We start from the raw sequence: 57671 nt of genomic DNA, 5'->3' as shown, positions 1-57671 counted from the left end.
GCCTTCGTAGATGGGGTCGCCGGCGGTGATGAACATCTGGCCGCGGGGCTCCAGGTTGAAGATGCCGTAGACCACGCCCACGCCGGAGCGGTCGGCCACGATGGAGCCGGTGAAGCGGGTGGGGAAGTCGCCCCGATACTCGCCGTAGCCTTCAAGGTAGGAGTTCATGATGCCGGTTCCCTTGGTGTCGGTCAGGAACTCGTCGCGGTAGCCGATGAGCCCGCGCGACGGCACGCTGAACTCGATGCGCACGCGGCCCTTGCCGTTGTTCACCAGGTTCACCATGCGGCCCTTGCGGATGGAAAGCTTCTCGGTGACGATGCCCATGAAGGTCTCGTCGCAGTCCACGTACACGCGCTCGATGGGCTCGGTGAGCTTGCCGCCTTCCTTCTTGTAGATGACCTCGGGACGGCCGACGGTGAGCTCGAAGCCCTCGCGGCGCATGGTCTCGATGATGATGGCCATCTGGAATTCGCCACGGCCCTTGACGATGAAGCTGTCGCGGTCGTCGCTCTCCTCGATGCGGATGGCCACGTTCTGCAGGGCCTCGCGCAGGAGGCGCTCGCGGATCTTGTTGCTCTGCACGAGCTTGCCCTCGCGCCCGGCCAGGGGCGAGGTGTTGATGCCGAAGCGCATGCTGACGGTGGGCTCGTCCACGGTGATGCGCGGCAGGGCCTGGGGGAATTCCTTGGTGCAGATGGTGTCGCCGATGTGCACGTCGTCGATGCCCGCGAGCACGGCGATGTCGCCCGCGTGGACCTCGTCGACGCTGGCGAGCTGGACGCCGTCGTACACCTGCAGCTTGCTGACCTTCAGCGTCTTGGGGGTGCCGTCCTCGCCGATGCAGACCAGCTGGTCGCTGGACTTGACCACTCCGTTGACGACCTTGCCGATGGCCAGGCGCCCCAGGTAGTCGGAATAGCCCAGGTCGCAGACGATCATCTGGAAGGGGGCCTCGGGGTCGAAGCTGGGCGCCGGGATGTTCTCGAGGATGCAGTCGAACACGGGGTGCAGGTTCTCGCCACGGCCCTCAAGGGTGGTCTGGGCGATGCCGTCGCGCCCGATGGCGTAGAGAACGGGAAATTCAAGCTGGTCTTCGTCGGCGCCGAGGTCGATGAACAGGTCGTAGACCTCGTTCAGCACTTCCTCGGGGCGGGCGTCGGCGCGGTCGATCTTGTTGACGATGACGATGACCGGCAGGCCGCCGTCCAGCGCCTTCTTCAGCACGAAGCGGGTCTGGGGCAGCGGGCCTTCGCTGGCGTCCACCAGCAGGATGGCTCCACCGGCCATGGCCAGCGAGCGCTCGACCTCGCCGCCGAAGTCGGCGTGGCCGGGGGTGTCGATGATGTTGATCTTGACGCCCTTCCAGGTGACGGAGCAGTTCTTGGCGGCGATGGTGATGCCGCGCTCGCGCTCCAGATCCATGTTGTCCATGACGCGGTCGCTGACCTGCTGGTTCTCGCGGAACACGCCGCTCTGGCGGAAGAGGCCGTCCACCAGGGTGGTCTTGCCGTGGTCGACGTGGGCGATGATGGCGATGTTGCGCAGGGCTTCATTCTTGGCGGTGGTCTTCATGGGAGAGGATTCCTTTGGGCGGGCGTTACGGGGTGAGAATTACCTTTGGGACAATGTAACTGGACAATTGTTTTGGAGCAACAGTGTCGCGGCAGGCTGTGACGTCTGCTCAAACGGCTCTTGCATGGGCTCCGTATGAAAGGAAAAACCCCGTCCCGCAGGGGCGGGACGGGGCGCTGGTAGCCGGGTATTTCTATTGCCGGCGTGCCGTGACGACTAGTAGTCGCGACGGGGGCGGGGCTGACGCTCCTGGGCCTCGTTGACCCGAAGGGCGCGGCCGGAGATCTCCTTGCCATTGAGCGCGTCGATGGCCTGCTTGGCGGAAGCGTCGTCCATCTCCACGAAGCCGAAGCCGCGGAAGCGACCGGTCTCGCGGTCGTTGATGAACTTCACGGAGATAACCTCGCCGTACTGGCCGAACATGGAGCGGAGGTCTTCCTCAGAGGCGCTGAAGGGGATGTTGCCGACATAGATAGACTTAGGCATAAAAATCTAAGCTCCTGAAATGATGATAAGACGTTCGCGTCGTGTTCTGTCCGGGGCAACAAGCTTCCGGTCTTCACGACAATTGAGGGCTAGCTTTGAGCGCTCGCTCTTGGAATGTCAAGGAAAAATATGGCCTCGAAGCGAATAAGATTTTTGTAGCCAAAGTCGCTAAAATAGCGTCTAAAGTTTTGGCTCGATCTGACGATTGAGCAAACGTGCGTACCTGCCATGACGCGCATCAAGTCCGGGAGGAGACCTGGACCCTGGCGGGGACCCTGGGAGGGGAGACGTATACTACGTCCGCACGGAGGCCGTTCATGAAGCTGCCCAGAATCTTCGCCATGTTGTCCCTGCTCGCCCTGACCGGGTGCGCCTATCTGCCCACCGGTTCGCTTGAGCGGATCTACTCCGAGCCGCCGAAGAACACCCGGTCGACCCAGGTGGCCGATGCGGGGCGCAGCAACGTGAGCTACCCAAAAATCCCCGGCGCGGTCGATCCCAAGATCCAGCCCTATTCCATCAAGGGCATCACCTACTGGCCCATCCAGTCCGGCCTTGGCTACAGCGAGGTCGGCATCGCCTCCTGGTACGGCCGGGACTTCCACGGAAAGAAGACGGCCACCGGCGAGATCTACGACATGTTCAGCGTGTCCGCCGCGCACAAGACCCTGCCCCTGGGCACCAAGGTCCGCGTGACCAACCTCGAGAACGGGCGCGAGCTGGATATGACGGTCAACGATCGTGGTCCCTTCGTGGACGGACGCATCATCGACCTGTCCTATGCTTCGGCGCGCATGCTCGGCATGGCCGACAACGGCGTGGCCAAGGTGCGCGTGGACGGCATCGCCGACAACCCGGTCATCGTCGCCGCCCACGCCAGAAACAAGGCCATGCTGGCCTCCGCCGAGGCGCCCGCGTCCGCGCCCGCACGCAGCTCCAAGCCGCGGATCGTCGAAAGAAATATCGTTGAGGAGCCCGCCAGGCCCCAGGCCAAGCCCGAGCGCCAGGTCCAGGTGGCCGAGAACACCGCCCGCGTGCAGCCCAAGTCAAACCCCGCCAGCCAGGCCGAGCTGAAGGCCGACGGCGGCAAGTACGCCGTGCAGGTCGGCGCCTTCTCGCAGGACGACAACGCCCGCCGCGTACAGAAGCGCCTCGTGCAGTCCGGCTACGGCAGCGCCAAGATCACCCGTGTCGTGCGTGATGGGCGCGAGCTCATGGCCGTGCAGGCCTCCTTCACGGAACGCGAGAAGGCCGAAGAGGCCCTGCGCAATCTGAAGATGGAATTCCCCGCAAGCTTCATCAGTTCCGGCGCCTAGGGCTTGCGCGCTCCCGGCGCATGAGCTAGATTCAAGGCAACACCGCCCGGCCCGCATCTCGCGGGTCGGGCCTTGGCGCAACGAAACCCCACGGAGGGCTCGGCATGGCGCAGAAGAAGTATGAAGTGGCGGGCGTTCCGTTGGACAACATCCGCAACCGCAACGAGCTTCGTGTCATCAAGCTCTTGCCGCAGGTGCTGGCCGAGCATCTCGACTACCACCCCAGCTATCTTGATATTCAGGACATCTACGCCCTGACGCTGAACAACCTGCCCCCGCGCTATCGGCAGCAGGGCACCATCATCATTCATGAGTCTGTGAGCGACGAGGAGATCATCCGCGAGCTACGCAACGCGGTGAACCACGTGGAGCTTTCCCCCACGGATCGCGAGGCGGGCTAGGCTCCGGCCTTCACCTCGGCCCAGAGGCGGTCCTTGTCCGCCATGGGCATGTCCACAAGGTCCATGCCGCGCTCCCTGGCCAGGGCCTCCATGCGTTCGTAGCGCGCCAGAAACTTCAGGTTGGCCCGGTCCAGGGCCGCGTTGGCCTTGATGCCCTTGCGGCGTCCCAGCTCGATCAGCGTGAACAGCGCGTCCCCGAATTCCTCCTCCATCCGCTCCTGGCTGCCGCTTTCGCAGGCCGCCTCGTATTCCTGCCACTCGGCGTCGTACTGGGCGCGGGCGTCCTCGTCCGTGGCCCAGGTGAAGTCCAGGCGCGCGGCCTTGGAGTGGATGCGGTAGGCCTTCAGCAGTGGCGGCAGGCCCTTGGGCAGCGAGTCGAAGGCTCCGGGCTGCCTGCCGTCCTCGGCCTTGTCCGATTTCTCGCCGCGCTTGATGCGTTCCCAGTTGCGCAACAGCTCTTCCTGGTCGGCCACCTTGGTGTCGCCGAAGACGTGCGGGTGGCGGCGGATCATCTTGGCCGCGTTGGTGGTCACCACCTCGTCCAGGTCGAACTGGCCGGCCCGGGCGTGCAGGGTGGTGACGAAGAGCAGCAGGAAGAGCACGTCGCCCAGTTCCTCGGCAGTCTCGGCGATGTCGCCCGAGCGGATGGCCGAGACCAGCTCGAAGGCTTCCTCGATGATGTAGTCGCAGAGCGTAAGCGGCGTCTGCTTGCGGTCCCAGGGGCAACCGTCCGGGCCGAGCAGGGCGTCGATGACCTCCTGCATTTTCACGAGGGAAAGGCTGTCCGTGTTCACGGGCGTGTCTCCTGTCATTTGGGATTGAGGGGGGGCTTAAGGCCCGCAGGGGGGGCCTACTAGATGGTCTGGGGGCCCTTCTTCGCGGGCGGCGGGCGGCGCGAAGGCTTGGGCGGCGGCAGCTCGGCCGGCTTGGGCAGGGTGAAGCCGCCCTCTTCCAGCGTCTCGCGGATGGGCGCGGGGGTGAAGTTCGCGAGCAGCACCAGGGCTGGCTCGGTCTTTTGGGCGAAGACGGAGTTCCTCACCGCCGCCGTTCCCGGCAGCATGGCCTTCAGCAGCAGAAGAAGCACCATCGACAGCAGCATGCCCTCCACAACGCCGAAGGCCGCGCCCGCCGCCTTGTCCACAAGCGTGAGCATGGCCAGCTTGAGCACGCCCTGGAGGAACTTCACCAGGAACCACAGGGCCACCAGGGTGCCGAGGAAGGTGATGAGGTAGCTCAGGGCCAGCACGGTGCCGGGATTGGCGAAGTAGACCTTGAGGTGCGGCACGAAGATGGTGTGAAGATGCGCGGCCATGAACAACCCCACAAACACCGACACCAGCGACACGGCCTCCTTGATGAGGCCGCGGGTGTAGCCGCGGAAGCCTATCAGGCAGATGATGGCGATGATGACGATGTCCAGGGCGTTCATGGCACCTCAGCGTTCCCGTTGTCGCTTGAGCCCGGGCCGATAAATCAGGCCCGTTGCGCGCACCACTAGCAGAGGGCGGCCGGAAAGGGAAGCCTCGGCGCTGGCCCTGGCGACGCACGTGGCTGTTGTGCTGGCCATGGATTTCGGATAGGGCTGTGCGAATTCATGCTGGGGCGAGGGGACACGGATGCGGCTGATCGAGACTGGCCTGCCTGGACTGGCGCTGCTTGAGCCGAAGGTCTTTCGGGATGAGCGCGGTTTTTTTCTGGAGATGTACAGTCGGGCGGCCTTCGCCTCGCTGGGCATCCATGCCGATTTCGTTCAGGATAATCACGCGTATTCAGCCACTCCCTTCGTTTTGCGCGGGCTGCATTTCCAGAAGCCGCCCTTCACCCAGGCCAAGCTCGTCTGGGTGGTGCGCGGGCGGGTGCTGGACGTGGCGGTGGACCTCCGACGCGGCTCGCCGACCTTTGGCCGGAGCTACTGCGTCGAGCTCTCCGCCGAGAATTTCAAGCGTCTGTTCATTCCGCGCGGCTTCGCCCACGGCTATATGACCCTGGAGCCGGACACGGAGTTTATCTATAAGGTCGATGCCCCTTACGACGCCGCAAGCGACGCGGGCATTCTCTGGAACGACCCGGAGCTGGCCGTGCCCTGGCCCGCCCACGAGCCAGTGCTCTCGGCGAAGGATCGTACGCTGCCGACCCTGAAGGATTTCGAAACGCCTTTTGTCTACGGTGCTGCGGACGCCAGTTGAGGCCGCCCGCAAACTCAAGTGAAAGGAGAGCCGCCTTGCCGAAGAAACAGAGCGCGCAGGATAACGACCCCAAGCAGACCCGCTACGCGGTGATCCTGGCTGGCGGTTCGGGCACACGGCTTTGGCCGCTGTCGCGCACGCTTTTTCCAAAGCAGCTCTTGGCCCTGAACGGCGACCTGACCCTGCTGCAGCAGACGGTGACCCGCGTGCTTGGCGCTTTTGCCCCGGAAAACGTCTGGGTGGTGACCAACGAGGAGCACGTCTTCGAGGTGCGCAGCCAGATCAGGGCCATCAACGAAGACCTGGGCGCCCACATTTTGGCCGAACCCATGGCCCGGAACACCCTTCCGGCCATACTGCTGGCGCTGGACCGCATTGTCCAGCCAGGCGCGGCGGAGGGCGGCGGCACGGCAGGGGGGCATGACGCAAGCGCCCTGGTGGGGGTGTTCCCCTCGGACCACCTCATCGCCGACCAGCAGGCCTGGGAGCGTTCCGTCGAGCAGGGGCTGGCCCTGGCCGCCGGTGGCAGCTTCGTCACCTTTGGCGTCACCCCGACCAAGCCGGAAACCGGCTATGGCTACATCGAGCGAGGCAACGCCCTTGGGGGCGGCGCGTTTGACGTGGTGCGCTTTCTGGAAAAGCCGCGCCTGGAGAAGGCGCTGGAGTTCGTCAAAAGCGGACGGCACTACTGGAACAGCGGAATGTTCGTGTTCCGGGCAGGAGAGTTTCTGTCGGCCGTGCAGCAATTCGAGTCCAGGCTCTGGGACTGGTGGGCGGACCGGACCGAGCGGCCCATGGTCGAGGGCTACGCCGCGTTGCCGAATATTTCCGTGGACTACGGCATCGTGGAGAAGATTTCCGGCATCGCAGTTGTCCAGGCGCAGTTCGACTGGGATGACCTGGGCAACTGGGAGGCCGTGTACCGGCTGGGCAAAAAGGATGCTGACGGAAACGTCATCCAGGGCGACGTGCTGGCGCTTGACTGCCGCGACTGCCTGCTGATTTCCAAGGGCGGCAAGCTCGCGGCCGTGGGCATGTCGAACATGATCATGGTGCAGACCCGCGACGCCACCCTGGCTTGTCCGCACGAAGGGGTGCAGCGGGTCAAGGAGATCGTCGCCCTGCTGAAGGCCCAGGGCAGCCAGCTGGTGGAGAACCACCTGACCGTGAAGCGCCCCTGGGGCAGTTACAGCGTGCTGGAGGAGGGGCAATTTTACAAGATCAAGCGCATCGAAGTGCTGCCCGGAGCGCGCCTGAGCCTGCAGATGCACCACCACAGAAGCGAGCATTGGGTGGTCATCGGGGGCACGGCTTTGGTGGAAATAGGGGGGGAAGAGCGACTTTTGGTGGAAAATCAGGCGGTCGATATCGGTAAGGCGACAACACATCGCCTGGCCAACCCTGGCAAGGTACCGCTTGAAATCATTGAGATTCAGAGTGGACCGTACCTGGAAGAAGACGACATTGTCCGGTTTGACGACGTGTATGGCAGGGTGAAGTAGGAGAACTCGTGAATTTTTTCGTAAGCTCTTGACACGCAAAAGCGCTGTCCAGTATGAGAACGCAGTTTTCCGTGGCGAAATATGGACCAGAAACTACAGGAGCTATGGGGCGAGGTTATGGAGGAAAAGAAACAGTGCAAGGGGTGTGGAGGGGCTCTTCCCTTCTTGATCGGCTTCGTTGCCGCAGTGATCGCGGGCTGGGTGCTTTTCCCTAACTTGCTCTATAGCAAGAAGGTTCAACCCGTCCGGTTCAGCCACAAGGTCCACCAGGAGCAGGGCATGGAATGCGCAAGCTGCCATACCTTCCGCGACGATGGATCGTACGCTGGCCTGCCGAACAACGAAAAATGCATGGAGTGCCATGCTGACGTGGTCGGCAGCGACCCGGCTGAGAAGATCTATGTTGAGCAGTACGCGCAGAAGGGCAAGGAAGTTCCTTGGCTCGTCTACCAGTACCAGCCGGACAACGTCTACTTCAGCCACAAGGCCCACGAGTCGTTCGAGTGCAAGGAATGCCACCTCGAAGTTGGCAAGATGGACACTCCGCCGGTCTACTACGAGAACAGGCTGTCTGGGTACAGCAAGCAGACCATGAAGATGTGGCAGTGTGAGCGCTGCCATGCAGAGAACGGCGTCAGCAACGCCTGTCACGTCTGCCACAAGTAAAAGAGGGGTGCTTAAGATGGGTTTGGATCGTAGAGGATTCGTCAAAATCGTCGTGGGGGGCGTTGCAGGCACCCTGTTCACGCCTGTCATCTGGAAGAGCTTGGACGATGTGTCCATCTGGTCCCAGAACTGGTCGTGGATTCCCCGCCTGAACAAGGGCGAGGTGAAAGCCAACGCCGCTTTGAGTAAACTTTGCCCCGCCGGTTGCGCCGTCAAGGTCAAGACCGTCGGCGGGTTGCCTTTTGCAGTCGTGGGCAACACGGCCAACCCCATGAGCCAGGGCGGCGTGTGCCCCGTGTGCGCGGCAGGCGCCCAGCTCATGTACAGCCCCGCCCGCGTCAAGTCGCCCATGAAGAAGGTCGGCGAGGGCAAGTTCGAGGCCATCAAGTGGGAGGACGCCGAGGCGCTCCTGGTTGAGAAGCTGACCGCCCTCAAGGGCCAGAACGGCAAAATCGCCGCCATCTGCGGCGACGAGACCGGCACCGCCGGCGAGGTCATCTCCGGCCTGCTGTCGGGCCTGGGCAACTCCGGCTACTACATGATGCCCGGCGAGAAGTTCGTGGCCGAGAAGGGCGTCAAGCTCATGGGCGGCTCCGGCCAGCCCGGCTTCGACATCGCCGGTTCCGACCTGGTGCTCATGATCGGCGCGGACGCGCTCGACTCCTGGGGCGCCACCGTGGCCAACCAGAAGGCCTTCGCCGCCACTCGCCCCACGGGCGCTGCGGCCACCGCCAAGTTCGTCTACGCCGGGCCGGTGCTGAACCACTCCGCTGGCGTGAGCGACAAGTTCCTGCCGGTTCCGCCCCAGGCCACCGCGGCCTTTGCGCTGGGCCTGGCGAACCTGCTCATCAATGATGGCGCGGTTTCCTCCGCTTCCGACTTCGCCGAGTACAAGGCCCTGGCCGCCAAGTACACGCCCGAGGAAGTGGAGAAGGCCACCGGCCTCAAGGCCGAGACCATGAAGGAACTGGCTGCCATGATCAAGGCCGCCAAGTCCCCGGTCGTCATCGCCGGGGCCTCCTTCGGCCAGGGCGGCGGCGCGCTTGACTTCGTGGCTGGCGCCTCCCTGAACGTGCTTCTGGGCCGCGTCGGCTCCGGCATGACGCTCCTGCCCGCGGCTCCCAAGGCCGTGGCTGGCGCCGCCGCTTCCGAGAAGGACGCCGCGAGCTTCCTCTCCGAGGTGGCCACCGGCAAGGCCGCTCCGGGCGCGCTCCTGGTGTACGAGGCCAACCCGGCCTACGCCCTGCCCCAGGCCGATGAAATGGCCAAGGCCCTGGGCAACATCGCCTTCAAGGTCTCCTTCAGCACCTATATGGACGAGACCGCCGCCCTGTGCGACCTCATCCTGCCTGCCCCGCACTCGTACGAGCGCTTCGACGACGCCCTGAATCCCTACGGCGTCGCGAAGTCCACGTACCTCGCTGGCAAGCCGGTGGTGAAGCAGCCCGCCATGGACTGCAAGGACCCCGTGGACGTGCTTCTTGCTGCCGCCAGCAAGCTCGGCCTGTCCCTGGGCTACGACACCTACGCCGACGTCATCAAGGCCAAGGCCAAGGCTCTGGGCGCCGACTTCGACGCGCTTGTGGCCGGTGGCATCTGGACCGGAGACGCCAAGGGCGGTTCCCTGAACCTGGGCGCGAGCGCCCTGGCCAAGGTCGCCGTTCCCGCTGCCGACGACAAGACCCTGGCCGTGGCCCTGATGAGCAACCAGGCATTCGGCAGCGCCACCCTGGCAACGCCGCCCGCCAACCTGCTGGTCATCAGCGACAAGGAACTGTCCGGCAAGGACCTCCTCGTGCAGATGAACGCCGCCACCGCCAAGAAGATCGGAGTCACCGCTGGCGCCAAGGTCAAGCTGACCGGCGGCAAGGGCGAGATGAAAGCCCGTGTGCACCTGAACGAGGGCGTTGCCCCCGGCACTGTGGGTGTGCTCCTGGGCTTTGGCCGCAGCGCTTGGGACGAGTTCACCAAGGGCAAGGGCGATAACGTCTACAAGATCCTCACGGTGAGCGACGAAGCAGGCACGGGCCTGAAGGTGTGGGCTGGCTCCACCGTCACCGTCGCCAAGGTTTAGGGGGACAACGATGAAAGCCAAAGAATTCAAAGTCACGTGGGGTATGGTCGTCGACCTGGACAAGTGCACGGGCTGCGGCGCGTGCATGACCGCCTGCCAGGTTGAGAACAACATCGCGCCCATGGTTGATGCGTCCAACAAGATGCGTACCTTGAGCTGGATGCTGGTGTATGAATTGTCCAACAAGAAGTCCGGCGCCGAGGCTGAAGTTGCCTACCTGCCTCGCCCGTGCATGCAGTGCGGCAACCCCGCCTGCGTGCCCGTCTGCCCGGTCATCGCCACGGACAAGAACGAGGAAGGCGGCATCGTCAGCCAGATCTACCCTCGCTGCATCGGATGCCGGTACTGCATGGCGGCGTGCCCGTACCATGCCCGCTACTTCAACTGGGAAGATCCCGTCTTCCCGAAGGGTATGGAGAAGGCGCTCTCCCCGAGCACTTCCACGCGTCCGCGTGGTGTTGTCGAGAAGTGCAACTTCTGCCACACCCGCTTCATGCAGGCCAAGGACAAGGCCCGCCAGGAAGGCGGCAATCCCGAGTCCCTGCCTGATGGCGCTTACATGCCCGCCTGCGCTGAGATCTGCCCCACGGGCGCCATCAGCTTCGGCGACGTGAAGAACAAGGAACACAAGGTGTTCGAACTGGCTCAGGGCAAAGACGCCTTCCGCCTGCTTGAGAAGCTGGGCCTGAATCCTCAGGTCTACTACGTGAGCAAGCGCGAGTGGGTGCGCAAACTGGGCGACAACTACGCCGCCACCGGCAAGCCCGGTGCCGCCAAGAAGCATTCCTAGGGGGCGCAAATGGATAGAGCACTCTTTCCCGAAGGCCTGGAGCGTTGCTCCTTCGGCAAATTCGTTCTGTGGATGGGTTTCATTTCGGCCTTCTTCCTGTTCGGGCTTTACGCCATGCTGCTCATCTTCGCGAAGGGCATCGTGGTCACCGGCCTGGACAACTACTTCGGATTCGGCCTCTGGATCACCTTCGACCTGGCGGTCATCGCCTTGGGCGCGGGCGCGTTCTTCACGGGCTTCCTGAAGTACATCCTGAAGATCGACCAGCTTAAAAACATCATCAACCTGACCGTCATTGTCGGGTTCATCTGCTACTCGGGCGCCATGCTGGTCCTGACCATGGACATCGGCCAGCCGATCCGCGCATGGTTCGGCTACTGGCACCCCAACGTCCACTCCATGCTGACGGAAGTCATCTTCTGCATCACCTGCTACTGCCTGGTGCTCGTCATCGAGTTCGTGCCCCTGATCCTTGAGCAGAAGCAGCTGAACAAGATCCCCTTCCTGCACCACCTGGCGCACAACATGCACGTGAACATGGCTTTGTTCGCTGGTATCGGCGCCTTCCTGTCCACCTTCCACCAGGGCTCCCTGGGCGGCATGTACGGCGTCCTGCAGGGCCGTCCGTACGCCTTCCGCGAAGGCTTCTTCATCTGGCCGTGGACGTTCTTCCTGTTCGTCCTGTCCGCTGTCGGTTGCGGCCCCATCTTCACGGTCCTGGTTGCGACCTTCATGGAGAAGCTCACCGGCCGCAAGCTGGTGGACTTCAAGACCAAGGCCCTGATGGGTAAAATCGCCGGCACCATGCTGACCGTCTACATCTTCTTCAAGATTCTGGACACGTACGCCTGGGCCAACAACTACTTGCCGAGCGTCGGCATGACCTTCGACCAGATGTTCTACGGCGTGATCTACGGCAAGTGGCTCATGTTCACCGAGATCATCCTCTGCGGTCTTGTCCCGGCGCTGATGCTCATCACCCCGAGCATCCGCAACAACCCGACGCTGCTCTACACCGCGGGCATCCTCGATTGCATCGGCGTGACCCTGAACCGCTACCTGTTCACCGTCCAGGCCATCGCCATCCCGGTGCTGCCCTTCGACGCTTGGCAGACCTACGCCCCCAACTGGGCTGAATGGGCCACCAGCGGCATGATCGTCGCCTATGGCTTCCTGGTCATGAGCCTCTCCTACCGCTACCTGCCCGTGTTCCCCCAGGAGCACAGCCTGAACAAGTAGGCTAGTGCCCTCGCAAGAACGACAGAGCCCGGCCGCAAGGCCGGGCTCTTTTTTTGACGTGCAGCCTGAGCACCACCCCATGCCTGTCCTTGCCGCCTTGCGCTGCTCCATACCTCTATTGTGGTGTCAGGTTCGTCGCGGCCAACAAATACTCTCATCCTCTCCACCACTCTTTGCCCGCCAACACCTTGTTCGTCTGCTCCTGCTTCCTCCGCCATCAAGCCCGGTCGCTAGGCCAAGGATGTCGAGGTGGCAAAAACGGAGTGATGCTTCAGCGTCCAGGTGCGCGCGCAAAAGACAGCGGCCACCAGCGCTCGCGCTGATGGCCGCATCAAGCCCTACATCTAAGGGGCTCCGGGTCGAACGAACCCTATTCGTCGAGGGTGGTTTCCTTCATGCCGCCTTGCGCCTCAGCCTTTGGCGTCTCCTTGGGCGCCGGCTCGTCATCCTTGCGGTCCTTCAGGATCACCTTGCGCAGGCCTTGGGCCATGTCTTCCGGCTCGCTGTGTCGCCTGCGAAGTCTGTCCATGCGCTCGCGAAGGGCGTTTCGGGTACGCGCGGCGTCGAGCAGAATCCGCTCGCGCAGGCCGGGCAAGCGGTCGATGAGCTTGCGGTACAGCGGGAGGTGCGACAGCAGGGCGTCAAGCCGACCCGCAGCCATGCAGAACAGCTCGGCCACCCTATGAAGGCGCGGGTTCTCGCGCAGGTGACGATACAGGCCGACCACGCCGCGGTGGCGCATGAAGTCCTGGAAGTCGTCCATGTAGGTGTAATAGACCGGCGTCAGGTAGAGCGTGACGACCTGGGAGAGGATGAGACCGCCCACAACCACAAGGCCGAGCGGCCGTCTGGCCTCCGCGCCGGCGCCGATGCCCAGCGCGATGGGCAGGGCGCCCATGATGGCCGCAACGGTGGTCATCATGATGGGCCGGAAGCGCACCAGGCAACCCTCGAATGCCGCCTCGGCTGGAGTCATGCCGCTTTTTTCCGCCTCAATGGCGAAGTCGACAACCATGATGGCGTTCTTCTTCACGATGCCGATGAGCATGATGATGCCCACGAAGCCGTAAAGGTGCAGCTCCTGGCGGAAGAGCAGGAGCGAGAGCAGCCCGCCCATGGCCGCCGAGGGCAGGCCCGAGAGGATCGTCAGCGGGTGGATGAAGCTTTCGTACAGGCAGCCCAGGATGATGTAGATGACCACGATGGCGATGATGAGCAGGAAGCCGGCTGTGCCCATGGAGCTCTTGAAGGAGCTGGCCGTTCCCTCGAAGTCGGCATTCACCGTGTCGGGCAGGTGTTGGTGGGCGGTCTGCTGCACCTTGGCCATGGCCTGGTCCAGCGCAACGCCCGGCGCGAGGTCGAAGGAGATGGTCACCGAGGGAAGCTGGCCCGAGTGGTTCACGGTCATGGGGCCGGTGCCTTCGGTCACGTCCACCAGGGTGTCCAGGCGCACAAGCTTGCCCGACGAGGAGCGCACGTAGAGCATGGACAACGCCAGCGGGTTGCTGCGGTGTTGCGGCAGCAGCTCAAGGATGACCTTGTACGAGTCGTTCTCGGCGTAGATGGTGGAGATCTGGCGCGAGCCATAGGCCGAGTACATGGCGTTCTCGATGGCCTCTGCGGTGACGCCAAGGCTTGCGGCGAGGTCGCGGTTGATCTTCAGGTCCACCTGGGGGGAGTTCACCTGCAGGTCCGTGGCCACGCGCAGCAGCCCCGGCACTTTGTTCAGGGCCGCCACCAGCTCTCGGGTGGCCTCGTACAGAACGGTGGTGTCCGGGCAGAGCAGGGTGAACTGGTAGTCGCCCTTTGTGGGCTTGCCGCCCATGCGGATCATGGGCGGGTTCTGCACAAAGGCCAGCAGCCCCGGCTGGGATTGCAGCTTGGGCTGCAAGCGCGCCAGCACCCCATCCGTGGTGGACTTGCGGTGCTCGTTCAGGAACACGATGGTGTAGCCCTGGTTGGTGGTGCCGATGCCCGCCACCTGGAGCACGTCGCGCACGTCCTTGTCCGAGAGGAGCAGCGGGGTCAGCGCGTTCTGCGACTTGGCCTGGTCCTCGAAAGAGTTTCCCTCCGGGCCTTGCACGATGCCGAAAAGCACGCCCATGTCGTCTGAGGGCAGGAAGCCTTTGGGCACGATGATGAACAGCGCGATGGTCAGGAGGAAGAGCAGGCCGGAGGAGATCATGGTCGCCCGGCGGTGGTCGAGGACGAAGTGCAGCGTGCGGCGATAGAAAGCCAGCGCCCGGTCGAAAATGGGGTCGGAGTGCTCAAGGTGCGAGCCGCTCTTGAGCCAGCGCGAGCAGAGCATGGGCGTAAGGCTTAAGGAAACCACGCCGGAAACGATGATGGCTGCGGTGATGACCACCGCGAACTCGTTCAGGATGCGGCCGATGATCCCGGGCATGAAGAGGATGGGGATGAACACCACCGCGAGCGACAAGGTCATGGAGATGATGGTGGGGCCGATCTCCTTGGCTCCGTCGAGGGACGCCTCCATGGGGGTTTTGCCCATTTCCATGTGGCGCACCACGTTCTCCAGCATGACGATGGCGTCGTCCACCACGAAGCCCACCGCCAAGGTCAGGGCCATGAGCGAGAAGTTGTCCAGGGTGAAGCCCATGAAATGCATGACCGCGAAGGTGGACACGATGGAGAAGGGGATGGCCACCGCGGTGATGATGGTGCCGGGGATGTTGCGCAAGAACAGAAAGACCACGAGCACCACAAGGGCGATGGCCAGGGCCAGGGTGAACTTCACGTCCTCCACGGACTCGCGGATGGGCTTGCTGCGGTCGAAGAGCTCCTGCAGCTCGATGCTGGCCGGGAGCTGCTTGCGGATGGTGGGCAGGAGCTGGTTGATGCGGTCAACGACCTCAATGGTGTTTGATCCTGGCTGGCGCTTGATGGCGATGACCATGGTGCGCTCGTCGTTGAGCCAGGAACCGCTCTTGACGGCCAGGGTGCTGTCCTTGACCTCTCCCAAGTCCTGAATGCGTATGGGCATGCCGTTCTTGTAGTCGACGATGACGGGGCCGTAGTGTTCGGCGCGCTTGAGCTGGCCGTCGGCGTCGATGGTGATGCTTCTGTGCCGCCCGTCCAGGCTGCCCATGGGCAGGTTCACGTTCTGCGACGTGACCGCCCCGGACACCTGGTCCAGGCCGATGCCCAGGGAGGCCAGCTTGCGCGGGTCCACCTGGATGCGCACGGCGTACTTCTGCTCGCCGTAGATGAGCACCTGGGCCACGCCCGGCACCATGGACAGCGTCTGGGTGACGAAGGTCGTGGCGTAGTCGTTGACGGTCGAGAGCGGCAGCGTCTTGGACTTGATGGCGAGGTAGAGGATGGGCGAGTCCGCCGGGTTCACCTTGTCGTAGGTGGGCTCGTCGGTCATGGTGTTGGGCAGGCTGCCGCGCGCCTTGGTGATGGCCGCCTGTACGTCCATGGCGGCCTTGTCGATGTCCTTGTCCAGCTCAAACATGAGCGTGACCGTGGTCATGCCCTGGCTGCTGGTGGAGCTCATGGCCTGGAGCCCGGAGATGGCGGAGAACTGGCGCTCCATGGGCGATGCCACGGAGGAGGACATGGTCTTGGGGCTCGCGCCGGGAAGCGTGGCCGTGACCTGGATGACGGGGAAGTCCACCGCCGGCAGGTAGCTCACGGGCAGGTTGTAGTAGCTGGCGATGCCGAAGAAGAGCAGGCCCAGCATGACCAGCGTGGTCATCACCGGGCGGGTGATGAAGAGCTTGGTGTTCATTTTGCGCTCGACTCGGTTTCGTTGCCGGTTCTGGCCGCCGGGGCGGGCGCCGCCGCGGGCTTCTGGCCAGATTCTTGCCCAGCAGGCGCGCCGGGCTTCTTGCCGGACTCCTCGCCCTTGGCGTCGACTTCAGCAACGGGCGCGCCCGGGAACAGTCGCAGGTGCCCGGCTGTGACCACAGTCTCGCCGCCGGCCAAGCCCTTCTCAATGATGATGTCGTCATGCACGCGCACGCTCGCGCGCACAGGCTGCATCTGGGCGTGGCCGTCCTTGACCACAAAGACGTACGTCCCCTCCGGACCGTTCTGGATGGCGTCGGCGGGCACAAGCACGGCGTCCTTGATGGTCTTGAGCACCAGGCCGACAGTGACGAACTGCCCGGGCCAGAGGCGTCCCTCGGGGTTGTCGAAGCGCGCCTTGAGGAGGATGGAGCCGGTGCCGGGGTCCACCTGGTTGTTCATGAAGGTGAGGCGCCCAAGCTCAGGGTGGGCCTCCATGCCTGGGGGCGCGGCCTCAACGGCAATGGGACCAAGGCTGTACTGCTTCCGCAGTTCGGCCAGGTAGCGCTCCGGCAGGGAGAAGCTCACGTCGAGCGGGGTGATGCTGTTGACCACGGTCAGGGTGTCGTCCTTGTCCTTGACGAAGCTGCCCTCGTCGAAGGCCGTGGCGCCGATGCGTCCGTCGATGGGTGAGGTGATGGTGTTGTAGGAGAGCGTCTGGCGGGCGATGGAGGCCCCGGCGCCGCTGGCGCGCATGGCGTTCTTGGCGCGTACGGTGGCGGTTTGCTTCTCTTCATATTGTTCGCGGCTGATGACGCCCTGGTCCGCAAGGGTCTTGTAGCGCACAAGGTCGCGCTCAAGTTGCTCGTAGTCGGCGCGGTCGCGCTGGTAGGTGGCCCCGGCCTGCTGCTCGGTCAGGGCGTTGACCGCTGGATCGATGGTGTAGAGCACCTGCCCGGCCTTGACCAGGCTGCCCTCGACAAAGTGCACCTTCTTGATGTTCGCGGCGAACCTGGATTTGATGTTCACCGACAGGGCCGCCTTGATGGTGCCCACTGAGGGGAGAACGTACGGCGCGTCCCTTACCACCGCCTTGGCGGTGACAACCGGAGCCGGATGTTTTGCCTCGGGTTTGCCCCGGCCGCAACCGGAGATGAGCATGACCGTGCCAAGGAATATGGACAAGGTGAGCGTGTACAGCGGGTTGCGCATAGGCTTGCTCCGGCATTTCGGGATTGAAACACATGTTTAACATGCGCGCAATTCCAAAGCAAGTGTTCAATCGCCTACACCATGAAGTCCCAGAGCCACCTTGACCCGACGTTTGGTGTGAGGCTACAAGGTGAAAGCAAATCCGGCCGGGTCCACCGGCAACATCTGCGCCCCGGCCAGTTTTGGCTCGCCGGGTCGCCTCTGGAGTAAGCATGGCGTTTATCGAGATCAAGGGGCTGCACAAGTGGTACGGCAGCTTCCACGTATTGCGGGGCATCACCGAGAACGTTGAAAAGGGCGAGGTGCTGGTCATATGCGGCCCCAGCGGCTCGGGCAAGAGCACGCTCATCCGGTGCGTCAATCGCCTGGAGGAATATCAGAAGGGCACCATCCACTTCGACGGGCGCGATGTCCACGATCCGGCCATGGACGTGAACAGCCTGCGCGCGGAGATCGGCATCGTGTTCCAGCAGTTCAACCTGTACCCGCACCTGACGGTGCTCAAGAACATCACCCTGGCGCCCATCAAGGTCCGGGGTGTGCCCAGGGCCGAGGCCGAGGAGACCGGGCTGGCGCTGCTTGAGCGCGTCGGCATTCACGACCAGGCCCACAAGTATCCGGCGGAGCTCTCCGGCGGCCAGCAGCAGCGCGTGGCCATCGCACGGGCCTTGGCCATGAAGCCCAAGGCCATGCTCTTCGACGAGCCCACCAGCGCGCTCGACCCGGAGATGATCAACGAGGTGCTGAACGTCATGAAGGACCTGGCGCGCGACGGCATGACCATGCTCTGCGTGACCCACGAGATGGGCTTCGCCCGTGAGGTTGCCGACCGCGTCATCTTCATGGACGGGGGCGAGGTGCTCGAGCAGGGGCCGCCCGCGGAGTTCTTCACCAACCCGACCCACGAACGAACCAGGATGTTCTTGAAGGAAATCCTGTAGCGCACACAAACCAGACAAACGAAGGAGACGGATGTGAAAAAGCAGACCTTGCTTGTGGCCCTGGCCCTGACCCTGGCCCTGGCCCTGGGCGTTACCGGCTGCGGCGGCAGCAAATCCGGCGAGAAGAAGGCGGACAGCGCCCAGACCAGTCGGCTCGATGAAGTGAAGAAGCGCGGCGTGCTCGTTGCCGGCGTCAAGGACGCCACCCCGCCTTTCGGCTTCGTGGACGACAACAAACAGCTCGTCGGCTTTGAGATCGACCTCCTGAAGTACATCGCCGACAAGATGGGCGTGAAGCTTGAACTCAAGCCCGTGACCTCCTCCACGCGCATTCCCATGCTGACCCAGGGTTCGGTTGACATCGTCGCCGCCACCATGACCCACAAGCAGGAGCGCGAGAGCCAGATCGACTTCACCATCACCCACTTCATGGACGGCCAGTCGCTGCTCGTGAAGAAGGGCAGCTCCATCAAGAGCGTCAAGGACCTTTCCGGAAAGAAGGTCGGCACCGCCAAGGGCTCAACCTCCGAGAAAAACGTCATGAAGGCCAACCCCCAGGCCCAGGTGCTCTCCTTTGAGGACTACCCCCCGGCCTTCCTGGCGCTCAAGCAGGGCAAGGTCGAGGCCGTCACCACCGACTCCTCCATCCTGGTGGGCCTGAAGAACAAGGACGAGAACCCTGACGCCTGGGAGATCGTGGGCGGCACCTTCACCGAGGAGCCCTACGGCATGGGCGTTCCCCAGAACGACTCCAAGTTCCGCAACTTCGTCAACAACACCCTGATCGAGATGTGGCGCAGCGGCGAGTACGCCAAGCTGTATGAGAAGTGGATGGGACCCAACACCAAGTACCACATCCCCCTGACCTGGAAGATGGAGCTTTGGCCGTAACGGCCTGGCGGCCAATTTAGACCTGTGTGATGCACTTGCGGGGCGCGGCTGGCCGCGCCCCGCGTTCATAATTGCGGAGAGTTCGTGGGATATCAATTCAACTGGAGCCTTGTGCTCACGGGCGAGTACCGGGATTGGCTGCTGGACGGCTTCGTCCTGACGCTCAAGATTTCCGGCATCGCGGGCATCTGCGCCCTTGCCCTTGGCACCCTGGTTGCGGTCATGCGCCTGTCCAGGGTGAAGCCGCTGGAGTGGCTGAGCCTCGCCTTTACCGAGTTCTTCCGCAACACGCCGCTGCTGGTGCAGATCTTCTTCTGGTATTTCGGCAGCGAGGCCTTTCTGCCAAAGGCCGTGAACCAGTGGCTCTACAAGCAGGACTTCGAGTTCGCGGCGGGCACCATCGCGCTCACGGTGTATTCCTCGGCCTTCATCGCCGAGGAGTTGCGCTCGGGCATCTTCTCCATCCCCAAGAACCAGCTTGAGGCCTCCCGAGCCACGGGCCTGAACTTCTTCCAGGCCTACCGCTTCGTGATTCTGCCCCAGGCCTTCCGCATCGTCATTCCACCGCTCATCTCGCAGATGCTGAACCTGCTCAAGAACTCGTCCCTGGTCATGACCATCGGGGTCATGGAGCTCACCTACCAGGCGCGCCAGGTGGAGAGCTTCACCTTCCACGGGTTCGAGGCCTTCACCGTGGCGACCATGTTGTATCTGGCCGTGTCGCTGGCCGTGTCCTTCTCCATCACCATGTACAACAAGCATTTCCTGCATCAGCTCAGGTACTAGGCGGAACGTCGTGCGTTGGGATATCGTTTACAACAATCTGGACTACCTGCTCTGGGGCAGCTATCCGAACGGGCCGCTGGGCGGCATCGCCGCGAGCATCATGCTGGCCGTTCTCGGCATCTTCGGGGCCTTCTGGCTCGGGCTTGGCTTCGGGCTCATGCGCCTGTCCAAGCGCCGTCTGCTGCGAGTCGTCTCCATGATCTACGTGGAGGTCGTTCGCGGAACGCCGCTCTTGATGGTCATTTTCTGGTTCTATTTTCTCGGGCCGGTGGTCTTCGACTACAACCTGCCGGAGTTCCACAGCGCGCTCATGGCCTTCATCGTCTTCACCGGGGCCTACGTGGCCGAGATCGTTCGCGCCGGCGTCATCGCCCTGCCGAAAGGGCAGATGGAGGCAGCCCGCTGCTCAGGACTGACGCGCGGCCAGGCCATGCGGTATGTGATCCTGCCCCAGGCCCTGCGCAACATGATCCCGTCCTTTGTAAACCAGTTCGTGAGCCTGACCAAGGACACCTCGCTTGCGTACATCATCGGCGTGAACGAGCTGACCAAGGCCGCCACCCAGATCAACAACCGCGAGGTGGTGGCCCCGGCCGAAATCTTCCTGGCCATCGCCGTGCTCTATTTCCTCATCTGCTGGGTGCTTACGGCCTTCAGCCGCCGCATGGAGCGGCATCTGGCGCGCTATCAGGCCAGGGGCCGCTGATGGATGCTTCACCGGACCAGCCGGTTCCGCCCACGGCGGCGGCCTTGGCCGCCTGCATCGACCACACCCTGCTCAAGGCCGACGCCACGCCCGACGACATCGAGCGGTTGTGCGCCCAGGCCGTGCGCCACGGCTTCAAGTCCGTGTGCGTGAACCCCTGGCACCTGCCCCTGGCCGCGCGCACGCTGCGCGGTTCCCCGGTGCTGGCCATCACCGTGGCCGGATTTCCGCTCGGCGCCGCGCAGACACTCATCAAGGCCCGCGAGGCCGGGCTGGCCGTGGAGCAGGGCGCGGCGGAGGTGGACATGGTGCAGAACATCGGCGCGCTCAAGGCCGGTGACCTGGCCACCGTGCGCCAGGATATCTTTGAGGTCGTGCGGGCTTGCGGGCCTGCCCCGGTGAAGGTCATCCTGGAGACCTGCCTGCTCACCGACGCCGAGAAGGAGCTGGCCTGCCGCCTGGCTGTCGACGCGGGCGCGGCCTTCGTCAAAACGAGCACGGGCTTCGGTCCCGGCGGGGCCACAGAGGCCGACATCCGCCTGATGCGCAGCGTCGTCGGCCCCCAGGTCGGCGTCAAGGCCAGCGGCGGCCTCAAGACCCTTGGCGACGCCCTGCGCATGCTGGCCGCCGGGGCGAACCGTCTCGGGGCTTCGGCTTCGGTGCGGATGATTTCCGAACTGACCACGGGAGGCGGCGCATGACTGGCCCAGAGATCATGGACATCCGCAGGGGCGAGGACATCGAGGCGGAGAGCATGCGCATCATCGAGTCCGAGGTGCCGGAGCCGCGCGCCTTTGCGGGCGACGAGTGGCTGGTGGTGCGGCGCATGATCCACACAACGGCGGACTTCGGCCTGCTGGACCTGGTGCGCTTCCACCCGAAGGCCGTGGAGGCGGGCAAACGCGTCCTGGCTGGCGGCTGCACGCTCATCACCGACACGGAAATGGCCCGGGCGGGCATTCCCGACCGCCGCATGAGCGCGCTTGGCTGCACCGTGCGCTGCCTCATGCGCGACCCCGGGGTCCTGGCGCTGTCGCAGGCCCAGGGCACCACCCGCGCCCGCGCCGCCGTGGACTTCGCCGTGGAGCGGCTGGACGCCCCCAAGGGGCCGGCAATCTGGGTCATCGGCAACGCGCCCACCGCGCTGTTGCGCCTGCTGGAGCATATTGAGGCTGGACGTGCCGAACCCGCGCTTATCGTGGGCATGCCCGTGGGCTTCGTCAACGCCGCGGAGTCCAAGGCCTTGCTCATGGCCCAAGCGAAGATCCCCTACATCGCCCCCTACATTACGATTGAGGGCCGCAAGGGCGGCTCGGCCCTGGCCGCCAGCGCCGTGAACGCCCTGGCCGAGATGGTGCTGTCCGCCAAATAGTCCTGGGAGGTCCGCATGAACCTGCACCTGTCCACCGTGACCCTGGGAGTGGCCGATTTGGCCCGCTCCCGCGCCTTCTACGAGCAGGGCCTGGGCCTGGCTCCGTCCAGCGCGAGCAACGAGCACATCAGCTTCTACCAATGTGGGCTCATGGTGCTGGCGTTGTATCCGCGCCAAGCCCTGGCCGAGGACGCCTGCCTGCCCCCGGAGCGTGTTGGCGATCCCGCCCTGTTCGATGGCGTGACCCTGGCCTGCAATTGCGCCACGCGCCAGGCCGTGGACGAGCTCATGGCCAGGGCCGAGGCCGCTGGCGCGCGCATTGCCAAGCCCGCACAGGAGGCTTTCTGGGGCGGCTATTCCGGATATTTTGAAGACCCTGACGGACACCTCTGGGAGGCCGTCAACGTGCCCTTCTTTGAGCACGGCCCAGAGGGCAACCTCATCCTGCCCAAATAGCCGACCCCGACCGTCGAGATGGAGAGAGCGATGATTGCGCACAATGCCAACGCCTCGTTTCGCGTGATGCTGGTGCTTCTGGTGATCGCAGTGCTTTGCCCCGGCTGCGCGGGGGGACAGCCCCGTCCCTTCGGCGGCGCGGACATGACCGGCCCAGCCCGGCAGCTGCTGCTCGTCACCGCCGACGGCTGGGACTCCGTAACCGGCGAGCTGCGCCGATATGAACGCGCGGAAGCCGGCGGGACTTGGGTTCAGGTGGGCGCTCCCGTTTCTGTGAACCTGGGCCGCAAGGGGCTTGGCTGGGGGCGCGGCCTGCACGGCGTGGCCCTGGGGCCAGGCCCGGTGAAGCGCGAGGGCGATGGCCGCGCGCCCGCGGGACTGTTCGCGGTGGGCACCGGCTTCGCCTATGATCCGGCAGAGGCCGGACCCACGCGCCTGCCCATGCTCCGTGCGGATGCGAACCTCGTCTGCGTGGACGACGTCCAGTCGCGCCACTACAACCTTTTCGTCGAAAAGAGCGCTGTGGCGCAGCCGGACTGGACCAGCGCCGAGGACATGCTCCGCGCCGATGGCCAGTACCGCCTGGGCGCGCTGGTGCGGCACAACCTGGATCCCGTTGCGCCCGGCGGCGGATCCTGCATCTTCATGCACATCTGGAAGGGGCAGGGCATGGGCACGGCCGGTTGCACCAGCATGGACCCCCAGGCCATGCTGGAGGTGCTGCGCTGGCTGGACGCGGGGCGCGCCCCGGTGCTGGCGCAGCTGCCGCGCCAGGAGCTTTTGCGCTACGGTCCGTCCTGGAATCTGCCGGAGCCGCGACCCTAGGCAGGCAGGTTTCCGTTTCCAGCACTGGGCGGGTGCGGGTTGGCGGGAGTGGGATCCGAGCGGTGACGTCCTGATGGGCGTCGCCGTTTTTTTTGCTTGAGCCGGGCTGGAAAGAACGGCCGAAGCCGTCCATGTGCTCGGGCCAAGCTGGCGACGCGTTGCCCGAAAATATTTATTCTTTGCCTGCAGGCTGTTATGCCGCAGTGCTTTTGCGCCCAATAAACACATCTTGCCTAATTTCTGAAAATAATTAATTTCACAATCAGAGATGCCCCCCGCTCGTGTCGGGACTATTGGTCTTGCTGGAATGTCCTTTTATTCCGGTCAATTCTGGTAACCTGAAGCAGGAGGTGTTGTTATGTTGAAAGAGTGGTTGCCCAGCCTGCGTCGGCGCTCGGAAGAGGCCCTGCGCCCCGTGAGCATCGCCGACATGATGGAAGACTTCTGGCGCAAGCCCTTTGGCCTCTCTCCGTTCATGGAGGACTTCCAGAAAAACTTCTTCGGCGGCAAGGCCGCGTACCCTGTGGTCAACGTCTCGGAAACCGAGAAGGAGATCAGGGTGGACGCCGAACTGCCCGGCATGGAGGCCAAGGACGTGGACGTGTGCCTGGAAAACGGCACGCTGCTCATCAAGGGCGAGAAGAAATTCGAGGGCGAGGAGAAGAAGGACAACTACCACCGCATCGAACGAAGTTATGGCAGCTTCTCCCGGGCGGTGCCCCTGCCGTCCAAGGTGAACCCCAAGGGCATCAAGGCCAAGTTCGAGAAGGGCGTGCTGCACGTCACCCTGCCCAAGGCCGAGCCCTCCCCGCCCGCGCAGAAGATCAAGATCGAAGGATAGTTGGGCGCCATTGTTCGCGCTGTGGTCAGTGAAACCGGAACAGGGGGGGAACGATCATGAACAGAGCCCAAATGAGCACATCACCTCCGGCCAGGAGGCCCTCATCTGCCGCGAAGCCGAAAGCCTCGGCAGGGACGCAGCCAAAGAGGGCGCCTGCGGCCAAACCGTCGTCCGGCCGGAAGGGGCGTGAAGCGCTGCTGGCACGTGTCGAAACCGTGCGTCTGGCTCAGCGCCAGGAAGGCCACTTCGACTGCTTCGCCACGGCCAGGGACGGCTACTGCGACCAGGGCGGTTGCGCCTACCGCTCCGACTGCCTGAGCATTGCGCCGCAGCTGTCCTGACCTGCGACAAGGTCGATGCCTGGAACGGCCAGGGCTTCCATCTTAGCAGGACAGCCGGAGGTTACGCTCCCCCCACTCTGAAGAACGCTGTCCGCAGGCCGGTGCCGGGTGCAGCCCGTTGGAAAGCGGGCACGGGAAACCAGGGGGCGGTGGCCCAAGCCGCCCCGCAAACTCTCGGGAGCGCGTCATGAGACAATTCGGCAGAAAAGTGTTCACGGGCCGGATGCAGCTCTTTGATGGCTGGGAGATCCGTCCGTTTGCCATAAAGCTGGCCGGGGGGCTGTTCTCGCCCGGCCTTTCCGCTCGGCGTCATCGCGCAGGGGCAGACACGGGCACGGTCATCGCCCTGGACTCCACCTGCGTTGACAAGGAAGAGGCCTTTGAGTTGGCGCTCAAGCAGGGACGCAGCCTTGTCTGCGGCGGGCATCTCCAGGCGGCCTGACGGCCTAAGGCCCGTCACACAAGAAATGAAAGCCCCCGTCCAGGTCGTTCCTGGGGGGGCTTTGTCGTTTCGTCTCGTCTGAACGAGAAGGCGGCCCCCCCCCTTTCGGTGGAGCCGCCTGCATTATGCTGAACTTTACTGGGCTGGGCTAGTTTGCGTGGGTGTCGTGCGCCGCGGCCTTGGCCGGAGCCTTGCCAGCGGGAGCGGCCGGGGCAGCGCCGTGCTGCATGCCGCCCATCATCTTCTCCATCATGGGGCACTTCATTTCGCCGCCCATCATTCCGCCGCCCATCATTCCGCCGCCCATCATGCCGTGGCCCTTGGGAGCCGTGCGCAGGCCGGTTTCCTTGACAAGGCGGGTGCGGAACGCGCCGTTCTCGATGAGCACCTTGGCGTTCAGGTCGCCGATCTCGCGGATGACGGACTTGGCCTTTTCGGACTCGCCGTTGCCCGCGGCGTTCAGGGCCTCCAGTTCGACGTTCTTGGCGTACAGGCTCTGCTGCAGCGGGAACAGGGCGTCGCGGTGAGCGTTCATGATGGTTCGGGCCAGCTCCTGTTTTTCCGGGGAAAGCCCGGCCAGGCCCATCTGGCCGCCCATGGCGCCGTGCTGCTGATGGGTGGCGTGAGCAGGCTCAGCAGGGACAGCCTTGGCCTTTTTGGGGGCCTGTGCAGCCAGGGCCAGCGAGGAACTCAAAAGCAGGGCGGTGCAGGTTGCGGCGAGGATTGTGGGGAAACGCTTCATGTGTTTGGCTCTCTTGGATTGAGGGTTTTCGCCAGATAAGCCTGGCACGTTCGACTCTTTGCCGCTTGCGGTTGTTGCTGACAATGATCGAGCTTTGAACACAATACAAGCTTCGGCGACCTTTGGAAAGGCATCGCCGAGGCTTGTGGGTTAATATTTTTAGAAAGAGCGGTCCGGGTTGTTCATGTGGCCGTAGCCGTTGCCGCCCATGTGGCCACTGGCGCGCATGTGGCCGATGCCGTTCTGGTGCATGGCGTCGAAGTCGGCCTTGGTCATGTGGCCGTAGCCGTTGCCGCCCATGTGGCCATTGCCGCCCATGTGGCCGAAGCCGATTTGGCCCATGTAGCCGGAGGCGGTGTCCCTCATGTGCTGCCAGGTCGAAGTCGGGCTGGCGTCGGTTCGAGGAGTCGCGACCTCGGCTGCGAGGGCGAGGGAGGCGGTCAGGGCAAGAGTGGCCACGGCTGCGGCGAGGATTCGGGTAGTGCGCTTCATGAGATTTCTCCTTGGTCTGGCCGTCCTGCCAGGAAAGCGGATGGCGACGTTGGTTACTCTCTACTTTGCAGACGCCGTGCCATACGTTTTATTCTGTTAATTCAGTTGGTTCATATTCTCTGCATGTGGGCGTGTGCAATTTATCGCACATATCCGACCAAAATGAGCGGATATGATTGCGCACTTGTGCAGAAGTTGACACAAGAGCAGGTGATTCTCCGGCATATCAGGGCGCTGCATGATAACTTGTGGTCGGAGTCCACAGGAATGATCGTGGGCGCAAAAAAGCCCCCGCCTGGCTAACCGGGCAGGGGCCTTGGCGATTCGTCCCGACTGGACTAGAAGGTGACGCGCTTCACGCCGGGGATGGCCATGAGCTTCTCGCGCACGGCCTCCGTGGGCTCCTGGTGCACCACGTACACGGTCTGCACGGAGTCGGACAGGAAGCGGGAGTTGTTCTCGCGGATGTTGATGCCGAGGTCGCCCAGGGCGGTGCCGAACTTGCCGAACATGCCCGGCTTGTCCTCGTGGGTGATGAACAGCGAGTAGATGCGCTTGCCTTCTTCCTCGACCGTCTCGCCCACGTTCACCGAGTTGCCGAAGTCGCCGCGGCGCAGGTACTTGGTGACCACCTCGGCGATCTCCAGGCCCGTCTTGCGCACGGCGTTCTTGGTGCTGGCGCCCAGGTGCGCGCTCATGACGATGTTGTCGAGCTCGTGCAGGGAGCAGGCGAAGGCCTCGCCCTCAAGCTTGGGCTCCTTCTCGTAGCAGTCCAGCGCGGCACCGGCGATGATGCCGTTCTTCAGCGCGTTGTACAGGGCGGCTTCGGTCACGTTGCCGCCGCGGGAGGCGTTGATGAGGTAGGCGGTGGGCTTCATCAGGGCGAACTCGCGCTCGGTGATGATGGCGGTCTTGCCGCCAGTGTGCAGGCTGATGAAGTCGGAGACCTTCAGCACGTCGTCGATGCTGTCCAGGTACTCCACGTTGGAGTCCTGCATGCGGTACAGGTCATAGCCGACGACCTTCATGCCGATGCCCAGCGCCTTGCCCGCCAGGGACTGGCCGATGCGGCCGCAGCCGATGACGCCGAGGGTCTTGCCGTGCAGCTCGTTTCCGGCGAAGCGCTTCTTGTGCCACACGCCGCTCTTCAGGCAGTGGTGGGCCATGGGCACCCGCCGCGCAATGGCGAACATCAGGCCCAGGGCGTGCTCGGCGGTGGCGTTGGTGTTGCCGTTGGGCGCGAACTTGACGATGACGCCGCATTCCTTCGCGGCCTCGAGGTCGATGTTGTCCGTGCCCACGCCGCCGCGGCCCACGATCTTGAGCTTGCCGCCGTTCTTGGTGCCCGCCTCGATGACTGCGCGGGTGACCTTGGTGGCGCTGCGCACGAGCAGGGCGTCGAAGTCGCCGATCTCGCCGAGGAGGTCCTCGGTGCTGCGCTTTTCCGTCTCGACGGTGAAGCCTTCCTTCTTGAGCAGGGCGACGGCTTCTTCGTTCAGTCCGTCATTGGCAAGAATACGCATGTGTCATCTCCCCCTATTTGACCAGTTCAGGCTTGAGCGCCTCGAGGTATTTGGCGAGCATCTCCGGAGTGATGTCGCCCATGTGGCCGAGGCGGATGAGCACGCGCTGGCCCTTTTCCTCAAGCTCGGTGTTCAGCTTGCCGTAGCCGGGGTCGAAGAGGTAGCCCTTGGCGCGCATGGCCTCTTTGACCTTCTTCAGTTCCGCCACGGTGACGCCAGCGGGCACGCGCACGGCGGTCAGGGTGGCCGAGCGGTGGCCTTCCGGAGCCAGCAGCTCGAAGCCGGGCAGGCTGGCCACGAAGTCCGCCACCATGCCGCGCATCTTCTCGTGGCGGGCGAAGCGGTTGGCGATGCCTTCGGTGTTCACGATGTAGTCCAGCTGCACGCACATCTGGTTGGCCAGGGTGCAGTTGGGGGTGGTCAGGGTCTGGTTCTTGGAAGCGCGGCCAAGCTGGGCCACGATGTCTGTGGCGAAGCCCTTGTTCTTCACGGTCTTGGCCTTTTCGATGGCCTCGGGCGTGGCGAAGAGCAGGCCGAAGCCGGCGGGCAGGGCCAGGGACTTCTGGGTGCTGGTGGCGTAGGTGGCCGCGCCGGAACCCGTCAGGTCGATGGCCGCGCCGCCGAAGATGCTCACGCCGTCGACCAGGGGCAGGGCACCGAACTTGCGCACGAGAGCGCACACGGCCTTCATGTCGTTGGTGACGCCGGTGGAGGTCTCGTTGTGGGTGAAGGTGACGCAGGCCGGCTTGTGCTCGGCGAGCGCGGCCTCAAGCTTGCCCAGGTCGATGGCCTCGCCCGCGGCGAACTTGAGCTGCACGGCCTTTTTGCCGTTGACCACGGCCATCTTGTGGTACAGGTCGCCGAAGGCGCCCACGGACACGTTCAGCACGGTCTCGTCGTCGGCCACCAGGGAGCGCACCGTGGCCTCCATGGCGCTGGAGCCGGAGCCGTTGAAGATGATGACGTTGTAGTCGTCGCCGCAGCCCGCAAGCTTCTTCAGGTTTTCCATGACGGGCTTGAAGCGCTTGTTGTTCTCGGAGTCGCGGTGGCCGAATTCGGGCAGCAGGCCCGCCTGGCGGACCTCCGGGCGAATAAACGTCGGGCCGGTGATGAACAGTTGCAGTTCGGCAAAATCCTGGGTGCTCATGGGCGAATCACCTCGTGGTAGAAGAATGTTCAGCGTGCGCCGGGCGGCGCGCGAAACCAGTCCCATACTCGGACTGCCCCTGCCTGTAAAGCGGCGCGGGAAACCTGTGTCAGCCACACTTGCCAAGCGTCTGGCCCGGACCTATAGTCCCAGTTCGCGCACGCACCATGAGCAAGCCGTCCCCGCAACGCCTGAAACCAACACGCAGAAAACCCATCCGCCTGGAGCTGACGCCACATGCCGCTGATCGGTCCGCATATTTCCATTTCCGATGAACGCATCCTGACACGGGTGCTGGGCCTGGAGGCCTCGCCCGAGGAGGGCGGTTTCGCCCAATGGCCCGACGGCGTGCGCGAGCTGGCCGTGAGCCTGGCCGCCGAGCTGTTCCTGGTGCGCTACAATCCTTTTGTGGATGCGGAGCTGGTGCGCCAGAGCGTGGACCGCAAGCTGTCCATCGCTCGTCCCAGCCTGTCCGGCGAGTTCCCCCGCGTGCTGGCGGGGGCCGTTGCGAGCTTCTGGGAGCGCTACGACGCCGATCAGGCTTTTGCCCAGGTGCTCAAGGCGCGGCTTCAGGAATTCCTGTCCGACGAGCTCATCGGCGCGCATGCCAACACGCGCATCGAGTGCGCCACCGACGCCACCGACCTGCGCCTGGAGCTGCCGCTGTTCGTGCTGTTCCCCGAGACCACGGAGCAGGTGCAGAAGATCGTCAAGCTGGCCAACGAGCTTTCCTTCGGCATCATCCCGCGCGGCGGCGGCACGGGCTTGACCGGCGGGGCCATCCCCATGTTCTCGCGCTCCGTGGTCCTGTCGCTGGCGCGCTTCAAGAAGATCATCGACATCGACCCCGACCGCATGCTGCTCACCGCGCAGGCGGGCGTCATCACGCTGGACGCCATCAAGGCCGCGGCCGAGCAGGACCTGCTGTTCACCGTGGACCCGGCCTCCAAGGCGGCCTCGACCCTCGGCGGCAACATTTCCGAGAACTCCGGCGGGCCGTTCGCCTTCGAGTACGGCACCACCATCGACAACATCGCCTCCTTCACCATGGTCACCCCCCGTGGCGAGGTCATCACCGTGCGCCGCAACAACCACCCCGGCCACAAGATTTTCGAGGGCGAGACCGCGGCCTTCGAGATTCTGGACGAGCGTGGAGAGGTGAAGGACGCCGTGATCCTCGCGGGGACCGACGTGCGCGGCACGGGCCTGGGCAAGGACGTGTCGAACAAGTACCTGGGCGGGCTGCCCGGCGTGCAGAAGGAGGGCGTGGACGGCATCATCACCGAATGCACCTTCACCCTGCACCACAAGCCCAAATACTCGCGCGTGCTGGTGCTGGAGTTCTTCGGACGCAGCATGAAGAACGCCATGTTCGTCATCGGCGACGTGGTGGGCCTGCGCGACACCATCCGCGCCCAGGGCGACCTGGTGAAGATCTCGGCCCTGGAGGAGTTCGGCACCAAGTACGTGCAGGCCATCGAGTACAAGAAGAAGTCGGAGCAGTACGAGGGCGACCCCATTAGCGTGCTCATCCTGCAGCTTGACTCCGACGTTGAGGACGCGCTGAACGACGCCGTTGACGCGGTGCTGGCCATCGCGAGGCCGTATCCGGGCGTGGACATCTTCGCCGCGCGCGACGAACGCGAGGCCGAGCTGTTCTGGGAGGACCGGCACAAGCTCTCGGCCATCGCCCGGCGCACCTCGGGCTTCAAGGTCAACGAGGACGTGGTCATCCCCATGCGGGCCATCCCCGGCTTTGCGGAGTTTTTGGAGAACCTGAACCTCATCTACATGGCCAAGGTGGCGCGCAAGGCCCTTTTGGCTGTCCGTGAGTTGCCTGGAGTCCACGTCGACGACCCGGACATCGAGTTCGGGCTCGACCGCTGCCTGTACATCCTGCAGAAGCGCACCACGGCCGGCGAGCTCTCCGACGAGGAGCTGGCAAGCGGCGTGCGCCTGCTGTTCCACGAACTGAAGGACCGCTACCCGCGCCTGGAGCGCGACATCGAGGCCCTGTACCAGGACGCCCAGGCCCGGCGCATCATTATCGCCAACCACATGCACGCGGGCGACGGCAACTGCCACGTCAACGTGCCGGTGAACTCCAACGACCCGGAGATGCTGGCCCAGGCCTATGAGGCCGTGGACGAGGTCTTTGCCGAGGTGCTGCGCCTGGGCGGCGAGATCTCCGGCGAGCACGGCATCGGCATCACCAAGATCGCCTTCCTGGGCCAGAAGAAGATCGACGCCCTGGCCGCCTACAAGCGCATCGTGGACCCGGCGGACGTGCTGAACCCCGGCAAGCTGACCCGCCGCGCGCTGCCCGTGGAGCCCTACACCTTCTCCTTTAACCGGCTCATCGGCGACTTGCAGAAGACCGCGCTGAAGGACAAGGAGACCCTCATCGACCTGCTGAAGCATGTGCAGACCTGCACGCGCTGCGGCAAGTGCAAGCAGGTGTGCCCCATGTACTCGCCCGCGCGCGGCCTGCTGTTCCACCCGCGCAACAAGAACCTGAGCCTGGGCGCGCTCACCGAGGCCATCTACTATTCCCAGGTGCAGGGCGGCGAGCCCGCCCCGGCCCTGCTCGACGAGCTGCGGCGCATCATGGACCACTGCACCGCCTGCGGCAAATGCCAGGGCGTGTGCCCGGTGAAGATCGACTCCGCCGGGGCCGCGCTGCAGATACGCTCCTTCCTCGAGTACAAGGGCAAGGGCGGGCATCCCATCAAGACGGCGCTTTTGTCGCACCTTGCCGAGGACCCCTCGAACCGCCTGCCCAAGGTGGCGAAGTTCCTGTCGCTCGGCCAGGCCGCTGCCAACAGCGTGCTGGGCCTGGTGCCGGGGCATTTCCGCAAGCGGCTGGAAAGCCCGGCCCTGCAAGGCCCCGGCCCGCTCATCGACCTGCGCAACCTGTCGCAGGAGCTGGGACTTGAGGACCACTCGCTGTTCCGGTCCTCCGCCGCGGCCTATGACGACACCGTGTTGTACTTCCCCGGCTGCGGCGCGGGGCTGTTCAGCCACGACATCGGCCTGGCCGGGGTGTACCTGCTGCTCAAGGCCGGGGTGAACGTGGTGCTGCCCGACCGCCACCTGTGCTGCGGCTACCCGCTGCTGGCGAGCGGCTGCACAGAGGCCTACGGCACCAACCGCCACCGCACCATCCAGGCCATCCTGGACACCCTCATCCAGACCGGCCGCGCGGGCATGAAGGCCACCACCCTGGTGACCAGCTGCGGCACCTGCCGCGAGGCCATCGAGACCTACGACTTCTCCCAGGAGCTCTCCGAGCCGCTGCGCCACCAGGACATCGTGCAGTTCCTGCTGGGCCGCCTGGATGTCCCGAAGGGTGACGACGAAGTGCTCTACCACGCGGCCTGCCACGCGGAGTGGGTGGACGTGCCCAAGGTCAAGGCCCCGGAGATCTACCGCAAGGCGCTTTCTGACGCGCTGGGCGGCAAGGTCCGGCTCTCGCCCGGCTGCTGCGGCGAGTCCGGCCTGGGCGCGCTGACCAGCCCGGCCATCTACAACCGCATCCGCGACCGCAAGAAGGAGCAGCTGGCGCTGGACCTGGCCCGGCCCGACTCCAGAAAGGCCTACCGCGACACGCCCGTGCTGGTGGGCTGCCCCTCGTGCAAGATCGGCGTGAAGCGCTGCCTGATGCAGATGCACAGGCCAAACGATGTGCTGCACACCACGGAGCACCTGGCCGGGAAGCTCGGCGGGCCGAAGTGGCAGAAGGACTTGAAGCGCATGATCGAGCGCGGCGAGAAGAAGGGCAAGCTGGTCATCGTGGACGGGGGCAAATAGCCATGCCCCTTGCGCGGGACCTGGTCGAGCTGGAAACCACCCTGCGCGCGCACCTGACCGCGCGGCTGGCCGTTGCCGGGGCCTGCGACCCGGCCCACGACATCCTGCACCTGGAGCGCGTGGTGGCATCAGCCAAGAAGATCTGCGCCGCAGAGGGCGCGGACCCCGCCATCGTCATCCCTGCGGCCTGGCTGCACGACTACGTCGTGGTGGCCAAGGACGACCCCCTGCGCAACCAGGCCTCGCGCCTGGCGGCCCAGGCTGCGCGGGCGTACCTCTTAAGCATCGGCTACCCGCCCGCCGCCGCCAACCCCCACGCGCCCGCCGTCCCGAACTCGCCCAGGCGCGACGCCAAGGCCATGCTTGTCGCCATCGCCCACGCCATCGAGGCGCACAGCTTCAGCGCGAACATCGCGCCGCAGACGCTGGAGGCCAAGGTGGTGCAGGACGCCGACCGGCTGGACGGCATCGGGGCCATCGGCATCGCGCGCTGCTTCGCGTGCTCCGGCACCATGAACCGGCCCTTTTACAGCGCTGTCGACCCCTTCTGCGCGCACCGCGAACCGGACGACGGCCTGTTCACCGTGGACCACTTCTACCGCAAGCTCTTCAAGACCGCCGCCACCATGCAGACCGCCGCGGGCCGCGCCGAGGCCGAGCGCCGGGTGGAGGTCATGCGGGGGTATTTGGCGGAGTTGGGGGCGGAGTTGGGAGAGTGATGAGGGTGGCTTAAGAGCCCGCCCACTTTATGAATAAGAATGCCACGTAGCCGGATAGTGCCATACTTATCCAAGACCATCCCGATTTGATGATATTCAGGGCGCGGCCAATGGTGTCTGCTGGCATGGGCGGTTGGAAAGGTTCGTACTTCATATGGCCAGATTGCTGGACCACAAGCCAAACGAAGATTAGCATTGTGGGGAGCGAAACGATGATCGGGATGCCAAAAAACAAAGATGGAAAAACCCACACCCACTTGAATCCAAGCCTAGTATCACTAAATAATGATATTGCACCGGCGACCGCAACGACTACGAATAGGTGTGCTTTGCACCAATTTGCTGCTTGGATTTGGTAGGCTTTAGACTGTGATAGCTGAGAAAAACTGATTTTGAACTGTTCAGTCATAACCGCCAACTCCTTATTGCGATTTGTTGTATTTGATAGTGCAAGAGGGCTTGCCTGTAAAGGAGCCGCCTCCAGTTAATCGTTAGGTCCGGTATATAAAAACCTTGACAACCCCTCCCATCCCCCTTACTTACCCCGAGTCCGGGGGCAATCCCCGGCGCGGCATACGATCTTGAGAGGCGCGGCACTGCTGCATAGCCCGCCACCAACACCTCAGTTCCCCTGCCGAATCGACCACTGCCCCGATTGAGCCGTCCTGAATCCCGGCCCGCAGCATCCGCATCTCGATACGCTCTTCGCCGCCGTCTGGCGCATTTTGCGCCGCGCGGCCCCTCTTTTACAAAGGACCTACTTTGACCTTTGATTCTTTCGGTTTTCCGACCCTGATCCTGTCCAACATCAAAGCCCTGGGTTACACGACCCCCACCCCCATCCAGACCCAGGCCATGCCCTCGGTCATGCAGGGCCGCGACCTCATGGGCCTGGCCCAGACCGGCACCGGCAAGACGGCGGCCTTCCTGCTGCCCATCCTGAACCGCCTGCTGGCCAACAAGCCCGCCGGCCCGCGCCGCAAGATCCGCGCGCTGATCCTTGCCCCCACCCGCGAGCTGGCCGAGCAGATCCACGAGTCCGCCATGGACCTCGCCCGCGCCACCGGCATCCGCAGCACCACCATTTACGGCGGTTGCGCCATGAGCCGTCAGCTCCAGGCCCTGCGCCAGGGCACGGACATCGTCGTGGCCTGCCCGGGCCGCCTGCTGGACCACATGAGCCAGCGCACCGTTGACCTCTCCGGCGTGGAAATGCTCGTGCTGGACGAGGCCGACCAGATGTTCGACATGGGCTTTCTGCCCGGCATCAAGAAGATCCTGGCGGCCCTGCCCAAAGAGCGCCAGAACATGCTCTTCTCGGCCACCATGCCCGACGCCATCCGCGGCCTGGCCGCGGAGTGCCTGACCGATCCCGAGATCGTGCGCGCTGGCAACAGCAACCCGGTCGAGACCGTCAGCCACGCCATCTACCCCATCGCCCAGCACCTGAAGACCCGCCTGTTGCAGGAGTTGCTTGAGCGCAACAAGGCCGGCGCCGTGCTGGTGTTCACGCGCACCAAGCACCGCGCCAAGCGCCTGGCCGAGACCTTGGCCAAGATCGGCCATTCGGCCACGTCCATCCAGGGCAACCTGTCGCAGAACCAGCGCAAGTACGCCATGGACGGCTTCCGTTCCGGCCGCTTCCGCGTGCTGGTGGCCACCGACATCGCCGCCCGCGGCATTGACGTCAGCCAGATCGAGCACGTGGTCAACTACGACGTGCCGAGCACGCCTGAGACCTACACGCACCGCATCGGCCGCACCGGCCGCGCCTCGCGCACCGGCTCCGCCCACACCTTCGTCACCGGCGAAGACGTCTCCATGGTGCGCGCCATCGAACGGCTGCTGCGCGAGCCGCTGACCCGCATGAAGCTGGAAGGCTTCGACTACAACCAGCCCGTGCCCGCCGGCGAGAAGGAATTCCACCGTCCGCCGCTGGAGCCCCGGGGCCGTCCGTACGGCAACCGCCCGCAGGGCCAGGGCCGTCCTCAGCGTTCCTACGGCGGTTCGTCCCAGGGCAATTCCGGAGGCGGCAACTCCTATGGCAGCTCGTCCGGAAATTCGGACAGGCCCGCCGTGGGCTACTCCAACCGCCCCATGCAGCCCGGCGACGACATCTACAACTCCGACAGAAGCGGCGGCGACCGTCCGCGCGGCGACCGCCCCTACGGCGACCGCCCCCGCTCCGACCGTCCCGGCTACGGCCGTCCGCAGGCTGCGCGTTCCCAGGGCGCCCGTCCGCAGGGCACCGGCTACCAGGGCAACCGCCCCCAGGGCGCCCGCCCGCAGGGCGGCCAGGGCTCCGGCTCCGGCAACCGCTAGTCCAAAACCCCGCCTCATCGCCTCCGGAGTCGGCACAACCTGCCATTGACGCCGGGACGCACATGGCCTAGTCCAGAATACCAGCCGCCCTGAGGGGGGAGAGATCCCCCCTCTTGAGCGGCCATTTGGCTATTTGGCCCACAGTTTGCTAATGCATGCGCAAAGCCTTCCATCGGAGTGCCGCATGGGCAACATTCTCATCATAGACGACGATGCCGAGGTCCGCGAGACCCTGCTCTCCCTCACGCGGCGCACGCGCCATGCGGGAGAGGCGGTGGGCTCCATCGCCGCCGGTCTTGCGCGCCTGCGCGAGGGCGGGGTGGACATCGTCTTTCTGGATGTGACCCTGCCCGACGGCAACGGCCTGGACGCGCTCTCGGAGATCAAGGCCCTGCACGACTCGCCCGAGGTCATCATCCTCACGGGCCGGGGCGACCCGGACGGCGCGGAGCTGGCCATCCAGGGCGGCGTCTGGGACTATCTGCTCAAGCCCTCGCCCATCAAGGAGACCATTCTGGCCCTTGAGCGCGCGCTCAAGTATCGCGCGGGCAAGCGCGGAACGTGCGGCCCCGTGGCCCTCGTCATGGAGGACGTGGTGGGCAGGAGCAGGGCCATGCGCGTCTGCTTCGACGCCGTGGCGGGCGCGGCGGGCGCGGTCTCAAGCGTGCTCATCACCGGGGAGACGGGCACCGGCAAGGAGCTTTTCGCCCGCACCATCCACCGCAACAGCCCGCGCGCCAACAAGCCCTTTGTCGTGGTGGACTGCGCGGCCCTCACCGAGACCCTGGTGGAGAGCACCCTGTTCGGCCACCGGAAGGGCGCGTTCACCGGCGCCGACAGCGACCGCGTCGGCCTGGTCAAGCTGGCCGACGGCGGCACCCTTTTCCTGGACGAGGTGGGGGAGATGCCGCTCAATCTTCAGAAGGCCTTCCTGCGCGTGCTGCAAGAGCGCCGCTTCCGGCCCGTGGGAGCCAGCCAGGAGGTCGAAAGCGACTTCCGGCTCATGTCCGCCACCAACCGCGACCTGGACGCCATGGTGGAGCAGGGGGGCTTCCGCAGCGACCTGCTGTACCGCATCAAGACCATCCCCATATCCTTGCCGCCCCTGCGCGAGCGTCTTGAGGACATCAAGCCCCTGTGCGTGTTCCGCGTGGGGCAGCTGTGCGAGCAGTACGGACTGCCGCTCAAGGGCTTCGACCAGGACTTTTTCCATGTGCTGGAGGGATATCCCTGGCCGGGAAACGTGCGCGAACTGTTCAACGTGCTGGAACAGGCCTTCGTGGCCTCCGGCGCGGCGCGCACGCTCTATTCCATGCATCTGCCGCAGGACATCCGCATCAAGGTCGCCAAGGCCTCCCTGCGGCGTCCGGCTTCCGACGCTTCCCCCGAGCCGGCCGCCCAGCCGCTCTCACTTCAGCAGAATGGTCAACCACAAGAGCCGGTCGAACCGCCTTGTTGCGACACCTGGCCGGAGCTCACCCAGGCCATGAACGACACCCTCAAGTCCTGCAAGGACGTGTTGGAGCGCCGCTACCTGGAGACCCTGCTCCGGCGCACCGGGGGCGACATGCAAAAGGCCATGGAGGCCTCCGGGCTGTCGCGCTCCCATCTTTACGCCCTGCTCAAGAAATGGAATCTCTCGGCCGATGGCCCAGGGGTCGGTTCCGCTGATCCCGTGGGTTCCTCCGGGTCTGTCTGATTTCTCGGACACCCCCTTCCGTCCCGCTTTCCCCTGACTATTTGTCTCGAAACCCCTTTGCCAGGGGTGAGCGCTCGCCCGTTGTCCTCCATCCTCCCAATCTGGTCGGATTCTCTCGTCTGAAATAGTGGACAAATATATCCGCGAAGCCCTGGCTGGAGCGTAGAATATAGTGTATCTCTCTGTTTTGAAATGATGTTATTCAGTAATGGCACGCTAGTTGCGATAGGCCGATCAGCAATCAAAGCCCGCACGTGGGCTCATACCGCATCCAGGAGATCAACGCATGAACGACGCGCTGCTCAAAGACTTCCAGGCTCTGGTGGGCAAGGACAATGTCATGGAGAGCGAGGCTGATCGCTTTTCCTACGCCTATGACGCAGCGGTTCTTGAGCCCGTGCTGCCCGGCCTTGTGGTCCGCCCCCAGTCTCGCGAGGTCCTGGGCAAGATCGTCAAGCTCTGCAACGAGCATGGCCTGCCTCTCACTGTGCGCGGCAGTGGCACCAACCTCTCCGGCGGCGTCATTCCCAGCAAGGGTGGAGTGGTGGTCCTGACCAACGCCCTCAACAAGATTATTGAAATCAACGAGGCCGATCTCTACGCCGTGGTCGAGCCCGGCGTCATTACCGCCAAGTTCGCAGCCGAAGTGGCCGCGCGCGGGCTGTTCTATCCCCCGGACCCCGGCAGCCAGGCCGTCTCCACCCTGGGCGGCAACGTGGCCGAGAACGCGGGCGGCCTGCGCGGGCTCAAGTACGGCGTCACCAAGGACTACGTCATGGGCGTGGACTTCTTCGACGTGGACGGCGAGATCGTGAAGAGCGGCTCCCGCACGGTGAAGTGCGTCACCGGCCTGAACCTGGCCGGGCTCATGGTGGGCAGCGAGGGCACACTCGGCGTGTTCGAGAAGCTCATCCTGAAGCTGACCCCGCCGCCCCTGGCCGCCAAGGCCATGATGGCCATTTTCGACGACGTGAACAAGGCCAGCGAGACCGTGGCCGCCATCATCGCCGCCAAGATCGTGCCTGCCACCCTTGAGTTCATGGATAATTTCACCATCCGCACCGTGGAGGACTTCGCCCACGCCGGTCTTCCCGTCGACGCCAAGGCGCTGCTTCTCATCGAGGTGGACGGCCACCCCGGCCAGGTAGCGGACGAGGCCGAGAAGGTCGAGACCATCTGCAAGAGGCTTGGCGCCACGCGCATCCAGGTGGCCAAGGACGCCGAAGAGCGCAACAAGGTCTGGGAGGCCCGCCGCGCGGCTCTTTCCGCCCTGGCGCGCGTTTCCCCCACCACCGTCCTGGAGGACGCCACCGTGCCCCGCAGCCAGATCCCGGCCATGATGCACGCCCTTGAGGGCATCGCCGGCAAGTACAAGCTGACCATCGGCACCTTCGGCCACGCGGGCGACGGCAACCTGCACCCGACCATCCTGACCGACCGCCGCAACACCGAGGAGTGGCACCGCGTGGAGGCCGCCATCGACGAGATCTTCGACGTGGCCTTGAGCCTCGGCGGCACCCTTTCCGGCGAGCACGGCATCGGCCTGGCCAAGAGCAAGTACATGGAGAAGGAGACCAGCCGCGCCACCATCCTGTATTCACGCCGCCTCAAGAAGGCCCTTGACCCCAAGGGCATCCTGAATCCCGGCAAGATCATCGGCGAGTAGGGGGCGGATCGTCATGGCCGACATGCACGAACTCCTTCGCCTTCTTGGCGAGCTCGACGACCAGCTGGTGAGCTGCATGCGTTGCGGCATGTGCCAGGCCGTGTGCCCCATCTACGGGCAGACCGGCCGCGAGGGCGACGTGGCGCGCGGCAAGATTTCCCTGCTGGAAGGACTGGCCAAGGAACTCGTCAAGGACCCCCAGGGCGTTCAGGACAAGGTTACCCGCTGCCTGCTGTGCGGCTCCTGCGCGGCCAACTGTCCCAGCGGCGTGAAGGCCCTGGACATCTTCCTCAAGGCGCGGGTCATCCTCACCGGCTACCTCGGCCTGTCCAAGGTCAAGCAGGTCATCTTCCGGGGCATGCTGACCAAGCCCGGGCTGTTCAACACCATGCTCGGCGTGGCCAGCAAGTTCCAGGGCCTGTTTACCTCTCCGGTGAACGACATCATCGGCTCGTCCTGTTCCAAGTTCCTCTCGCCCGTGCTGGGCGACCGCCACCTGATGCTGCTGGCCAAGACGCCGCTGCATTCAGAAGTGCCGAGCCTGGACACCCCGGCCGGCAAGAGCGGGCTCAAGGTGGCCTTCTTCCCCGGATGCCTGGCGGACAAGATATTTCCGCGCGTGGGGCACGCCGTGCTCAAGGTGTTGAAGCACCACGGCGTGGGCGTATACCTGCCCGCTGGCCAGGCCTGTTGCGGCATCCCGGCACTGTCCTCGGGCGACAAGCAGAGCTACGAAAAGCTCGTGCGCGCCAACCTCGACGTGTTCGCGCGCGGCAAGTTCGACGCGCTGGTGACGCCGTGCGCCACCTGCACCTCGACCATGAAGAAGATCTGGCCGACCATGGCCTCCGGCATGAGCCAAAGCGATCAGCAGCGCATCGTCGAGCTTTCGGCCAAGGTCATGGACGTCAACGCCTTCGTGGTGGACAAGCTGGGGCTTAAGGCGCCGCAGCCCAAGGCCGGTGCGGTGAGCGTCACCGTGCACGACCCCTGCCACCTCAAGAAGTCCCTTGGGGTTTCCGCCCAGCCGCGAACCGTGCTGCGCATGAACCCGGCCTATAATGTCGTTGAAATGGCCGCCCCCGACACATGTTGTGGTTGCGGAGGCAGCTTCACCTTGCAGCACGCGGAGATCTCGGCCAAGATAGGTATGCAGAAACGGGACAATATCGTGGGCTCCAAGGCCCAGGTTGTGGCCACGGGCTGTCCCGCCTGCATGCTGCAGATCTCCGATATGCTCTCACGCTCCGGCGACCAGATTGCCGTGAGGCACCCCATGGAGATCTACGCAGAGTCACTCTAGCGGAAGGTCCTCTCCCGGCGCCGGGGTCTCGCCCCCCACACCCCCCCTCAAAAACGTCGGCGCCGGGAGACTCCATGGAATGTCAAAAATCACAAGGAGCGCATCGTGGCAGACAACTTATTCGTCACAGGGGTGGAACCGCGCAGCGGCAAATCAGCCATTGTGTTGGGACTCATGCAACTCCTGTTGCGCGACATCCAGAAGGTGGCCTTTTTCCGGCCCATCATTAATTCCTCCGAGAGCTCAGCCAAGGATCATGACATTAATCTCGTGCTGAACCAGTTCAACCTGGACATGCGCTATTCCGAGACCTTCTCCTTCACCATGCAGAAGGCCAGGGAGATGATCAACCAGGGCCAGCACGAGGCCTTGCTTGAAAAGATCCTGAACGATTTCAGCTCGCTTCAGTCGCGCTTTGATTTCATTCTGTGCGAGGGGACGGACTTCCTCGGCAGCGACCCCGCGTTCGAGTTCGACATCAACGCCGACATCGCCGCCAACCTGGGCTGCCCCGTGCTGCTTGTGTGCAACGCGCAAAAGAAGACCCAGGAAGAGATCGTCGCCTCCTCCCTGCTGACCATCGAATCCTTCGAGGACAAGGGGCTGGACATCCTGGCCGCCGTCATCAACCGCGTTGAGGACGTGGACGGCACCAACATGGTGGAGGAGCTCCGCCAGAAGATCCGCTGCCCGGAATGCTTCCCCATCTATGTCATCCCGGAGGAGCCGAAGCTCGGCAAGCCCACCGTGTCCGACGTGGTCAAGTGGCTCGACGCCCGCGTGCTCTACGGCGGCGACATGCTCTCAAACCTCGTTGACACCTACGTCATCGCCGCCATGCAGCTTGGCAACTTCCTCAACTACATCGAGCGCGGCAGCCTGGTCATCACCCCCGGCGACCGGTCCGACATCATTCTGGGCTCCCTGGCTTCCAGGCTCTCCACCAACTACCCGGACATCTCGGGCATCCTGCTCACAGGCGGGCTCGACCCCTCCGAGTCCGTGCGCAAGCTCATCGAGGGCTGGGTCGGCGCGCCCATTCCCATCCTCATCGCCGAGGGCCACACCTACAAGACCGCCCGCATCCTCTACGACTTGTACGGGCGCATCGAACCCGGCGACCAGAACAAGATCCAGTCGGCACTGCGCGTGTTCGAGGAGCATGTGGACCTGCCCGAGCTGCGCACCAAGCTGGTGGCAGCCAAGCCCACCACCGTCACGCCGAAGATGTTCGAGTTCAGCCTCATCCTCAAGGCCAAGGCCAAGAAGCAGCACATCGTCCTGCCCGAGGGCACCGGTGAGCGCATCATGCGCGCCGCCGACATCCTGCTCCGGCGCGGCGTGGTCGACCTGACCCTGCTCGGCAAGGAGAGCGACATCCGCACCAAGATGAGCCAGCTGAACCTGGAGCTGGATGGCGTGAGGATCGTCGAGCCCGGCAAGTCTGAGAATTACGAGGACTACGTCAACACCTACTACGAGCTGCGCAAGCACAAGGGCATCCGCGAAGAGGACGCCCGCGACCGCATGCTCGATCCGACCTTCTACTCGACCATGATGGTGCACAAGGGCCACGCCGACGGCATGGTCTCCGGTTCCATCACAACCACGCAGCAGACCATCCGCCCGGCTTTTGAGATCATCAAGACCAGGCCGGGCTCCTCCATCGTCTCCAGCGTGTTCTTCATGTGCTTGAAGGACCGCGTGCTGGTCTACGGCGACTGCGCCGTGAACCCGAACCCCACGGCGGAGGAACTGGCCGAGATCGCGCTCTCCAGCGCCGAAACCGCGCAACTGTTCGGCATCGAGCCGCGCATCGCCATGCTGTCCTACTCCACAGGCGACTCGGGCAAGGGCCTGGATGTGGAGAAGGTCATCAAGGCCACCGCCATCGCCCACGAGCGCGCCCCCCACCTGCTGCTGGAAGGCCCGCTGCAGTACGACGCCGCCGTTGACATCGAGGTCGCCCACACCAAGATGCCCGACAGCGCCGTGGCCGGTCGCGCCACCGTGTTCATCTTCCCCGACCTGAACACCGGCAACAACACCTACAAGGCCGTGCAGCGCTCTGCGCAGGCAGTGGCCATCGGCCCCGTGCTCCAGGGTCTGAACAAGCCCATCAACGACCTCTCGCGCGGGTGCACCGTGCCCGACATCGTCAACACCGTGGCCATCACCGCCATCCAGGCCCAGGCAGTGAAGAAGGGATAGCGGAACAGCCATGAACATACTTGTCATCAACACCGGCAGCTCTTCGCTCAAGTACCAGCTCTTCAACATGGACGGGCCTGTGGTCATGGCCTCGGGGCTGGTGGAGCGCATCGGCGACGAGCGCGCCCGCCTCATGCACAAGAAGCGCCCCGGCCAGGACGGCGAGGGGCTTGTGAACCGCGAGGAGGCCATGGGCGACCACGGCGCGGCAATGCGCGCGGTCATCGCCCTGCTGACCGACAAGGAGCACGGCGTCATCAAGGACGCTTCCGAGATCAGCGCCGTTGGCCACCGCGTGGTGCACGGCGGCGAACGTTTCCACGCCTCCACCCTGGTGGACGCGGACGTGATGGCGGCCATCCGCGCCTGCGTGCCCCTGGCGCCGTTGCACAATCCGGCCAACCTTACAGGCATCGAGACCGCGCAGGCCCTGTTCCCGGGCGTGCCGCAGGTGGCCGTTTTCGACACGGCGTTCCACCAGACCATGCCGCCCAAGGCCTTCCTCTACGCCCTCCCGTACGAGCTTTATACGGACCTCAACGTCCGCCGTTACGGCTTCCACGGCACCTCGCACCGCTATGTTGCGCGCGAGGCCGCCATGATGCTCGGCAAGAACCCCGAGGAGACCAACCTCATCACCGTGCACCTGGGCAACGGCTCCAGCATCTGCGCCGTGAAGGACGGGAAGAGCGTGGACACCTCGCTCGGCATGACGCCCCTGGCAGGGGTCATCATGGGCACCAGGAGCGGCGACATCGACCCGGCAATCATCTTCTACCTGGCGGAACGCAAGGGGTATTCGCTGCAAGAGATCGACGACATTTTGAACAAGAAGAGCGGGCTCAAGGGCATCTGCGGCATGAACGACATGCGCGACATCCACAAGGCCGTGGCCGAGGGCGACTCGCAGGCCAGGCTGGCCCTGGACATGTTCGGCTATCGCAACCGCAAGTACATCGGTTCTTACATGGCGGTGCTCGGCCGCGTGGACGCCATCGTGTTCACGGCCGGCATCGGCGAGAACGACCCCGTCTCGCGCGAGCTGTCCTGCCGGGGGCTGTCCGCCCTTGGCGTGGAGCTTGACCATGAGCGCAACCTGTCAATGGAGCGTGGGGCGCGTGACATCGGCGCCAAGGGCTCCAGGGTGCGCGTGCTGGTGATTCCCACCAACGAGGAGTTGGAGATCGCCAGGCAAACCGCCGAGGTGCTGCGCGCCTCATAAGCAACCAGCGCAGGGGCGTTTCGCGGAGCGGGCTCCGCAGGCGGCATGCATCTGGGGAAGGATGGCGCGCGTGATGTTGGCAAGGATAGTGACTTGTGGAGACCTCGGAGCCGGCTTGCATTGATCCTTGTTAATACTTGTCTGAAAACAATACCATTTCCTGGTGCCCGTGTGACTGACTGGGGATGGTTTAGTGATAGAGAAGTGCGCTAAACTTTACTCAGGAGGAGTTTGAGAAATGTATGCATTTATGGCTTTTACGCCGATTTTGGTGGTCTTTGTTTTGTTGGTGCTCATGCGGTGGCCCGCAAAACGCGCCATGCCCGTTGCCTGGCTCTACACTGCGGTAATGGGTATGCTCGCCTGGAAGATGGACCTGACATTGGTCGCCGCTTCCAGCATTCAGGGCGTATGCATCGCCATCACAATTCTCTACATCGTATTTGGCGCCATCCTGATGTTGAACACGCTTACGTTCAGCGGCGCAGTCACCACGATTCGGCGTGGTTTCATGGATATCAGTCCAGACCGCAGAATTCAGGCGATCATCGTGGCCTTCCTCTTTGGCGCCTTTATCGAAGGTGCCGCCGGCTTTGGTACACCCGCCGCCGTCGCTGCGCCGCTGCTGGTTGTGCTGGGCTTCCCGGCCATCGCAGCAGTCTTGATGGCACTCATCATCCAGAGCACCCCCGTCTCCTTCGGCGCGGTTGGAACGCCCATTCTGCTTGGCGTCCGCACTGGTCTTGACGCACCGATCATTCACACCATGCTTGGCACCGCCAAATTCTCTGATCCCGCATTCATGGAATATCTGTACAGAATCGGCGCCAACGTCGCCGTGATGCACGGCATTATCGGAACATTTATCCCTCTGGCCCTGTGCCTGATGCTCACCCGTTTCTTCGGAAAGAGCAAATCCTGGAAGGAAGGGCTTGAGTGTGCCCCCTTCGCAATCTTCGCCGCGCTGTGCTTCACCATTCCGTACATGATCGTTGGCGTCACGCTTGGCCCCGACTTCCCGTCCCTTATCAGCCCGCTTATCGCCCTGCCCATCGTTATCACTGCTGCCAAGAAAGGTTTCCTCGTCCCCAAGCACGTGTGGGATTTCCCCCCCGAGTCCCAGTGGGCACCCGACTGGATGGGCGCTCTCAAGGCCGACACCCATTGCACGGAAGAGAAGTGTCACATCAATCTGTTCAGCGCCTGGGTGCCTTACCTGATCGTGGCGGGCCTGCTCGTTTTGAGCCGCACCTGGCCTGCGCTTAAGTCCATGCTGACCTCTCCCGCTGTGACCATCACCTACACGCAGATTCTCGGCACCAAGCTGAGCACCAACGCCCAGTTCTTGTACCTCCCCGGCACCATCTTCCTGGTGGCTGTGGCCTTTACCTTCTTCATCCAGAAGATGAAGGTCGCGGACATGACCAAGGCCATCGGGCTTTCCGCCAAGACCATGGTTGGCGCCAGCGTGGCGCTGGGCTTTGCCGTACCCATGGTGCGTATCTTCATCAACTCCGCCACCAATGGTGCAGAGCTTGCCAGCATGCCCCTGACCCTGGCTAGCGGCGTGGCCGATATTGCTGGAAGCACCTGGCCGGCCTTTGCGTCCGTCATTGGTGCGCTGGGCGCGTTCATCGCAGGCAGCAACACGGTTTCCAACATGATGTTCTCCCTCTTCCAGTATGGCGTTGCCGACAAGATCGGTGCAGCCCCCACCCTTGTCGTCGCGCTTCAGGCTGTCGGCGGTGCTGCCGGCAACATGATCTGCGTGCATAACGTTGTTGCGGCTTGCGCAACCGTTGGCCTGGTCGGCGTAGAGGGCAAGCTCATCAAGTTGGCCCTTATCCCCATGACCTACTATGTCATTATGGCAGGCATTCTCGGCACTCTGGCCATTTCCATGAACCTTGGGTTCTAAATAGCAAAGGGGGGCGTGGCATGGCCGCGCCCCCCTCCTCATTATATATGCTCCGACCATATTTCGAGGTACCATCATGAGCGACAAAGCACGGCTTGCAGATCTTCTGACTGAGAAGGCCGGACTCGTCTCGGCCATCGTCTCCCGAGTCAAGACCATGGAAGAGGCGTACGCCTATACCCTGGATGTTTGTGACAAGAAGGAGGCCTGCCAGCTATTGCCCTCGGGCTGCGAGTCGGACCTCTCCAGCGATGCCGGGGCGCTTTGCGATGCCAAGCTCGGCAAGATCATCGCCGCGCCGGGCCTGCCAGCCGAGTCCGCCAAGGCTCTGGGCGACGCCTGCGCCGCGAAGGGGGTCACCTTCATCACCAGCGGCATGCGCAAGCACCTGGCAGGGGTCGACATCGGCTTCACCATGGCCCAGGCGGCCATCGCCGAGACCGGCACCTGCGTCATCGACTCCAGGAGCGAGGAACTGCGCCTAGCCACCATGATCTGCGAGGTGCACGTCTGCGTGGTGCCGCTCTCGGTCATCCGCGAGACGAGCTTCGAGGTGGAGGGGCTGCTGCGCGAGCTGTGCAAGGACGCTCCGGGCTATGTCGCCTTTGTCACCGGCGCCTCGCGCACGGCAGACATCGAGCGCGTGCTGGCCATCGGCGTGCACGGCCCCCTTGAATTGCACATCCTGCTGCTGGAGGACTAGGCCATGCAGAACGCACGCGACCTCAAAGAATATCGGGGCGAGCTTTCCGGCGCGCTGGGCAATGAATTTTTGCGCACGGCCATGGACAACTTCGCCGTGGCCTATCGCGCCAGTCGGGCCAAGGCCTTCGCCGGCATGGATGTGGCGGGGCTGGTGCGAGAGATCGCCCAGGCCAAGGACCAGGCCATGGCCCATATGGACGAGCTCTTCGAGGAGTTCAAGAAGAACGCCGAGCGCATGGGCATCACCGTGCATCTTGCCAAGACCGGGCAGGAGGCAAACGAGATCATCGGCCGCATAGCGGAGAAGGCGAACGTCAAGCGCGTCGTCAAGTCCAAGTCCATGACCGCCGAGGAGACGCTCCTTAACCACCACCTGGAGGACCTGGGCCTGGAGGTCACGGAGACCGACCTGGGCGAGTGGATCATCCAGCTGCGGCACGAAGGTCCGACCCACATGGTCATGCCCGCCATCCACCTTTCCCGCAACCAGGTGGCCGATCTGTTCAGCGAAGTCACCGGCGCCAAGCAGGACAACGACATCCAAAAGCTGGTGAAGGTGGCCCGGCGGGAGCTGCGCGCCAAGTACGTGCAGGCCGAGATGGGCATCTCCGGCGGCAACTTCGCCATCGCCGAGACCGGCACTATCGCCCTGTGCACCAACGAGGGCAACGCCCGTCTGGTGACGACCCTGCCGCGCGTGCACGTGGCCCTGGTCGGCCTGGACAAGCTCACCCCGAAGCTCACCGACGCCCTGCGCGTCATCAAGGCCCTGCCCAGGAACGCCACTGGCCAGGCCATCACCTCCTACGTCACCTGGATCACCGGGCCGGGCGAGTGCCAGGCCTCTCCGGACGGCAAGAAGGAGATGCACGTGGTGTTCCTGGACAACGGGCGGCGCGCCCTTGCCAAGGATCCCGTGTTCTCGCAGGTGCTCCGGTGCGTGCGCTGCGGCGCCTGCGCCAACGTCTGCCCGGTGTACCGCCTGGTGGGCGGGCACCAGTACGGCCACATTTACATCGGGGCCATCGGTCTCATTCTGACCTATTTCTACCATGGCCGCGAAAAGGCCAAGAACCTTGTTCAGAACTGCATCAACTGCGGGGCCTGCAAGGCCGTGTGCGTGGGCGGCATCGACCTGCCGAGGCTCATCAAGGAGGTCCACGCCCGCATCCAGGACGAGGAAGGACACCCGATGCAGAGCCAGCTGCTGGGCATGGTGCTCAAGAGCCGCAAGATGTTCCATGCGCTGCTGCGCTCGGCCCGGGCCGTGCAGAAGCCCGTCACCGGCGGCACCCCGTACCTGCGCCACCTGCCCATGATCTTTGCGCGCGGTCAGGAGTTCCGGGCGCTTCCGGCCATCGCCGAGAAGCCTTTCCGCGACCAGTTCGACGCCATCAAGCCCAGGGTGGCCACCCCGAAGCTGCGCGTGGCGCTGTTCTCCGGCTGCGTGCAGGACTTCGTCTACCCGGAGCAGGCCGTGGCCGCGGTGAAGATCCTCGCCAGCCACAACGTGGCCGTGGACTTCCCCATGGACCAGTCCTGCTGCGGGCTGCCCGTGCAGATGATGGGCGAGCGCGAGGCTTCCCGCTCGGTCGCGGCCCAGAACGTCACCGCGTTCGATCCCGCGGCCTACGACTATATCCTCACCCTGTGCGCCTCCTGCGCCTCGCATCTGAAGCACGGCTACCCGAACATTCTCGGCAAGGACCCCAAGCTTGCGGTGAAGGTGCAGCAGTTCGCGGACCGCGTCATCGACTTCAGCTCCTTCGTGCACGATGTGCTCAAGGTCAAGTCGGCCGAATTCCGCGCCGACGGGAAAAAGGCCACGTACCACGCTCCCTGCCACCTTTGCCGTGGCCTGGGCGTTACCGAGGCCCCGCGCGAGCTCATCAACATCGGCGGGTTGACCTATCTGCCGGCCGAGGAAGAGGACGTCTGCTGCGGCTTTGGCGGCACGTATTCCATGAAGTTCCCGGAGCTTTCCGCGGAATTGCTGAAGAAAAAGCTTGCGAACGCCGAGAAGACTGGCGCAGAAGTGTTGCTCACGGATTGCCCCGGCTGCATCATGCAGCTGCGGGGCGGGCTTGAGGCCAAGGGCAGCCGCATGCAGGTGCGGCACGTGGCCGAAGTCCTGGCCGAACGGCTGAAGTAGCCGCACCAACTGCACCAAGGAGGGCTGGGACATGAAGGAAGTTCGCAAGAAGGCACGCGATCTCATGGCGGGCTATTGCAAGGTGTGCCCCATCTGCAACGGCAAGGCCTGCGCCGGGGAAGTGCCCGGCATGGGCGGCCTGGGCACCGGCTCCTCGTTCATGAACAACGTCGCGGCCCTGGCCCAGGTGCGCTTCAACATGCGCCTTATCCACGGGGCCGAGCTGCCGGACACCTCCACCACGCTCCTGGGCCGCAAGCTGTCCATGCCGGTGCTGGCCGCGCCCATAGGCGGCGTGTCCTTCAACATGGGCGGCAAGATCACCGAGCAGGAATACTGCGACGCGGTTCTGGGCGGGTGCGTGGACAAGGGCGTGTTGGGCTGCACCGGCGACGGCGTGCCTCCCTTCATCCACGAATCCGGTTTCGCGGCCATTGAGGCTCTCGGCGGCGCGGGCATTGCGTTCATCAAGCCCTGGGACGACAAGGAGCTTTATGAAAAGCTCGACAAGGCCGTCGCCACCGGCACGGACATCGTGGGCATGGACATCGACGCCGCAGGGCTCGTGACCCTGCGCCTCATGGGGCGGCCCGTGGGGCCCAAGCCTCTGGACAAGCTCAAGGACATCATCAGCCACGTGCCCGCCAAGTTCGTGCTCAAGGGCGTCATGACGCCGGACGACGCCAAGCGTGCGGTGGACGCCGGAGCCGCGGGCATCGTTGTCTCCAACCACGGCGGCCGCGTGCTGGACCATACCCCCGGCACCGCGGAGGTTCTGCCTTACGTTGCCTCCGCGGTGAAGGGCCAGGTGGCCATCCTTGTGGACGGCGGCGTGCGCACCGGCGGCGATGTGCTGAAAATGCTGGCCCTGGGCGCGGACGCCGTGATGATCGGTCGGCCCTTCTGCACGGCCGCGCTGGGCGGCCTGCGCGAGGGCGTGGGCAAGTACCTGGAGCAGGTGCGCGGTGAACTTGCCCAGGCAATGATTTTGACCGGCTGCGCGAGCGTGGCCGACGCCGGACGGGATATCCTGTTCGGAGCCTAGGAGGCTTTTATGGCAGCGCCAGTAAGCTTGACCCTCGGCCCGCGAGGGCTGACCGTGACTGGTGCCGCCGCCTTGGCGCTGGCCTTGTCGCTTGTGGCGGGGCTTGAATTCTTTCGTTCAGCCGATGCCTTCCGGCTGGGGCTGCCGCATGTTGCGGTGGCCCTTCTTTTTTCCGGCGCGGTGGTGCTGGCGGCGGCCCTGCGAGAGCGCGCCCTGGCCGGGCGCCTGGGGATGCTCGCCGCGGAGGAGGCGAAGACTGCTGCCGAGCTGAAGCACCAGACCGGGCTTGCCCAGGGCATCCTGGGCGGCCTGCCCGTGCCTTTCCTGCTTGTGGACGAGCAGGAGCGCGCCGTGTTCTCCAACAAGGAATGCCTGGACATGCTGGAGCTCTCGGGCCGCCCGGAGGACTACTACGGCCAGACGCTGGCCCAGATATTCTACAACGAGCCGGGCCGAAAAACCGCTGTGGCCCGCAGCATCAAGGACGGCGAGGTCTTCCGCAACCTGGAGGTCGCCATCAAGGGCCACAGGGGCGGCACGCGCCACGTCCTTGCCAACGTCTTTCCGCTGTACGACACAGATCGCCACTGCATCGGCGGCCTGTGCCTGTACCTGGACATGACCGCGCTGAAGCAGAAGGAGCAGACCCTGGTGGAGAAGGACCAGGGCATCAGCAGGACCGCGCTTGACGCCAACGCCCTGTGCGCCCGCCTGCGCGAGGCTTCGGTCCAGCTCTCGGCTGGCATCGGGCAGACCGCACGCGGCAGCGAGGCCCAGAAATCGCGCGTGGGCGAGATCAGCGCCTCCATGGAGCAGATGGGCGTTGCCGTTGTGGAGGTGGCCAAGAACGCCTCCTCCGCCGCCCAGGGCGCGGACACCGCGCGCCAGCAGGCAGAGCAGGGCGCCCGCGTGGTGGGCGATGTCATTTCGGCCATACGCAGCGTGTCCGAGCGCACACAGACCATGCAGGAGCGCCTTGCCGAACTCGGCGTGCAGGTGGAAGGTATCGGCCAAATCCTGAACGTCATCAACGACATCGCCGACCAGACAAACCTGCTGGCGCTGAATGCCGCCATCGAGGCCGCGCGCGCGGGAGATGCCGGGCGCGGCTTCGCCGTGGTGGCCGACGAGGTCCGCAAGCTCGCCGAGAAGACCGTGCAGGCCACCCAGCAGGTGGCGACGGGCATCAACGCCGTGCGCGACGGCGCGCGCCGTGCTTCCGAGGGCATGGGCGGAGCCGCCGAGGCTGTGGAACGCAGCACCTCCCTTGCCGACTCCGCCGGACAGGCCCTGCGGGAGATCCTGCGCATATCCCAGGGGTCCGCGGACCAGGTGCGCAATATCGCCACGGCCTCGGAAGAGCAGTCCGCCTCGGCCGAGGAAATCTCACGTTCCGTCGGGCTGGTGCGCGAGGTTTCCGACCGGGCAGCCCGCGACATGGCCGAGGCGACTCTGGCCGTGGAAGAACTGGCGCGGCTGGCGGACGACTTGACCGATATCATCACCAAGATGCAGACTTGCTGAGGCAGGCTGCACAACCATAGTGAACGACCACTCAAGGAGCGCACCAGAATGATCAAGCACATCGTCATGTGGACCCTCAAGGATGAGGCCGAAGGCGCGGACAAGGCCGCCAACGCGCGGAAGATGAAGGAACTGCTCTCTGCGCTGCCGCCGCTCATCCCCGTCATCCGCGAGCTCGAAGTGGGCGTGGACGTGTTCGCGGCCAGCCCCGCCTGCGACGTCGTCCTTTACACCGCTTTTGAAACCCGTGCCGACCTCGACCTGTACCAGGCCCACCCTCAGCACCAGAAGGTGGTGGGCTTTGTGAAGCAGGTCGTAGCCTCGCGCAGCGTGGTCGACTACGAGATATAGGCGCCTGGCGTCTCCCGCAACGCAAACGGCCCGGTTTCCGGGCCGTTTGCTTTTGCTTGCATTGTGGACCCCAAATAGTAATACTTAGTAATTGGTCTTGGTATTTTGAGAGTCGATGGGGGTGTTATGAGCGAGCAGAGGGTGTGCCAGTCTTTCGAGGTGCGGGAGCAGTTGCTTCAGGCCGGGCTGAGCGAGGGCACTCTGAACAGCGAACTGGGCCAGGGCGAACAGGCCTTTGCGGACGCCTTGTACCTGCTGACCCGCATGCGATTTGATGATTCGGAGTCACGCTGCTACTGGAGCGAGATAATAAGCCACAAGGAGGGCCTGGCCCTGGCCTTGGGCCGGGATGTGGGCCTGCGCGTGGCGGTGTGCGACTATTTCATGAACCTGCACCCCCGCATGCGCGAGCCGGTCATCGTCGAAGTCCAGGTGCTGCTGCAGAAAGAGCGCGGCGCACTGGTGGACGAACTCACCGGACTCTACAACCGCCGCTACTTCAACGACGCCATCCAGCGCGAGGTGGAGCGCTTCAAGCGCTTCGGGCAGCGGTTCTCGCTGCTGATGGTCGATGTGGACCATTTCAAACGCTTCAACGACACCTACGGCCATCTCGCTGGCGACGACGCCTTGCAGTCGGTGGCGGGGGTCCTGCGAGACACCGCGCGAACCTTTGACCATGTGGTCCGCTACGGTGGTGAGGAGTTCGCCTTGATCCTGCCGCATACCGACGCGGAGCAGGCCAGGGCGGCTGCGGAGCGCCTGCGCCAGGCCGTGGAGCGGAAGCCTGTGCAGGTGCAAGGCACGGCTGTGCCGTTGACCGTGAGCCTCGGCACGGCGACCTTCCCGGAGGACGCCATCAACGCCCGCGACATGGTCGGCCGCGCCGACGAGGCCTTGTACGAGGCCAAGATCACCCGCAACAGGGCCTGCTCCTACACGGAAAAGAGCCGCCAGTTCCCGCGTGCGCCCCTGGGCCTGACGATGCTGTTCGCGAGCCCTGCGCACCATGGCCTGGCGCTCAGGGTGCGGAACATCAGCTTCGGCGGCATGCTCTGCCAGTCGTCCGAGGCCGTTCTGCCCGGCACCCGGGTTGAGGTCGTGCTGGCTGGCGACCACCCCGGCGCGCCGGCGTTGCGCCTGGTCTGCCTTGTGGTCCGGCTGGAGCGCGAGAGCGAGGGCGGGCCTTATGAAATTGCGCTCTCCTTCGAAGGGCTCGGGGAAGACTTGCGCCGAGCCCTGGTGCGTCTTGTGGAGCTTGAGCAGGGGGGCGGCCTCTAGCCTTGGCCGTCTCCGGCAGTGCCCATTTGGCGAAGGCGACGAGCGCGGACTCTCGCAGTTGTCAGATGTCACTGCCGGTGCTAGGTTGGTGCCAAGTTGGGAGAACCCTTTCATTCTCGTCGTGCCAGGGGGGTTGATGTCCATTTCTGACGAGGCGGCCTTTGCTGGCAAGGTCTCCAGACACATGGTGATGCTTTGCCGCATGGGCATCATGCTGTGCTTGGTGCTCGCCTTCGGCGTTTTGCTCAACCCGCTCGAACCTGCCTTGGGCGCCTCTCCCGCCGCCTCCACGGGGCCCCAACTCGACAAAGTCCGCCTGCAGCTGAAGCGGCGGCACCAGTTTCATTCCGCAGGATACTACGCTGCCGCCGAGATGGGCTTTTATGCGGATGAGGGGCTGGGCGTCACCTTCATCGAGGGCCGCCGGGGCATCGTGCCGACTCAGGCTCTTGTGGACGCAGACGCCGACTTTGCGGTGGATGGCGCCGGGGTGATGCTCGAACGCCAGAAGGGCAGACCTGTCGTCGTCATCGCCGCCATTTTCCAGCATTCGCCGAACATTGTCCTCACACGCAAGGACTCCGGCATTTTGACCCCGCAAGATTTGCGCGGCAAGCGCATCATGGCCGATCCTGCCACGGACCCGGAGTTGATGGTCATGCTGGCCAACGAAGGCCTTGCCGCGGAGTCCTACACCATCGTGCCGCATACCTGGACGCTCGACGATCTCCTTCAGCGCAGGGTTGACGCCCAGACCGCCGATCTGACCGACGAGCCCCATGAGATGGTCAAGCGCGGCGTTGCGCCGGCAATCATGCGGCCCCTGAATTATTCCTCGGATTTTTATGGCGATTGCCTGACAACCACCGAGAGGATGGTCCGCGATAACCCGGGCCTTGTCGAGCGGTTCGTCCGTGCGACGCAGCGGGGCTGGCGTTATGCCATGGCCCACCCGCAGGAGATGGCCGAGCTGATATATTCTCGTCACAGCCAGGACAAATCTGTGGATGACCTGGTGTACGAGGCTGAAGCCATGCGTGAGCTCATCCAGCCGGAACTGGTGGAACTGGGCCATGTGAATCCGGAGCGCTGGCGCAGGATGGCGGCGGACTATGAGAAGCTCGGCCTGCTTGCGCCGGGTTTTCCCGTGGATGACCTGCTCTATCAGAATGTGCGGGCTTCCATGACGGCCAGGGAGCGCCGCATGGTCTGGCTTGGCGCAGGCGTGGCGGGCATCCTTTTCCTGTTCGGTTCCGTGGTGGGGATTGGCCTGTATCTCTTCAATCGGCGCCTGCGCACGGAGGTGGGGCTGCGTACCGCGGACCTTGCGGCAAACGAGGAAAAGTACCGCCTTCTAGTGGAACATCAGACAGACCTCTTGGTCAAGGTGGACCCCGAGGGGCGTTTTCTTTACGTGAGTCCGTCCTATTGCCGTGTTTTTGGGAAGAGCGAGGCCGAATTGCTGGGGCAGACCTTCATGCCCCTGGTGCATGAGGACGACCGCGCCTCCACGGAGGACGCCATGCGCAGCCTCTTCGTTCCGCCCCACGTGGCCTATCTCGAGCAGCGCGCAATGACCGTAAACGGCTGGCGCTGGTTTGGATGGCGGGATTCCAGCATCCTTGGGCCGAACGGGGAGGTCGTTGCGATCATCGGAGTTGGGACGGACATCACCGACCGTAAGACCACAGACCTTGCCTTGAGTGAAAGCGAGCAGCGCTTTCATTCCCTGTTCGAGAACATGGAGGAAGGTGTGGCCTTGCACAGCCTGGTGCGCGATTCCTCCGGCGTGGCGGTCGACTACCGCATCGAGGACGTGAACCCCAGCTTCTGCCGCATCCTCGGACAGTCGAAACAGGACGTCTGCGCGCGGCTGGCCACGGAGGCCTACGGGGTTTCCGAGGCGCCCTACCTGGATCGCTATGCCGAGGTGGTCGAAACCGGGCGCGCCTACGGATTTGAAACTTATTATCCGCACATGGGGCGGCATTTCGTCATTTCGGTCACCCCCTGGGGCGCGGACGGTTTCGCCACCATCTTCGCGGACATCACGGACCGCAAACTGGCCGAACAGGCTCTCTCCGCCAAGACCCAGGAGCTGGAACGCTACTTCAACAACACCCTGGACCTGCTGTGCATCGCAGACACGGACGGCTACTTCCGCCGTTTGAACCCTGAGTGGGAGGCCGTGCTGGGCTACCCTGTGAGCGAGCTTGAGGGGCGGCGCTTCCTCGATTTCGTGCATCCGGACGACTTGCCGGCCACGCTCGAGGTGGTCCAGAGCCTTGCCGGACAGAACAGCATCGGCAACTTCGTCAACCGCTACCGGGCGCGGGACGGCAGCTATCGCTGGATCGAGTGGCGTTCGTTTCCTGTGGGCAAGGCCATCTACGCCTCGGCACGCGACATCACCGCCAGCAGGGAGGCGGAAGAAACCCTGCGCGCGAGCGAGGCACAGTTCCGGGGCATCTTTGAGCAGGCCGCAGTGGGCATCTGCCATTGTTCCTTGGAGGGCAATTTCCAGCGCGTGAACCGCAAGATGGTGGAGATTCTCGGCTACTCCGAGGCAGATCTGCTGAAGCTGAACTTCCGTGACATCACACACCCCGACGACTTGGCCGTGGACTTGAGCCATGTGCGCGAGGTCATGAGCGGCAAGGCGACAGGCTTCGACATGGAGAAGCGCTATCTCCGCAAGGACGGCGCTGTCATCTGGGTGCATTTGAGCGTGAGCATGGTGTACGACCGCTCCGGCCAGGCCGCCTACTTCGTTGGCGTCCTTGAGGACATCAGCGCGAACAAGGCGGCCACGGCGGAACTGGCAAAGGCCAAGGCCATGCTCGACGCGGCCATCGAACAGAATCCCATACCCATGGCCCTGGCCACTGTGCCCGATGGGGCGCTCCGCTTCGCCAACAAGGCTTGCAAGGAGTTCCTGGGTATCGAGGATGAGCCGGAGTATGTCGGTCGGCCGCTGCTTGAGATACCCCAGTCATGGCAGGAATACGACGCGGACGGGCAGCCTGTTCCCATGGCGGAGCTGCCCCTGGCCAAGGCCATGAAGGGCATAACCACCAAGGGCGAGCTGTACCGGATCGTGCGCAAGGACGGAAGCGTGCGCTGGGAATTGGTCAGCGGCGCGCCAGTGTATGGACCGGAAGGTGATCTCATCGCGGCCTTCAGCACCTCCCCGGACATCACCGAGCGCGTGCTGGCCGAGCAGGCGCTCGCCCTTGCCAAGGTCAGGGCCGAGGACGCCAACCGCTCCAAAAGCGAATTCCTCGCCAACATGAGCCATGAGATCCGCACGCCCCTGAACGGAGTCCTGGGCATGCTCCAACTGCTCAAGGGCACTCCCATGGACCTGGAGCAGGGCGGCTACGTGGACAAGGCCCATGACGCGGCCAGGAGGCTCCTGTCCCTGCTGAGCGATATCCTCGACTTCTCCAAGATCGAAGCGGGCAAGCTGGCGTTGCGCACGGCCCCTTTCGCCCTTAAGGACGTATTCGAGATGGTCTCAAACGTTCTCGGCAGCGGAGCCATGAAGAAAGGCGTTTCCCTGCGCCTGGACATCGACAGGCATGTGCCAGAGCGGCTCATGGGCGATGACGCGCGCATTCGCCAGATTCTCTTCAACCTTGTGGGGAATGCCGTGAAGTTTACCGCCTCCGGCTCGGTGCGGGTGCAGGCCTGGTCGCGCTCCGGGCGCGGGCCTGATGGCATTTGGCTTTACCTGAGCATTTCGGACACCGGCGTCGGCATCGCCGAGGACAAGCTCGCCTCCATCTTCGACCGCTTCACACAGTCCGACGCATCCTACTCCAAGCCCTACGAGGGCGCCGGACTCGGACTGGCCATCGTGCGGCGCATTCTGGACCTCATGGGCGGCGACATCTGCGTGGAGAGCGAACAGGGGCATGGGACCACCATGCTCGTTGTCCTGCCCGTCACCGCTGGGAGCGCCCCAAAACAGCTTCCGCACCATGATATGGAGGATGTTTCGGTTTCCGTCACCACGCCCCTGCGCATACTCCTGGCCGAGGACGAAACCATCAGCCAGTTCGCCATGCGCGTGATGCTCCAGCGCATGGGGCACAGCGTGCTGGCCGTCTCCAACGGCCAGGCGGCCCTGGAGGAATTCCGAAATGGAGTCTACGACGCCATCCTCATGGACATCCAGATGCCGGTGCTGAACGGCGTGGATGCCACCCATGCCATCCGCAAGGACGCGAGCCTGGGAGAGCGAGCCAACATCCCCATCATCGCGCTGACCGCCTATGCCCTTGAAGGCGATCGTGAAAAGTTCCTGGCTGCGGGCATGGACGACTATGTGACGAAGCCGGTCGCCCTGGGGGATCTGCAGCGCGCCCTGGGCAAGGTGCGCCGCCGGGCGTAAATCCAGCAAGGAAAAGGCTTGGCCTGTCTGGCCGATTGCGCTAAGCGGCTTTGCGCACCGCGCACATGCCGCGGCAAGCACCAACAATCAAGGAGCATCCCATGAGCATAGACGACACCACTGGGCTGAAGCACCTGGGGTCCGGCAAGACCAGCTACGCCTTCGAGGAACCAACCGCCGCCATCCTGGAAGCCTTTCCCAACAAGTACCCGGACCGTGACTACCAGATCTGCTTCGAGCATCCGGAGTTCACCAGCCTGTGCCCCAAGACCGGCCAGCCGGACTTCGCCACCATCGAGATCACCTACGTCCCCGACCAGCTCTGCATCGAGACCAAGTCGCTCAAGCTCTATTTCACCGCTTACCGCAACCATGGCTCGTTCATGGAGACCATCACCAACAAGATCCTGGACGACCTCGTCAGCGTGTGCCAGCCCCGGCGCATGCAGGTGGTGGCCCTGTTCAATCCGCGTGGCGGCACCAGCCTCACCGTCACCGCCGAATACATGAAGGACGACTCCGCTCCCATCGAAACACGCTTCTAGCCTGGGATGCCTCTGGAGGCCGGGGGCGCTGCCCCTGGACCTCGCCGGTGGCCTGAGGCCCATCTATGCTGTCGACAGCCGTAAGATTCGCGGAAGA

General features: G+C 64.2%; 47 protein-coding genes (1 of these 47 running past the window's edge). 36 read left to right on the top strand and 11 right to left on the bottom strand.

What is annotated here, in order from left to right; genetic code table 11:
- Both typA and RDU24_RS06995 read right to left on the bottom strand, forming a co-directional pair.
- Positions 1-1575 carry the 5' portion of a translational GTPase TypA gene (gene typA / locus RDU24_RS07000; RefSeq protein ID WP_308735036.1) on the bottom strand. The gene continues 273 nt to the left of window position 1, outside the view, so the window shows 1575 of its 1848 coding nt (coding positions 1-1575); the start codon lies at positions 1573-1575; its stop codon lies off the left edge, out of view.
- 216 nt (positions 1576-1791) lie between these two features.
- On the bottom strand, positions 1792-2061 hold the full coding sequence (locus RDU24_RS06995) for an RNA recognition motif domain-containing protein (RefSeq protein ID WP_308735035.1): 270 nt from the start codon (positions 2059-2061) through the stop codon (positions 1792-1794).
- Between the two features lie 317 nt (positions 2062-2378).
- Between RDU24_RS06995 and RDU24_RS06990 the strand changes: the two genes are divergently transcribed.
- Entirely contained in the window at positions 2379-3377 is a 999-nt protein-coding gene (locus RDU24_RS06990) for a septal ring lytic transglycosylase RlpA family protein (protein WP_308735034.1), read from the top strand.
- Between the two features lie 104 nt (positions 3378-3481).
- Positions 3482-3778: a late competence development ComFB family protein gene (locus tag RDU24_RS06985; RefSeq protein WP_308735033.1), complete on the top strand. Its 297-nt coding sequence runs from the start codon at positions 3482-3484 to the stop codon at positions 3776-3778.
- Here the strand turns inward: RDU24_RS06985 and mazG are convergent.
- A complete protein-coding gene (gene mazG, locus RDU24_RS06980) occupies positions 3775-4572 on the bottom strand; it encodes a nucleoside triphosphate pyrophosphohydrolase (RefSeq protein ID WP_374989746.1) in 798 nt (265 codons plus the stop codon). The two genes, RDU24_RS06985 and mazG, sit on opposite strands and share 4 nt — an antisense overlap.
- Before the next feature lie 59 nt (positions 4573-4631).
- The gene (locus RDU24_RS06975; protein WP_308735031.1) at positions 4632-5207 is read right to left on the bottom strand and encodes a CvpA family protein; all 576 of its coding nucleotides are present in this window, start codon (positions 5205-5207) and stop codon (positions 4632-4634) included.
- A gap of 187 nt (positions 5208-5394) precedes the next feature.
- Here RDU24_RS06975 and rfbC point away from each other — a divergent pair, with 187 nt between their 5' ends.
- From rfbC to qrcD, 6 genes are all read left to right on the top strand, one after another.
- A complete protein-coding gene (gene rfbC, locus RDU24_RS06970) occupies positions 5395-5964 on the top strand; it encodes a dTDP-4-dehydrorhamnose 3,5-epimerase (RefSeq protein WP_308735030.1) in 570 nt (189 codons plus the stop codon).
- A 35-nt stretch (positions 5965-5999) separates the two neighbouring features.
- Entirely contained in the window at positions 6000-7466 is a 1467-nt protein-coding gene (locus tag RDU24_RS06965; protein ID WP_308735029.1) for a mannose-1-phosphate guanylyltransferase/mannose-6-phosphate isomerase, read from the top strand.
- A gap of 117 nt (positions 7467-7583) precedes the next feature.
- The gene (qrcA, locus tag RDU24_RS06960; RefSeq protein WP_308735028.1) at positions 7584-8132 is read left to right on the top strand and encodes a menaquinone reductase multiheme cytochrome c subunit QrcA; all 549 of its coding nucleotides are present in this window, start codon (positions 7584-7586) and stop codon (positions 8130-8132) included.
- A 16-nt stretch (positions 8133-8148) separates the two neighbouring features.
- On the top strand, positions 8149-10206 hold the full coding sequence (qrcB, locus tag RDU24_RS06955) for a menaquinone reductase molybdopterin-binding-like subunit QrcB (protein WP_308735027.1): 2058 nt from the start codon (positions 8149-8151) through the stop codon (positions 10204-10206).
- Positions 10207-10216: 10 nt separating this feature from the next.
- Positions 10217-10996: a menaquinone reductase iron-sulfur cluster-binding subunit QrcC gene (qrcC, locus tag RDU24_RS06950; RefSeq protein WP_308735026.1), complete on the top strand. Its 780-nt coding sequence runs from the start codon at positions 10217-10219 to the stop codon at positions 10994-10996.
- A 9-nt stretch (positions 10997-11005) separates the two neighbouring features.
- Positions 11006-12235: a menaquinone reductase integral membrane subunit QrcD gene (gene qrcD, locus RDU24_RS06945; protein ID WP_308735025.1), complete on the top strand. Its 1230-nt coding sequence runs from the start codon at positions 11006-11008 to the stop codon at positions 12233-12235.
- Between the two features lie 370 nt (positions 12236-12605).
- Here the strand turns inward: qrcD and RDU24_RS06940 are convergent, their stop codons facing one another.
- The gene (locus RDU24_RS06940; RefSeq protein WP_308735024.1) at positions 12606-15989 is read right to left on the bottom strand and encodes an efflux RND transporter permease subunit; all 3384 of its coding nucleotides are present in this window, start codon (positions 15987-15989) and stop codon (positions 12606-12608) included.
- Positions 15986-17200 (bottom strand): efflux RND transporter periplasmic adaptor subunit, encoded by a 1215-nt coding sequence (locus RDU24_RS06935; RefSeq protein ID WP_308735023.1) that lies wholly within the window; start codon positions 17198-17200, stop codon positions 15986-15988. Before RDU24_RS06935 ends, RDU24_RS06940 begins: the two co-directional genes overlap by 4 nt.
- A gap of 212 nt (positions 17201-17412) precedes the next feature.
- Here RDU24_RS06935 and RDU24_RS06930 point away from each other — a divergent pair, with 212 nt between their 5' ends.
- The 11 genes from RDU24_RS06930 to RDU24_RS06880 all read left to right on the top strand — a co-directional run bounded on the left by RDU24_RS06930 (position 17413) and on the right by RDU24_RS06880 (position 24801).
- Positions 17413-18141, top strand: coding sequence for an amino acid ABC transporter ATP-binding protein (locus tag RDU24_RS06930; RefSeq protein WP_308735022.1), 729 nt, complete (start codon positions 17413-17415; stop codon positions 18139-18141).
- Positions 18142-18174: 33 nt separating this feature from the next.
- Positions 18175-19032: an ABC transporter substrate-binding protein gene (locus RDU24_RS06925; protein WP_308735021.1), complete on the top strand. Its 858-nt coding sequence runs from the start codon at positions 18175-18177 to the stop codon at positions 19030-19032.
- A gap of 84 nt (positions 19033-19116) precedes the next feature.
- Positions 19117-19818 (top strand): amino acid ABC transporter permease, encoded by a 702-nt coding sequence (locus RDU24_RS06920; RefSeq protein WP_308735020.1) that lies wholly within the window; start codon positions 19117-19119, stop codon positions 19816-19818.
- Positions 19819-19828: 10 nt separating this feature from the next.
- On the top strand, positions 19829-20524 hold the full coding sequence (locus RDU24_RS06915; RefSeq protein ID WP_308735019.1) for an amino acid ABC transporter permease: 696 nt from the start codon (positions 19829-19831) through the stop codon (positions 20522-20524).
- Complete coding sequence (gene deoC, locus RDU24_RS06910) at positions 20524-21225, top strand: deoxyribose-phosphate aldolase (RefSeq protein ID WP_308735018.1); 702 nt, start codon at positions 20524-20526, stop codon at positions 21223-21225. Before RDU24_RS06915 ends, deoC begins: the two co-directional genes overlap by 1 nt.
- Positions 21222-21896 (top strand): precorrin-8X methylmutase, encoded by a 675-nt coding sequence (locus RDU24_RS06905; protein ID WP_308735017.1) that lies wholly within the window; start codon positions 21222-21224, stop codon positions 21894-21896. Before deoC ends, RDU24_RS06905 begins: the two co-directional genes overlap by 4 nt.
- A gap of 15 nt (positions 21897-21911) precedes the next feature.
- Positions 21912-22352 (top strand): VOC family protein, encoded by a 441-nt coding sequence (locus RDU24_RS06900; protein ID WP_308735016.1) that lies wholly within the window; start codon positions 21912-21914, stop codon positions 22350-22352.
- Positions 22353-22382: 30 nt separating this feature from the next.
- Entirely contained in the window at positions 22383-23177 is a 795-nt protein-coding gene (locus RDU24_RS06895; RefSeq protein WP_308735015.1) for a L,D-transpeptidase family protein, read from the top strand.
- Between the two features lie 358 nt (positions 23178-23535).
- On the top strand, positions 23536-24018 hold the full coding sequence (locus RDU24_RS06890) for an Hsp20/alpha crystallin family protein (RefSeq protein ID WP_308735014.1): 483 nt from the start codon (positions 23536-23538) through the stop codon (positions 24016-24018).
- A gap of 215 nt (positions 24019-24233) precedes the next feature.
- On the top strand, positions 24234-24359 hold the full coding sequence (locus RDU24_RS06885; RefSeq protein ID WP_308735013.1) for a hypothetical protein: 126 nt from the start codon (positions 24234-24236) through the stop codon (positions 24357-24359).
- Positions 24360-24546: 187 nt separating this feature from the next.
- The gene (locus RDU24_RS06880) at positions 24547-24801 is read left to right on the top strand and encodes a hypothetical protein (RefSeq protein ID WP_308735012.1); all 255 of its coding nucleotides are present in this window, start codon (positions 24547-24549) and stop codon (positions 24799-24801) included.
- A gap of 148 nt (positions 24802-24949) precedes the next feature.
- Here RDU24_RS06880 and RDU24_RS06875 read toward each other — a convergent pair whose 3' ends face one another.
- From RDU24_RS06875 to RDU24_RS06860, 4 genes are all read right to left on the bottom strand, one after another.
- A complete protein-coding gene (locus RDU24_RS06875) occupies positions 24950-25543 on the bottom strand; it encodes a periplasmic heavy metal sensor (protein ID WP_308735011.1) in 594 nt (197 codons plus the stop codon).
- Between the two features lie 159 nt (positions 25544-25702).
- On the bottom strand, positions 25703-26035 hold the full coding sequence (locus RDU24_RS06870; RefSeq protein WP_308735010.1) for a hypothetical protein: 333 nt from the start codon (positions 26033-26035) through the stop codon (positions 25703-25705).
- Between the two features lie 338 nt (positions 26036-26373).
- Positions 26374-27558: a phosphoglycerate dehydrogenase gene (locus RDU24_RS06865; protein ID WP_308735009.1), complete on the bottom strand. Its 1185-nt coding sequence runs from the start codon at positions 27556-27558 to the stop codon at positions 26374-26376.
- A 13-nt stretch (positions 27559-27571) separates the two neighbouring features.
- Positions 27572-28705, bottom strand: coding sequence for a pyridoxal-phosphate-dependent aminotransferase family protein (locus tag RDU24_RS06860; protein WP_308735008.1), 1134 nt, complete (start codon positions 28703-28705; stop codon positions 27572-27574).
- A 237-nt stretch (positions 28706-28942) separates the two neighbouring features.
- Here RDU24_RS06860 and RDU24_RS06855 point away from each other — a divergent pair, with 237 nt between their 5' ends.
- Together RDU24_RS06855 and RDU24_RS06850 are read left to right on the top strand one after the other, a co-directional pair.
- Positions 28943-32515, top strand: coding sequence for an FAD-binding and (Fe-S)-binding domain-containing protein (locus tag RDU24_RS06855; protein ID WP_308735007.1), 3573 nt, complete (start codon positions 28943-28945; stop codon positions 32513-32515).
- Positions 32516-32517: 2 nt separating this feature from the next.
- The gene (locus tag RDU24_RS06850; RefSeq protein ID WP_308735006.1) at positions 32518-33234 is read left to right on the top strand and encodes an HD domain-containing protein; all 717 of its coding nucleotides are present in this window, start codon (positions 32518-32520) and stop codon (positions 33232-33234) included.
- A 10-nt stretch (positions 33235-33244) separates the two neighbouring features.
- Here the strand turns inward: RDU24_RS06850 and RDU24_RS06845 are convergent, their stop codons facing one another.
- On the bottom strand, positions 33245-33643 hold the full coding sequence (locus RDU24_RS06845; protein ID WP_308735005.1) for a hypothetical protein: 399 nt from the start codon (positions 33641-33643) through the stop codon (positions 33245-33247).
- Positions 33644-33996: 353 nt separating this feature from the next.
- Here RDU24_RS06845 and RDU24_RS06840 point away from each other — a divergent pair, with 353 nt between their 5' ends.
- From RDU24_RS06840 to queF, 15 genes are all read left to right on the top strand, one after another.
- On the top strand, positions 33997-35556 hold the full coding sequence (locus RDU24_RS06840; RefSeq protein WP_308735004.1) for a DEAD/DEAH box helicase: 1560 nt from the start codon (positions 33997-33999) through the stop codon (positions 35554-35556).
- Between the two features lie 184 nt (positions 35557-35740).
- The gene (locus RDU24_RS06835; RefSeq protein WP_308735003.1) at positions 35741-37255 is read left to right on the top strand and encodes a sigma-54-dependent transcriptional regulator; all 1515 of its coding nucleotides are present in this window, start codon (positions 35741-35743) and stop codon (positions 37253-37255) included.
- 286 nt (positions 37256-37541) lie between these two features.
- Positions 37542-38921 carry an FAD-binding oxidoreductase gene (locus RDU24_RS06830; protein WP_308735002.1) on the top strand — a complete coding sequence of 460 codons (1380 nt, stop codon included), beginning with the start codon at positions 37542-37544 and terminating at the stop codon, positions 38919-38921.
- Positions 38922-38934: 13 nt separating this feature from the next.
- Positions 38935-40224 carry a (Fe-S)-binding protein gene (locus RDU24_RS06825; protein ID WP_308735001.1) on the top strand — a complete coding sequence of 430 codons (1290 nt, stop codon included), beginning with the start codon at positions 38935-38937 and terminating at the stop codon, positions 40222-40224.
- 105 nt (positions 40225-40329) lie between these two features.
- Positions 40330-42435, top strand: coding sequence for a phosphate acetyltransferase (gene pta / locus RDU24_RS06820; protein ID WP_308735000.1), 2106 nt, complete (start codon positions 40330-40332; stop codon positions 42433-42435).
- 10 nt (positions 42436-42445) lie between these two features.
- On the top strand, positions 42446-43657 hold the full coding sequence (locus tag RDU24_RS06815) for an acetate kinase (protein WP_308734999.1): 1212 nt from the start codon (positions 42446-42448) through the stop codon (positions 43655-43657).
- 238 nt (positions 43658-43895) lie between these two features.
- Complete coding sequence (locus tag RDU24_RS06810) at positions 43896-45575, top strand: L-lactate permease (RefSeq protein ID WP_308734998.1); 1680 nt, start codon at positions 43896-43898, stop codon at positions 45573-45575.
- Between the two features lie 76 nt (positions 45576-45651).
- The gene (locus tag RDU24_RS06805; RefSeq protein ID WP_308734997.1) at positions 45652-46278 is read left to right on the top strand and encodes a lactate utilization protein; all 627 of its coding nucleotides are present in this window, start codon (positions 45652-45654) and stop codon (positions 46276-46278) included.
- A gap of 3 nt (positions 46279-46281) precedes the next feature.
- Positions 46282-48432 carry an L-lactate dehydrogenase (quinone) large subunit LdhH gene (gene ldhH / locus RDU24_RS06800; RefSeq protein ID WP_308734996.1) on the top strand — a complete coding sequence of 717 codons (2151 nt, stop codon included), beginning with the start codon at positions 46282-46284 and terminating at the stop codon, positions 48430-48432.
- 31 nt (positions 48433-48463) lie between these two features.
- Entirely contained in the window at positions 48464-49477 is a 1014-nt protein-coding gene (locus RDU24_RS06795; RefSeq protein WP_308734995.1) for an alpha-hydroxy-acid oxidizing protein, read from the top strand.
- A gap of 9 nt (positions 49478-49486) precedes the next feature.
- Positions 49487-51001: a methyl-accepting chemotaxis protein gene (locus RDU24_RS06790; protein WP_308734994.1), complete on the top strand. Its 1515-nt coding sequence runs from the start codon at positions 49487-49489 to the stop codon at positions 50999-51001.
- Between the two features lie 48 nt (positions 51002-51049).
- Entirely contained in the window at positions 51050-51352 is a 303-nt protein-coding gene (locus RDU24_RS06785) for a Dabb family protein (protein ID WP_308734993.1), read from the top strand.
- Between the two features lie 126 nt (positions 51353-51478).
- A complete protein-coding gene (locus RDU24_RS06780; protein ID WP_308734992.1) occupies positions 51479-52633 on the top strand; it encodes a diguanylate cyclase in 1155 nt (384 codons plus the stop codon).
- A 136-nt stretch (positions 52634-52769) separates the two neighbouring features.
- Positions 52770-57029: a PAS domain S-box protein gene (locus RDU24_RS06775; RefSeq protein WP_308734991.1), complete on the top strand. Its 4260-nt coding sequence runs from the start codon at positions 52770-52772 to the stop codon at positions 57027-57029.
- Between the two features lie 101 nt (positions 57030-57130).
- Positions 57131-57574: a preQ(1) synthase gene (gene queF / locus RDU24_RS06770; protein WP_308734990.1), complete on the top strand. Its 444-nt coding sequence runs from the start codon at positions 57131-57133 to the stop codon at positions 57572-57574.
- Positions 57575-57671 lie beyond the last annotated feature (97 nt).

This window comes from Humidesulfovibrio sp. (assembly GCF_031082295.1).
Lineage (GTDB): Bacteria > Desulfobacterota > Desulfovibrionia > Desulfovibrionales > Desulfovibrionaceae > Humidesulfovibrio.
Note: the sequence above shows the minus strand (reverse complement) of the source record. Positions and strands in the feature narration are given on the sequence as shown.

What these genes read in the sequence shown, in the direction of transcription:
- RDU24_RS06815 (WP_308734999.1), top strand. Translation starts at nt 42,446, where the DNA reads ATGAACATACTTGTCATCAACACCGGCAGCTCTTCGCTCAAGTACCAG.
- qrcA (WP_308735028.1), top strand. Translation starts at nt 7,584, where the DNA reads ATGGAGGAAAAGAAACAGTGCAAGGGGTGTGGAGGGGCTCTTCCCTTC.
- RDU24_RS06810 (WP_308734998.1), top strand. Translation starts at nt 43,896, where the DNA reads ATGTATGCATTTATGGCTTTTACGCCGATTTTGGTGGTCTTTGTTTTG.
- qrcB (WP_308735027.1), top strand. Translation starts at nt 8,149, where the DNA reads ATGGGTTTGGATCGTAGAGGATTCGTCAAAATCGTCGTGGGGGGCGTT.
- RDU24_RS06935 (WP_308735023.1), bottom strand. Translation starts at nt 17,200, where the DNA reads ATGCGCAACCCGCTGTACACGCTCACCTTGTCCATATTCCTTGGCACG.
- RDU24_RS06900 (WP_308735016.1), top strand. Translation starts at nt 21,912, where the DNA reads ATGAACCTGCACCTGTCCACCGTGACCCTGGGAGTGGCCGATTTGGCC.
- RDU24_RS06845 (WP_308735005.1), bottom strand. Translation starts at nt 33,643, where the DNA reads ATGACTGAACAGTTCAAAATCAGTTTTTCTCAGCTATCACAGTCTAAA.
- RDU24_RS06975 (WP_308735031.1), bottom strand. Translation starts at nt 5,207, where the DNA reads ATGAACGCCCTGGACATCGTCATCATCGCCATCATCTGCCTGATAGGC.
- RDU24_RS06875 (WP_308735011.1), bottom strand. Translation starts at nt 25,543, where the DNA reads ATGAAGCGTTTCCCCACAATCCTCGCCGCAACCTGCACCGCCCTGCTT.
- RDU24_RS06780 (WP_308734992.1), top strand. Translation starts at nt 51,479, where the DNA reads ATGAGCGAGCAGAGGGTGTGCCAGTCTTTCGAGGTGCGGGAGCAGTTG.
- RDU24_RS06930 (WP_308735022.1), top strand. Translation starts at nt 17,413, where the DNA reads ATGGCGTTTATCGAGATCAAGGGGCTGCACAAGTGGTACGGCAGCTTC.
- RDU24_RS06785 (WP_308734993.1), top strand. Translation starts at nt 51,050, where the DNA reads ATGATCAAGCACATCGTCATGTGGACCCTCAAGGATGAGGCCGAAGGC.
- RDU24_RS06850 (WP_308735006.1), top strand. Translation starts at nt 32,518, where the DNA reads ATGCCCCTTGCGCGGGACCTGGTCGAGCTGGAAACCACCCTGCGCGCG.
- RDU24_RS06855 (WP_308735007.1), top strand. Translation starts at nt 28,943, where the DNA reads ATGCCGCTGATCGGTCCGCATATTTCCATTTCCGATGAACGCATCCTG.
- RDU24_RS06795 (WP_308734995.1), top strand. Translation starts at nt 48,464, where the DNA reads ATGAAGGAAGTTCGCAAGAAGGCACGCGATCTCATGGCGGGCTATTGC.
- rfbC (WP_308735030.1), top strand. Translation starts at nt 5,395, where the DNA reads ATGCGGCTGATCGAGACTGGCCTGCCTGGACTGGCGCTGCTTGAGCCG.
- RDU24_RS06790 (WP_308734994.1), top strand. Translation starts at nt 49,487, where the DNA reads ATGGCAGCGCCAGTAAGCTTGACCCTCGGCCCGCGAGGGCTGACCGTG.
- RDU24_RS06895 (WP_308735015.1), top strand. Translation starts at nt 22,383, where the DNA reads ATGATTGCGCACAATGCCAACGCCTCGTTTCGCGTGATGCTGGTGCTT.
- deoC (WP_308735018.1), top strand. Translation starts at nt 20,524, where the DNA reads ATGGATGCTTCACCGGACCAGCCGGTTCCGCCCACGGCGGCGGCCTTG.
- RDU24_RS06835 (WP_308735003.1), top strand. Translation starts at nt 35,741, where the DNA reads ATGGGCAACATTCTCATCATAGACGACGATGCCGAGGTCCGCGAGACC.
- RDU24_RS06990 (WP_308735034.1), top strand. Translation starts at nt 2,379, where the DNA reads ATGAAGCTGCCCAGAATCTTCGCCATGTTGTCCCTGCTCGCCCTGACC.
- RDU24_RS06940 (WP_308735024.1), bottom strand. Translation starts at nt 15,989, where the DNA reads ATGAACACCAAGCTCTTCATCACCCGCCCGGTGATGACCACGCTGGTC.
- qrcC (WP_308735026.1), top strand. Translation starts at nt 10,217, where the DNA reads ATGAAAGCCAAAGAATTCAAAGTCACGTGGGGTATGGTCGTCGACCTG.
- RDU24_RS06775 (WP_308734991.1), top strand. Translation starts at nt 52,770, where the DNA reads ATGTCCATTTCTGACGAGGCGGCCTTTGCTGGCAAGGTCTCCAGACAC.
- ldhH (WP_308734996.1), top strand. Translation starts at nt 46,282, where the DNA reads ATGCAGAACGCACGCGACCTCAAAGAATATCGGGGCGAGCTTTCCGGC.
- qrcD (WP_308735025.1), top strand. Translation starts at nt 11,006, where the DNA reads ATGGATAGAGCACTCTTTCCCGAAGGCCTGGAGCGTTGCTCCTTCGGC.
- RDU24_RS06825 (WP_308735001.1), top strand. Translation starts at nt 38,935, where the DNA reads ATGGCCGACATGCACGAACTCCTTCGCCTTCTTGGCGAGCTCGACGAC.
- RDU24_RS06860 (WP_308735008.1), bottom strand. Translation starts at nt 28,705, where the DNA reads ATGAGCACCCAGGATTTTGCCGAACTGCAACTGTTCATCACCGGCCCG.
- RDU24_RS06870 (WP_308735010.1), bottom strand. Translation starts at nt 26,035, where the DNA reads ATGAAGCGCACTACCCGAATCCTCGCCGCAGCCGTGGCCACTCTTGCC.
- RDU24_RS06830 (WP_308735002.1), top strand. Translation starts at nt 37,542, where the DNA reads ATGAACGACGCGCTGCTCAAAGACTTCCAGGCTCTGGTGGGCAAGGAC.
- queF (WP_308734990.1), top strand. Translation starts at nt 57,131, where the DNA reads ATGAGCATAGACGACACCACTGGGCTGAAGCACCTGGGGTCCGGCAAG.
- RDU24_RS06805 (WP_308734997.1), top strand. Translation starts at nt 45,652, where the DNA reads ATGAGCGACAAAGCACGGCTTGCAGATCTTCTGACTGAGAAGGCCGGA.
- RDU24_RS06995 (WP_308735035.1), bottom strand. Translation starts at nt 2,061, where the DNA reads ATGCCTAAGTCTATCTATGTCGGCAACATCCCCTTCAGCGCCTCTGAG.
- RDU24_RS06985 (WP_308735033.1), top strand. Translation starts at nt 3,482, where the DNA reads ATGGCGCAGAAGAAGTATGAAGTGGCGGGCGTTCCGTTGGACAACATC.
- RDU24_RS06890 (WP_308735014.1), top strand. Translation starts at nt 23,536, where the DNA reads ATGTTGAAAGAGTGGTTGCCCAGCCTGCGTCGGCGCTCGGAAGAGGCC.
- RDU24_RS06865 (WP_308735009.1), bottom strand. Translation starts at nt 27,558, where the DNA reads ATGCGTATTCTTGCCAATGACGGACTGAACGAAGAAGCCGTCGCCCTG.
- RDU24_RS06880 (WP_308735012.1), top strand. Translation starts at nt 24,547, where the DNA reads ATGAGACAATTCGGCAGAAAAGTGTTCACGGGCCGGATGCAGCTCTTT.
- RDU24_RS06905 (WP_308735017.1), top strand. Translation starts at nt 21,222, where the DNA reads ATGACTGGCCCAGAGATCATGGACATCCGCAGGGGCGAGGACATCGAG.